The sequence below is a fragment of the Ottowia thiooxydans genome (genome assembly GCF_040548795.1).
In the GTDB taxonomy this organism is placed as follows: Bacteria; Pseudomonadota; Gammaproteobacteria; order Burkholderiales; family Burkholderiaceae_C; genus Ottowia; species Ottowia thiooxydans_A.
In genome coordinates, this window is sequence record NZ_JBEPSH010000002.1 from 171320 (window position 1) to 228537 (window position 57218).

Genomic DNA, 57218 nt, shown 5'->3' on the forward strand with positions numbered 1-57218 from the left:
AAAGGCCAGGCCCAGCTCCGCGTCGCTCCCCTGCAGCGCAGCGATCACATCACGCAGGTTGTCTGGCTTGCTGGGGTCTGGATGGTGGTTGGGGAAATTTCCATCCACTTCACAAAACAATTCTGTGACTTCACACCCAATGGCGCGCAGTATGGCGGGCGCTGTGGCACCCGCCACTCCATTACCGGCATCCACAATGATCTTCATGGGTCGCGCCAGACGAATGTCCTGGACGATACGCGCCTGGTAGTCGGGCAAGACATCCTGCAGCCTGACGCTGCCGCCTTCCCGCAGTTGCCAACTCTCCTCTTCGATCATCTTGCGCAGTGCCTGGATGTCATCTCCATAGATCGCGCGGCCTGCCAATACCATCTTGAAGCCGTTGTCGTCACGCGGATTATGGCTACCCGTGACCTGAATGCCGCTGCGGCATACCGTGCTGGCCGCAAAATAAAGCATGGGCGTAGTGGCCATGCCTATATCGATGACCTCCACGCCAGCGGATATCAATCCCCGAACCAGCCCGGCAGACAGGGCCGGGCCTGACAGGCGCCCGTCACGCCCTACAGCTACTGTTCGCTCACCCAACGCCATCGCCTGCGTGCCGAACGCGCGGCCAAGCGCTTCAGCCACGGGCTCGTTCAATGTCGTCGGCGTCGTGCCTCGAATATCGTAGGCTTTGAAAATTGAGGAATGCAAGAGCATGAAGTGAGGCCGCGCACAACGGTCCGGGTAAGCAAGATGGGGGGATTGTAGGCAGGCGCCGGCCCGTTCTGGAAACGCTCGCACAACCTGGGCTGACTCTCACCATCTCGTGCAGATGGCGATTAATGGGCGTTATGCATGAAATGGGCTGATATTGAGCATCAATAAGAGGCCATCCCCGTCATACGCTGGCGCATACTCAGCTTCGCCATGAGAACTGCGCCCTCCAATCCCAGCCTGACGCCGTTTACGCCCGGTATCGTCATGGAGTTCTTGCTTCTGGCAGCGATATGGGGAGCATCTTTCATGTTCATGCGCCAGGCTGCGTTGGAATTCGGGCCACTCCCGACCGCCGCCGTGCGCGTCACAGTGGCCGCACTGTGCCTGCTGCCCCTGATGATGGCGCGCGGGCAGTGGCCGGCGCTCAAGCAACACTGGCGTCCGGTATTTGTATGCGGATTGCTTAACTCCGCATTGCCATTTGCCTGTTTCAGTTTTGCCTTGCTGCACATCAGCACAGGGCTTTCTGCCATCCTGAATGCCACAGTGCCCTTGTTTGGAGCCCTGGTAGCCTGGGCATGGCTGAAAGAGCCGCCAGGCCGCTCTCGCATGATCGGCCTGATGATCGGCTTTGGTGGGGTAGCCATGTTGGCCTGGGACAAGGCAAGCTTTCAGCCTGTAGCCTCTGGCGTTGCCAGCGGTTGGGCGGTTTTGGCCTGTCTGCTAGCCACCTTCAGTTATGCGGTAGCCGCCAGCTACACCCGCAAATTTCTTACAGGCGTTCCTGCACTGACCTCAGCCACGGGCAGCCAGATTGGCGCTGCCCTGGGATTGGCATTGCCAGCGCTTTGGTACAGCCCGGCCGTCATGCCCAGCGCCAAGGCCTGGGGTGCCATGCTTGCCCTGGGCGCACTGTGCACGGGCGTCGCCTACGTACTGTACTTTCGCCTGATCGAGCATCTTGGCCCGGCGCGCGCCCTGACAGTCACTTTCACCATCCCGGTGTTCGCGCTGCTCTATGGCGCCACACTGCTTGGCGAAGCGGTCACACCATGGATGCTGCTTTGCGGCGGAATCGTCATCTGTGGCACCACATTGGCCACAGGCTTGGTCAAACTGCGGGTTTGAAGCCTACCCGCGCACCAGATTCCAGAGAAAGCATTCTTTCAACGTAGCGGGCAATCGTGTCGATCTCCAGATTGACGTGATCACCCTTCGCCAACGCGTGCAATGCCGTGTTCTGCACCGTGTGAGGAATCAGGTTGATATGGATAGCGCACCCCTCCTCCAGATCCTCGACCTGATTGACCGTCAAACTGACGCCGTTGACCGTGATGGAGCCCTTGTACACCAGGTACTTGGCCAGCTCCTGTGGCGCCACAATGCGCAGCAACCAGCTCTCACCCACGGGTTCGAACTGAGAAACCGTTCCGATGCCATCGACGTGACCCGACACAATGTGCCCGCCAAGCCTGTCATGGGCACGCAGGGCTTTTTCAAGGTTCACCGGTCCGGGTTGGGCCAAGCCACTGGTGCGCGCCAGTGACTCAGCAGAAATATCAATGGCAAAACTGCCGGCAGACGCATCAATACCTGTTGCCGTCATGCAAGCGCCATTGATGGCGATGCTATCGCCAAGCGCCACGTCATCCAGATAGCCCGCAGGAGTCGTGATCAATAGCTGCTTTCCGTAGGCGCTGCTGCTCCCGAGATCTTTGACTTCGGCGATGCGGCCCACCGCAGTGATGATGCCTGTGAACATAGAACTTTCTCCAGAAGAAAAGCCTCGCAATCTCCTGAGTTGCAAGGCTTGGAAATATCGGCATTCCGACGATGCCGAATGATGTCCATCATTCTATAGACAGGCCCTGGCCGTCTGCTGGCGTGGGACTTTCTTGCAGTCCAAGGTGACTGCCTCCTACATACTAAAGTGGTCGAAGCCACGAGGATTGGAGATCGCTCCCCCTCAACCGAAATTCAAGGAAACAGCAATGGCAGACATGGACAACCAACCCCAACAGGATCTCTCCGGGCTGGAAGCGGGCAAGAAAATTCGCGAAATCGCCAAAGATACAGGCACGTGTATGTTCCAGACCGGTTTTGATGCCTTTCCCGGCGACACAAGGCCCATGGCGATCCAGGAAGTTGATGAGAGCGGGACCTTCTGGTTCTTAAGCTCTACAGAAAGTGAAAAAAACCGGGACATTGCTCATGATCCTCGTGTGGTGTTGACCTGCCAGAACGAAGGCAAAAAGGAGTATCTGGCAGTCACTGGCCACGCAACTATCCACACAGATCGCGCGAGCATAGACAAATATTGGACCTCATTTGCCAACGCCTGGTTTGAAGGCAAAGATGATCCCCGCGTCAGTGTGATCAAGGTTGTCCCGAGTGACGGGCACTACTGGGAAACGAAAAACGGCAAGATCATCGCCTTCGCCAAAATGAGTTTTGCCGCTCTTACGGGATCAAAAATGGACGATGGCGGTGTGAGTGGCGATCTGAAGCCCGTCTAACCAGCTAGAATGCCCCCCTTGGCCGGGGCGTTAGCTCAGTTGGTTAGAGCAGAGGACTCATAATCCTTTGGTCGTAGGTTCAAGTCCTACACGCCCTACCACGCCATTTCTAGAGACCGCGCTATCCAAAAGATAGCGCGGTTTTCTTTTTGGGTCGACTCAAGGGTATTTGTAAGTCAATTTGCCTTTTGCGGCCATACTTTCGCCACCATAGGCGGAAGGTCAGTCTCCACTTGTTCGCACCCATTGCTGGGCAGCGGTCGCGACAAGGCCCGGCCCAACGGCTGGGCCTATCGCGGGAGCGCATGGCTTTTCCAAAAGAAGCGCACCTAAATCCCGCTCATACGCGACAACTGCACTCGAGCGATTTCCTTCGGGCCGTGAACGGGCCGATGTTGGTGCCTTGGAACACTTCGTGGGTCACTGTTCCCTTACGGTTTGGCCAATCCCAAGGCTCGATGAGGTACGGGTGTCGAGTCTTGATGACAGGCTGGTAACCGCTCGGCTTGAACGCCCGCCTATGTGCGTAGTTATAGACTCAAATCGACCCACCCTTGCCGGCAGGCTAACTATCACAATTTAACACTCGTATCATCTTGTATATTGCAATAATCTTTGGTTTTTTAAAATTATTTAAAATAAAACCATTGCAGACAATTGATAACCATAGGAAATCACGCTTCCCAAAAATAAAAAACCACAGTAATAATTGAGCTGCACCAGGGTGACTTCAAATAGAAAACTCAATTGAGGAGAGGCAGTTCTATGAAAAAATTTAAATCATATTTTTGTATATTGCGACTACGCATTCTTCTGGGTATGTTTTTGGCTCTTGGGGGAGTGACACACGCGCAGGCACAGGATTTAATTCCAGTGGTGTGCCCCACTGGTACGATCTTCATGACTACAACAAACGCATGCCAGTTTGTGTCTGACAAGTCATATCTGAGCACCACTCCAGACGCAGCGAGTGCGCCGTCAGGCGTACCCTCGACCTTGATCGCCAACGTGCTAGCCAATGACACCGTGTTTTGGAGCATTGACGACACGTCTGAGCCGGATAGAGTCGAAGCAGCAAACATCAACTATTTTCAGCTAGCGGTAGTAACCCCGGCCTCCAATGCGGGAGTTAAGCTGAAACCTTCAACGGGCGCAGTGACAGCAACAGCTTCGGTGCCGCCAGGATCATATTCCATCGTATACAAGGCGTGCTTCCCTGGTGGATTTCTACTCGATCTCATTACATTCGAAATGACCCCGGATATGCTGTCTGAGAAATGCTCAGAGCCGACTACCGTGACGATAACGATCACGGATCAGGTCGCAGGCACCTGCGACATTTCGCTGAGCTATATGCCCGCAGCCTCCGTGCCAGGGGGGCCTACGACGGCGGTTCCGACCTTGGGAACTTTTGCAGTGGGCGCGTTGGCTGCGCTCATAGCGGTGCTCGCCTGGCGCAGTCGCCGTCACGGAGATAAGCACCGTATGATGGCCGTCGCAGCAATGGCTGCGGCTGTCAGCTTGTTTTCCATGGGGGGGGGATCGTGGATCGAATCGGTGCGCGCAGCAGGACCCTATGAATTTGTTAATCCTGCGGGTGGAATGCTTGCAGATGGTGGAGTGGCCTATTCCGATCCTGCACCGCTGTTGACAGTCACCAATACCAGTGGCAAACGCATGCGCATTACCGCCAACGGAAATCCAGCAGAGACGGGAACTTGCATTGTTAATCAAGAACTGGCATCGGGAGCCAGTTGCACAACGCAAGCCTATTCATGCACGCCGCCCGTCCAGCCTGTGGCAATCAGCAACACCAGCGCACCTGCTATCGGCTGCACAGCCGACCCCGTGCTGGCAACCTATACCAACCGTTTGAACACCCCGATTTATGGGGAGTTCTATGTATATGCACCGTTGCTAACCACAGAACCTGATTTTGACGAGCCCGGCGTCACAACCAGTATCAGCTATACCCGTAATGCGACCGTTGCAGCCTATGATGACAACGACTTCCTGACGAATGGTGAGGCGTTGAAGTCGGGCGTAGCTACCGTCACCTCCACCGCACCAGAGGGCTATGTCTTTGCACCAGGCAACACGAGCACCATGACCTGGACCTTCCCTTATAGCTGCTCGTCGTCTTCGGCAGGGTGACAGTTGCAAACCTTGTATGCTTGTTCAGCCGCAGCGCGCAGATGATCAAGCTGTAGCCATCTTGGGCGGTACGCCGCCCAAGATGGCCGGTGCGCTGGAGGCAGCGAGGTTATGACTTGGGCACGGGTCTGGGGAATACAGGCTTGGGCCTACTGCTGACTTCCAGCTACCAGCGCAACATCCAGTTGCCTGAGGGCACCACACCCGAAGACGCTCTGCGAATTGTCACCTCCATTGGCAAGATCATGGTGGCAGCACAGGCCTTGGAAAGCCCGGCTCATCAATCCCTCATTGCCGCAGGACGTCTTGCCTTCAGCACCTCACACATCATGGAGCTACTGGCTGCCACTGATCGGCGACTCACGCTGAAAAACTGGTATGGTCACTGCGCCCGTAGTTGCGAGGGAGCCGACACATGAGCCGATTCGAAATGCATCCATCTGCTGAAGAAGATATCAGCAGCCACTATGCCCTGTTCGTCACCAGCCTGTCTGCCCTGGACCTTGCAGCCACGCAACAGGGTCTGGCCGAGCTGGACTTTCATGCGCAACTGGCGTTCGATAGCTCCGCCAAACTTTTGTACGTGCGCTGGCAGCCTGACGCCGTGCTGCACCCTGAATACCCTGTTCAGCAGTCTCTGGGTCAACCGGCGGAGCAGCTCGTGACGTTCGCATTCGCCCGAGCGAAGGCGGAGCTGCAAGCGGAGATCATCGACGCGCTGACCGAAGAAGGCGAAGAAGTCCCAGCGCTTCTCCGGGCAGAAACCGAGGTAGCGCATGTCAAGGTTCGCACCGAACTGCACCCCACTTCGAAGGACGCATTTCTCTGGAGCTTGTTGGGTGAGCTGACTGCTACGGCGCCAGATCCATCGAAAGTCGTGCTCTATGACGAGGATTGGGTGCTCACCGTTCCGTCAGATGAGGCTCGCGACTACATGGAATGGCGAGACATGGTGGAAACCATCGAAGACGAGAACAAGTTGAACGAGCAGAATGCAGGTTCTGAGTCTCTTGAAGAGTCAGGAAGCGGCAGTCGAGGCGGAAAACCAGGAAACCCGGTTCAACCGCAAGCCCCGGCCAATCCAATTCACACATCCCGCGCGCCCGGCGAGCAGGCCTCTGGCCAAAGCGGGACGTTTCTCGTCGCAGTGTTGGCCGCATTGGCCGTCGGCGTGTGGTACTGGATGCGAGGCTGATAGACCACGCACACAATCACAGGATCTATCATGAAGCACGTCTTATCTTTGGCGCTGGTGCTGGGCACCGCCATCACGCCGGCATTGGCATCAGAACCCTCCCCCGCGTGTTTAGCCAAACGGGCGAGTATCGAATCTCAGTTGGAAGAAGCCAAATCGCGCAATCGCAAGCAGGAGATGATGGGCTTGCAAAAAGCCCTCAGGGCCAACAAGGCGCGATGCACCGATGAAATTCTTGCGAAAGAACGCGAAAAGGACATCAAGCAAGCACAACGAAAAGTAGCAGAACGAGAGCGAGACCTCGCTGAAGCCCAGAAAAAGGGCGACGCAAAAAAAATTATGACAAGGCAGCAAAAACTCGATGAGGCTCGTCGTACACTAGCGGCCTCAGAGAAACCCATCGGTTCCTGATTCACCGAATCGTCGCAGTCTTGCAGACCTTCCGGGGAAGCAAGACCGGGGCTACTCACTGACAGCAAAAAGTTTTTTCAAGCTTTCAAAGTCAAAAAATACCATGCTATACTGCATGGCTTCGGGCGGCTGTAGCTCAGTTGGATAGAGTACTTGGCTACGAACCAAGGGGTCGTGGGTTCGAATCCTGCCAGCCGCACCAGTATTTAAAGCCCTGCAAATCAATGATTTGCAGGGCTTTTGTACGTCTGGCTTCGGAGGCTGCCTTTTCACGGGTTGAATGGCGTCTGGGTGGATTGATCCGTCTTGCCTCGCATGCTGCACCCCGAAAGCCGATAGGCAGACTTCGATACTCGAAATGGGCTCTGACGCTATTTGCCTCAAGGCCCAAAGCCTGGGCCCTCTGCCCCTCCGTTACGGGAAAAGGCATCTTCCCGATATCTAAATTTCTCGTAGCCTTCCCTCGGCATAGACCAGGGTTGATTTCTCAATCCAATGAACTGGAGACATGAGGCTTCCATTCGGGGTAACTGGATAGCCACAGCCCTGCATAGGCTACGCTCAAAGATTCCCTGAATCTTGACTTGAGGCAGGCACCCATGAACCATCAGGATTCACCCCATACTACAAAAATTGCAGAGGGGCTATGCTGAACTCTTCTGAATTGATGGGTCGCGCCAGGCTGGCTTCGCACGCTGCTCGGCGCCCTATAGGGAAATACCAATGCATCGAAGAAAAGCCCTTTACTCCCTTGGCTCATTGACGCTTCCAGGGTTATTCACCGCGTGTGGAGGTGGGGGCGAAGAATCACCACCACCACTCCCCCCTCCACCGCCGCCGCCGTCTCCCCCACCGCCTCCTCCTCCGCCCCCAGCGCCACCACCATCGCCTGACCCCGAGCCAGAACCTGTCGATCTGGCGGCCGGCTGGACCACCGGGCGCGTACTGGCCGATGCCGAGGGTCCTGTCACTGATTCTGGGCCCAGTTCCTTTTCCGATTGGAGCTTGCAATCCAATGGCACAGGCCGAATGCTGGCAGTGCTTCCATCGTGGAGAGCCTTCAACATTGATGTTACGAGCGGTTCGCCGACCGCGTTGGCACGCCCGGCATTCAACGTTGTGAGCGCGATCCCTAATAGACGTGGAGGCACTTTGTGGCTGGGATTCTCGTCTCCCCCAAATCGAATTTTATGGAATGAGACCGATGCATCCACAAGTCTGCTTGGACCCATCAATGAGGTACCTTTCTACTCAAGGACTGCGCCACGAGTGGTGGTGCTAGCTCAAGATGCTAGTGGCAAGTCCTTGTTGGGATGGAATCCTGGGCTTCGGCAAGCCAATGAGACACCCGTCAAAGACAGTCTTGTAATGATCTCGGCCACTGCGCCAGATTGGAAGACACATATTGACCCACCCGATCCAACGCAGAGCGCCGACCTGCTTGAAGGATCCAAAGCCGTTTTCGATCAAGCAGGAAGAGTTTGGATGGTGCAAGCGTCACCGGGAGCTACCCCGGATGCATGGAATCTGATGCTGTACACCCTGGCTCCCAACGCCACTAATTGGTCAGCTCCTATCCCAATTCCCGCCGAATCAGCCCGCGCCGAAGCGTTTAATTTGGGCATGGACGCTCGTGGTCGCGTCGTTGTGACACACATTCGCGCTTCCAGTGACCAATACACATCAAGGCCATTATCGGTATCCCGCTTTGACCCGGCCACATCTACTTGGACAAATCTTTCTCCGCCGAATTTCAGTGTCGTTGCGAGCCAGCTGCATGTGGATGCACCTGGCAACATCTGGGTCTTTCAACAAGACCGCTATGGACGCTATGACGACAAGACGGGCATCTGGACGGAGTCTGCGGAGCTTGACTACGTACCGGTCGACGCAGCCTGGGCCTCCAGCCACCGCGGCGCACAATCTCTGCCCATTGCAACCGATAGTCAAGGCAACGCATGGACCATTGGAGCACGCCGTAAGTCACTCAATGAGCAAGATTTGCCCATACTCTGGATCAACCGCTTTGATGCCAGTACCGGTCTATGGGGTGAGCCTGCTTCGCTGAACGTGACGGAGGGGGAAGACCGTCGTTTCCTGGCTTACGAAGGCGATCGCTCCAGGTACTTCGTTTCCATGGCGATGGATGCAGAGGGACGACCAGTGGCGCTGGTCACTGAAGCAGTTGAGACCGGATTTATTGGGTTGTGGTTGCGCTCCTGGATAACGCGTGGCCCTGCATCCGATCCGCTCAACGTACCCTGAATCTCAAATCGAGGCGAGCAACTATGAATACCCGGAAGTCACCCGCCATTACAAAAATTGCAGAAACGGCATGCTGAGCACTTCTGAACTTATCGGTCGCGCAAGGTCGAGTTCGCACGCACTCAGCACTCAACACTCGACAAGGAGACTCCAATGAAGCGAAGAAAAGCCCTTTACTCCCTTGGCTCATTGACGCTTCCAGGGTTATTCACCGCGTGTGGAGGTGGGGGCGAAGAACCACCACCACCACTCCCCCCTCCTCCTTCACCACCACCACCACCACCCCCTCCTCCTCCACCGCCAGCTCCACCCCCTGGCCCTGAGCCAGAACCGGTAGATCTTGCGGCGGGCTGGAGCACTGGGCGGGTGCTAGCTGATGCCGGGGGTCATGTCTTTGAACCTAGCCCTAGCTCCCTCTCCAGTGGGGGTTTGGTAGCGAACGGTGAAGGCCAAATGCTGGCGGTCCCTCAATCTTGGCGAGCCTTTAATATTGATGTTGCGAGCGGATCGCCGACCGCGTTGCCACGCCCGGAATTCAGCGTGGTGAGCGCAATTCCTAATAGGCGTGGAGGTATTTTGTGGCTGGGATTTTCGTCTCCCCCAAATCGAATTCTATGGAGTGAGGCCGACGCATCCACAAGTCTGCCTGGCCCCATCAATGAGGTACCTTTCTACTCAAGGACTGCGCCACGAGTGGTGGTGCTAGCTCAAGATGCTAGTGGCAAGTCTTTGTTAGGATGGAATCCTGGGCTTCGGCAAGCCAATGAGACACCCGTCAAAGACAGTCTTGTAATGATCTCGGCCACTGCGCCAGATTGGAAGACACATATTGCCCCACCCGACCCAACGCAGAGCGCCGACCTGCTTGAAGGATCCAAAGCCGTTTTCGATCAAGCAGGAAGAGTTTGGATGGTGCAAGCGTCACCAACACCTGTCCCGGATTCTTGGGATCTGAAGCTGTACAGCCTGGCCCCGAACGCCACCAGTTGGTCAGCTCCCATCTCGATTCCCGCCGAATCGTCCCGCGCCAAAGAGTTCACTCTGGCCATAGATGCTCGCGGTCGCATCGTGGTGGGACACATTCGCGCTTCCAGTGATCAATTTATCACAAGGGCTTTATCGGTATCCCGCTTCGACCCCGCCAGTTCCAATTGGACAGACCTGTCTCCGCCCAACGTTACCGTCGTTTGGCACCAGCTGCATGTGGATGCGCCAGGCAACATTTGGGTTTTTCGACAAGACTGGTACACCCGGTATGACAACAAGACTGGCATCTGGACGGATTTCAAAAAGCTTGACTACCCACCGGCCGACGCGGCCCAGTTAATCAACTACGGTGGGCCAAATTCGCTGCCCATTGCGACTGATCACCAGGGCAACGCGTGGGCAATAGGAGCACGCCGCAAGTCAACCAGCAATCAAGACCTGCCCACGCTCTGGATCAATCGCTTTGACGCCAGCACTGGAGTCTGGGGTGTGCCTGCCACACTGAATGTGACCGGTGGTGAAGATCCGCGCTTCGCGGATTCTTTGGGCTCCCAGGGGGAAACCAGCTTCTCGGTTTCTGTGGCGATGAATTCGGAGGAGCGTGCGGTTGCGTTAGTGAGTGAATCAGTAAGTACCGGTTTCATTGGGTCGTGGTCGCGCCACTGGATAACACGCGGGCCTGTATCCGCTCCGCTCAACGTACCCTGAATCTGAAATCGAAGCGAACACCATGAACACCCGGAAATCACCCGCCATTACAAGAATTGCAGAAACGGCATACTGAGCACTTCTGAACTTATCGGTCGCGCCAGATCGAGTTCGCACGCACTCAGCACCAACAAGGAGACTCCAATGCAGCGAAGAAAAGTCCTTTACTCTCTTGGTTCATTGACAGTTCCCGGCTTACTCACTGCATGTGGAGGTGGCGGTGATGAATCATCGCCGCCCGCTCCACCGCCCCCCCCACCACCGCCCCCTCCACCACCGCCCCCTCCACCACCGCCGCCCCCAGCACCACCTCCAGCGCCAATAGATCTCGCCGCGGGATGGACGACGGGCCGAGTGTTGGCTGGTGGCCAAGGTCACATCTTCAATTCTTATGGGTCCAACTTGCAGCCCAATGGTGCAGGCAAGATGCTGGTGGTCAACGACCTCTACTCCGGTTGGCGAGCCTTCAGCATTGACGTTACGAGCGGATCAGCCAGCGCATTTCCTGTTCCGGATTTCAAAGTTCCAGGCTCAGTTGACAGCCAGGTTGTCAACGCGATACCCAATGCGCGCGGTGGAGTTTTGTGGCTAGGGTCGGCGTCGATCCCCTACAAGGTCCGATTTCTATGGACCCAGTCCGATGCGTCTACCGGGCTGCCTGGCCCTCTACAGGAGGCACCCTGGAACTCTAGCCACACCCCGCAAGTGACCTTGCTGGGCCAAAATGCAGCAGGGCAATCTTTGCTGCGATGGAATCCATTGCCCCAAAAATTCGGTCTTTTGATGATTTCCGCGGCTGCGCCTGAATGGACGAAAGACATTGCCCTGCCTGAACCCACGCAAAGTCCTGACCCGTTCGACACCGCTCGCGTAGCCTTCGATCAGTCAGGCAGGGTTTGGATGGTGCTGGCATCACCTGGCGCGGGCCGAAATGAATGGGAACTCAAGCTCTATAGCCTGGCTCCTGAAGCCACCACATGGTCAGCCCCCGTTTTGATTCCGGCCGAGACGCCCCGTTTCAAAGATTGTGCAATGGGTATCGATGCGCGCGGGCGCATCATAGTGGGCCACCGCCCCGTTTCGAGCAATACGTTTGATCCAATCGATCCGATGCCCTTTTCGGTATCCCGCTTTGACCCTGTCGACGCCTCTTGGACAAACTTGGCTCTTCCGACCCTCAACACCCGCTGGATCAGTCTGCACGTAGATGCGCCAGGCAACATCTGGGTGTATGAGGTAGACCGTTACGCCAGGTACGACGATGGCACGGGCACGTGGATGGGCCCGCAGAATGTGGACTACGCCCCTGCAGACGCGAGCCGAACGATGAGCTACCCTACACCGCCCATTGCGACTGATCGACATGGCAACGCTTGGGCCATTGGCGCACGCCGCAAATCTTCCAGCGACCAAGATCTGCCCGTGCTTTGGATTAATCGCTTTGACGCTACCACCCTGCAATGGGGTGAGCCTGCGGTTCTGAGCGTGGCGGGCGGGGAAAGCTCTCTTTTTATGGCTTCGTCATACCCAGAGCATTGGGAGGGCTCTAGCTTCTCAGCTTCATTGGCCATGGATCCAGGTGGGCGCCCTGTTGCAGTAGTGACGGAATCCGTCGCTACTGGCTGGATTGGGGTTTGGTCGCGCTCCTGGGTGACACGAGGCCCCGCCAACAGCTAGCGTCGAAGGCGGCTAACGCTTAGTCCGCTTGCGCTGTCTTCAAGGTCCTGCAATTCGTTTGCAGGACCTTTTTCATTGGCTTGAGCATGGCGATACGAGTCCCGAAGACGCGCTGGCTGCGCGTGAAGATGCGGCACCCGGCAACTCCCTTCAGTACATGCATTGTCTCCATTCAGTAGAGTGTCCTCCCCCTTTTTTTGCACTTTTGTAGCCCGAGTGGGCTACATACAAATCCCTGGTTACACGATCTAATTCAACAGAAGCACGAAAGATGGCTTGTTAACGCTCCACTGTGTATGTCTTTCACTTGAATGACTTCGCTGCAGCGGGTGACACGCACAAGCCATGTGTAGTTCAGGCTTCCATGACTCTGCTTGCAAAAACGATAAATTTCCGGGAGTCAGATCATGTCTTTGATCAGTCCAATTCAGACCGCCAGGATAAGTCAGAGCGCGGCATTCATGCGCATGCAGACTTGTTTTTGGTGGATGGCCACATGGCTGATCGGCCTGTTCATGCAGAGCGCTGCGTTGGCGCAAACGCCGCCGGGTGTTGCGCTACCGGCAAGTTTGCTGGGGGAAGGAGTTCAACAGGTCGTGTCAGGAACCGGTCATACATGCGCCCTAACTACGGCCGGGGCGGTGAAATGCTGGGGCTGGAACGTCAGTGGCCAACTGGGCAACAACAGCACCACCAATAGCCCCGTGCCTGTGGATGTGTCTGGCCTGAGCAGCGGCGTATTTTCTGTCGCCACGGGAGACAGCCACACGTGCGCTGTGACGACGGGAGGGGCGGCAAAATGCTGGGGCTGGAACGCGCTCGGCCAACTGGGTAACAACACCACTATCACCAGCCTTACACCGGTAGATGTCAGTGGCCTGGTCGGCGTGTCTGCGTTAGGTGCCCGTGCATCTCACAATTGCGCATTGACCATGACCGGAGCTGTCAAATGCTGGGGCAGCAACGCGGAGGGCGAGCTGGGAGATAACACCTCAACATCCAGGCACACGCCTGTAGATGTCATTGGCCTGACGAGTGGCGTGACTTCGCTGGCAGTGGGCAGCTTTCACAATTGCGCAGTGACTTCAGGCGGTGCGGTCAAATGCTGGGGTCTCAACAATTTCGGTCAGATGGGCAACGACAGCACCGCCCATAGCCTTACGCCAGGCGATGTACATGGACTGGGTAGCGGTGCAGCGGTGGTGGCGGCGGGCAACATGCACACATGCGCGTTGACCACGGCTGGAGGGCTCAAATGCTGGGGCAGTAACGAATTCGGAAAACTGGGCAACGTCAACAACACTCAGTTCTACATTCCCGTATCGGTCTTCGTAGGTCAGCAATTGAGCTTTGCCCCGGGCTACTCAGGCACACCACTGAATACCTGGCCCGTTTCGAGTTCCATGCCTCTGTCAGCCATCAGCAGTTCCCCAGGCTACGCCCCTATTTATTTTGGTGTGTGGACACCAGACACCTGCTCCGTGGTGTCCAACACACTGGTGCCCAACCCGACGGCACCTGCAGGAAGCCTGTGCGGCGTGCGGGCGTGGCGGGTCGGACACGATGACGGAGCCAATGGCACCACCGCAGCTGCGCCCGCTCAATCGCGTCTGTTGCTACTGACGGGACCAGCCTCGCCCACTCTGGGAACGCTGACCCCTGGTGATGAGCAAATTACCGTGAACTGGAGCCCTTCACCGCATGCAGGGGTAGTGATCACTGGTTACACCGCCACGGCCTACACCACCGGGAGCCCGCCTCAAGCGGCTGGCACATGCACCACCTCAGCCACGCCGCCTGATCTGCCTGCCACCAGCTGCGTCATCACGGGCCTCACCAATGGCACGCTCTACAACATCACCGTTGAAACCAACACCGCTATTGGCGTGGCCGGCAGCGTATCGGGCAGCACCCCCATCGCACCTATTTTGAGTGTCTCACTCAGCTCCAACTTGCCGGGTGGGCAGGTAGGCCAAAGCTACGACGCCAGCGTGGCGCCTATTGGAGGAACAGCGCCCTACCACTTCAGCATCACATCCGGCAGTTTGCCCACAGGGCTGAGTGCTGCCATGGCAAGCGATGGCAACAGCATTTTGATCACCGGCACGCCCAGCCAGGCGCAGACCGCTACCTTTACCTTGAGTGTCTCTGACAGCACCGTGCCGGAGCCAGGTCTGATGAGCAAAGCTGGCCCCACCGTGACTACAGTGGAGCAGCAGTACACCATCACGATTGCCGCTGCGCCCCCTCCTGCACTCGTCGGCATCACTCCAGTGCCGACTATGGGTCAGTGGGGTTTACTGCTGATGTCGGTATTACTCGCGGCAATAACAACGTTGGGCAGGCGATACCGCAAGTTATGAAGGCAACTCCTGCCAAATGCGCGAGAGAAGATAAACCTATGGGAACAGCTGTGCATGCCTTTGATCGGTCCAATTCATTTCACCCAGCATGCAGGTCGCGGTTCATGAGTCACCCTTCAAAAGGGCACGTCCGCCTGCGTGCGCTACGCGCCGGCCTCATCGGCTTATTCAGCGTGCTGCTGGGCCTCATTGCCCCATCGGTCTCGGCGCAGAACATGCTGCAGAACTTCGACGCCATCCCTTGCCAGTTCGACGCTGGGGTTACTGGCACGACGACCGTTCCCGCAGGGACGAGTGGGCTCGCCTGGACCGGATTCTTCTGCATGAATGGGGCCAATAATCCGACGCCTGGGCAGAGCTATGCTGTGGGCGCCACGTCTGCACCTCACGTTGGCTGGGCCTTCGGGTCAGGAACCTTGATGCGCAATGGCGGCGGTGTGTTCAGCTTGACCAGCGCTCAGATGACGGCAGCGTGGCAGGATATTACTGCCACGGCGACCGGATATCTGGGTGCGACACCGGTGGCGACGCAGACGATCCCCCTCAGCAGGACCGCGCCGACACTGGTGACTTTCTCGGGCATGGTGAACGTTGACCGGGTGGTGTTCAGTGGTTCCGCAGTGTCACAGATGGTTTTCGATGACGTGCGCTATTTTTTGCCAAGTCCGCATGCCATTACGTCCGTTGCGGTGCCGTCTGCGGGGGGTACCGTCAACTGCACACCTAACCCCGTGCAGGCCGGTGCCAACGCCAGTTGCACTGCCACCGCCAATCCAGGTTACACGCTGAACGGCTTCACAGGCTGCACTTCGGTCAGTGGCAATACTTGCTCTCTGAACGCTGTAATGGCGCCGCTTACAGTGACGGCCAACTTTTCCCCCATTCAGTATCCAGTCACATCCACCGCAGCACCCCTTGCGGGCGGCAGTGTGGTCTGTACGCCCAACCCTGTGAATCATGGGGGCAACGCCAGTTGCACGGCCATGGTCAGTGCGGGCTATACGCTGAGCGGTTTTACAGGCTGCTCCTCAGTGAGCGGCAACATCTGCACGTTGAACAACGTCCAGGCGCCCATCTCGGTGACGGCCAATTTCTCCCAAATCACCTATGCCATCACCGCCACACCAAGCCCTGTAGCTGGTGGTAGCTTGGCGTGCACGCCCAACCCTGTGCTCCATGGTGGGAACGCCACTTGCACGGCCACGGTCAACGCAGGCTACACGCTAAGCGGTTTTACAGGCTGCTCCTCAGTCAGCGGCAACCTGTGCACGCTAAACAACGTGCAGGCGCCCACCTCGGTGACGGCCAACTTCGCTCAGATCACGCACGCCGTCACGGCCACGCCCAACCCTGTAGCTGGTGGCAACGTGGCGTGCACGCCCAATCCGGTGGCTCAGGGAAGTGATGCCACTTGCACGGCGACGGCCAACGCAGGCTACACGCTGAGTGGGTTCACAGGCTGTTCGTCGGTCAGCGGCAACCTCTGCACGTTGAGCAACGTCCAAGCGCCCGCTGACGTGATGGTTAATTTCTCGCAGATCATGCACGCCATTACGGCCACATCAAGCCCTGCAGCTGGTGGCAGCATCGCCTGCACACTCAACTCGGTGGCCCAAGGGAGTGATGCCGCTTGCACTGCCACGGCCAACGCAGATTACACGCTGAGCGGATTCACGGGCTGCTCCTCTGTGAATGGCAACGTGTGCACATTGAGCAGCGTGCAAGCCCCCATTGACGTGACAGCCAATTTCACCCAGATCATGCACACCATTACGGCCACGCCGAGCCCTCTAGCAGGTGGCACCGTGGAGTGCACGCCGAACCCGGTAGCTCAGGGTAGTGATGCCACTTGCACAGCCACCGTCAACGCGGGTTACACACTCAGTGGTTTTACAGGCTGTACCTCGGTCAGTGGCAATCTGTGTACATTGACCGATGTGCAAGAAGATGCGCCAACGGTAACAGCCAGATTTGCTGTGGCAGGCGCTATAGCTGTGCCCAGCCTGAGCGAGGGCATGTTAGCCCTGCTGTGCATGCTTGCCGGCGCATTCGGGGTCTCGCGGTTGCGCCGTGCCCGCAGTGCGATGTGAAGAACTTGCTGGCAGCAAAGCACGCTTGAATTTCTGGAAGGCATTCCGCTCTCCCTACGTGAAAACACTAGTGACGCAAAGCAGCGTCATGCGCACTTGGCGACTCGGATTGCTTCATACTCTTGCGACATTGCCAGGCAGTAGTCCGCATCTCGAGAAGCCCACCATGAATCGTTCAAGCCTCAGCCTCAGTCACGACATCGGCAGCACCGACACCCCGCTTATCGAAATCCCCATCGGCCAGCACTTTGAATTGATGGCAGCACGTTTTCCTGAACGCGAAGCCTTGGTGTCGCGCCATCAAGGGATGCGCTTGACCTATGCCGAACTTGATCGCGAGGCGAACCGTCTGGCCAGTGCGCTGATTCGTGCAGATCTGCGCAAGGGTGACCGGGTAGGCATCTGGGCGCACAACAGCAGCGAATGGCTGCTCATGCAGATAGCCACCGCGAAAGCCGGCATTGTCCTGGTGAACATCAATCCAGCCTACCGTGTCACCGAACTCGAATACGCGCTGAACAAGGTTGGCTGCAAGATGCTTGTCACCATGACGGCCTACAAGACCAGTGACTATCTGGCCATAGTGAACGAGCTCGCTCCCGAACTCGCGAGCGCCCTGCCCGGCCAATTATCTGCAGCCAAGGCGCCAGACCTCAAGACGGTGGTGCAGCTCGGCCAGACGCCGGTGCCCGGCATGCTGAGCTTTGCTGATCTGCTTTCAACCGGTGACCCTGGCGATCCAGAGATTGCCAAAGTGAGCGCCACGCTCGACGCCAACGATCCCATCAACATCCAGTTCACCAGCGGCACCACCGGCTTTCCCAAAGGCGCAACGCTCACGCACCGCAACATTCTTAACAACGGCTTTTTCATCGGCGAATGCATGAAGCTCACCGAGCACGACAGGCTTTGCATTCCCGTGCCGCTCTACCATTGCTTCGGTATGGTGCTGGGCAATCTGGCCTGTCTCACGCATGGCGCCACCATCGTCTACCCGAACGATGGGTTTGACCCGCTCACCGTGCTTGAAACCGTGCAGGAAGAAAAATGTACCGGGCTGCACGGCGTTCCCACCATGTTCATTGCGGAGCTGTCGCACCCCAGATTCAAGGAGTTCGACCTCTCAAGTCTGCGTACCGGAATCATGGCGGGCTCGCCGTGCCCGATTGAAGTCATGAAGCAAGTGGTCGAACTCATGCATATGCGTGAAGTCACCATTGCCTACGGTATGACGGAAACCAGTCCCGTCAGCTGCCAGAGCACCACCGAGACACCGCTTGATAGACGCGTCTCCACAGTGGGCCTGGTACAACCGCACCTGGAGATCAAGGTGATCGACGCTGTCACGGGCGATGTGGTGCCGGTGGGAAGCACTGGCGAGCTTTGCACCAAGGGCTATTCGGTCATGCAGGGCTACTGGGGCGACGCGGAAAAAACGAGAGAAGCCATAGACGCTGCGGGCTGGATGCACACGGGCGATCTGGCCACCATGGATGCAGATGGCTATGTCAATATCGTCGGGCGCATCAAGGACATGGTCATTCGAGGCGGGGAGAACATCTATCCGCGAGAGATTGAAGAATTCTTATACAAACACCCCGCGGTTTCAGACGTGCAGGTGATCGGCGTGCCAGATGCCAAGTATGGCGAAGAGCTATGTGCCTGGATCATCCTTAAGAACGGAGAACAAGCCACCGCAGATGAGATTCGAGCATTCTGCCAGGGCAAGATCGCCCACTACAAGGTGCCGCGCTATGTCCGGTTTGTGGAATCGTTTCCGATGACCATCACCGGCAAGATTCAAAAGTTCGTGATGCGCGATCTGACCAAGCAGGAGCTCAAGCTGCAGGAAAACAAGACGGCTTGAGCGCCTGGCTGGGGTAGGACGCGGCTACCTTCCGCTCTGGCTGAGCGCGTTGCTCACCAGGCGCGAGGTGATGTCCACGATCTGGATCATCTTGTCGTAGGGCATTCTGGTGGGACCAATGACACCCAAGGTACCAACGATCTGCCCGTCGACTTCATAGGTAGCGCTGACCACAGATAAATCTTCGACCGGCACCGTCTGGCTTTCGCCACCAATGAAGATGCGCACGCCTTCGGCCTGGCTGGAGACATCGAGCAAACGCATGAGCTGTGTCTTCTGCTCAAACAGATCGAATGCACGGCGAAGCTGGTTCATGTCGCTGGAGAAATCGCTCACAGCCAGCAAATTGCGCTCGCCAGAGATGATCACCTCACCCTGGGCCTGCGTCATGGCTTCGGAGCCAGCCTGCACCGCCGCCTGCATCAGTCCGGAAATTTCCCCACGAAGCTTGTCAACGTCCTGACGCAGTCGAGAGCGAACCTGCTCAATGGCCATGCCGGAAAAATTGGCGTTGAGATAGTTGGACGCCTCAACCAGCTCAGAAGGCGTGAAGTCGGACTCGGTAAAAAGGACGCGGTTTTGAACGTCACCATCTGGCGCCACAATGATCAGCAAGAGCCGCCGCTCGGAAAGGCGCAGGAATTCAATATGCTTGAAAACGGAGCTGCGGCGTGGCGCCATCACCACACCGACAAACTGCGACAAGTTGGAAAGCAGGTGCGCCGCGCTGGCAATGACTTTTTGCGGTTGGTCCGCCGGCAGCAAAGGCGCTGCCAACTCCTCACGTTGCGCAGTCAACATGGTGTCTACAAACAGCCTGTATCCGCGCGCCGTGGGCACGCGCCCTGCCGATGTATGGGGGCTCGTGATAAGGCCAAGCTCCTCCAGGTCCGCCATGACGTTGCGGATAGTGGCAGGAGACAAATCAAGCCCTGGTGCCCTGGAAAGGGTGCGCGAGCCGATAGGCTGCCCATCGGCGATGTAACGCTCGATCAGCATCTTCAGCAGCAGGCGCGAACGATCATCCAGCATTAGATCTAAGACTTATTGAACCAAACCGTGCGAGCACGAAACAATTATTCAAGCAGAGGCTGCAGACAAAGCAGACGAAAGAAGCCTCTGAAACAAAAGAGAAATTCTGAACGCAGGGTTGATGCCGCTTCCAGGTTCAAATCATTATGATGTAATTTGCCGATGCACCCCACTTTTCAGCGCGTCGCCCTTGTAGGCAAATACCACGAGTCGGGCTCCAGCGCCATTGTTGAATCGACACGCGCCGTTATTTCCGACCTCGCCAATTTCCTGAGCGGCATGAGCTGCGAGATTGTCCTGGACAAAAGTACGGCCGAAAGCACCGGACTTGAGGAATTTCGCACGCTTGAGGTGCCTGAAATCGGAGAGCAGTGCGATCTTTGTGTGGTAGTGGGGGGCGACGGCACCATGTTGGGCGTTGGCCGGCAACTGGCCACGTATGGGACACCCTTGATAGGCATCAACCAGGGGCGTCTGGGGTTCATCACGGATATTTCCCTGGAACACTACCGGGAAGTCCTGCCGCTCATGCTTGCCGGCGAGTTCGAAGAAGATCACCGAAGCCTCATGTTGGGCAAGGTCATGCGTGAAGGCGTATGTGTGTTCGAAGCCCACGCCATGAACGACGTGGTGGTCAATCGCGGAGCGGCCTCCGGCATGGTGGAGTTGAGGGTGGAAGTCGACGGCCACTTCGTGGCCAATCATCGGGCAGATGGGATCATCGTCGCCACACCCACAGGCTCAACTGCTTATTCACTGTCTGCAGGTGGCCCCCTTCTACACCCGCTGGTTCCGGCATGGGCCCTGGTGCCCATTGCCCCCCATTCCCTGTCCAACCGTCCCATCGTCCTTGCAGATCCGGTAGAGATCGCCATCGAAATCGTTGCCGGCCGCGATGCCAGCGCCACATTCGACATGCAGTCCATGACCTCGCTGCACCACGGTGATCGTATTGTCGTGCGCCGCTCTGAATTCCGGGCACGATTTTTGCACCCTAAGGGCTGGAGCTATTTCGACACCTTGCGTCGCAAGCTCCACTGGAACACGGGAGGCTCGTGAGCGCCGTATCGCCCATGCAGTCAAACCCGAAAACTTATGGCGCGCAAGGCCGCGCAGAGATTTTTTCAATATGGCGTTAAGAAACCTCAGCCTGCGCGACTTCGTCATCGTGCCCAAGTTGGAACTGGAGTTGGAATCCGGATTCACGGGACTCACCGGTGAGACCGGCGCTGGCAAATCCATCCTGATAGACGCGCTCCAGCTGGTGTTGGGTGCACGGGCAGACGTGCTTTGGATCCGTGAAGGCCAACCACGCTGTGAAATAGGCGCGGAATTCGATTGCCCTGCCGAGGCCAATGCCTGGCTTGAAGAGCGAGGCTTCGACCACGACAGCGGCGCGGTGTTAGTGCGGCGAGTCATCGACACCAGCGGAAAAAGCCGTGCCTGGGTCAATGGTTCTCCAGCCACTGCGACGCAGCTGCGAGAGCTTGGCGAACAACTGGTTGACATCCACGGCCAGCACGCCTGGCAAAGTTTGACCCGCCCCGCTTCCGTACGCGCCCTGCTGGATGCTTATGCCAGCGTTGACACCACGGCGCTCACGGCGGCCTGGCAGGCATGGCGCAGCGCAGAGAGCACGCTGGTCGAGGCCCGGGCCGCTCAACAGACGCTCGCTCAGGAGCGTGAGCGCCTGATGTGGCAACTGGGGGAGCTGGACAAACTTGGCCCCGGCGCGCAGGAATGGGATGAGCTCAATTTGCAGCACAGCCGCCTCTCGCACGCGCAAGCGCTCATCGACGCCGCCCAGGTCGCCAGCGACGCGCTGGAATCCGATGAGGGTGGTGGCTTGCAGCGGCTTGAAGAGGCTCAGCACGCGCTGGACAGCCTGCGCAACATAGAACCCGAATTCAACGCCGTCACCGAAGTGCTGGACGCCTGCCTGGCGCAAGCGCGGGACGCAGTGCACAGCCTGCATGCCTACTTGCGCCGCGCCGAACCCGACCCCACTCAGCTGGCCGCACTTGACGAGCGAATGGGCCAATGGCTTTCACTGGCACGCCGGTACAGGCATCCGCCAGATGAACTGCCTCAACTTCACGCCAGCTGGCGCGCCGATCTTCAGCGTCTTGATGCCGCGGCCGATCTGGGAGCACTTGAAGCCGCTTCCCAGCAAGCGCGCGCAAGCTATCTTGCACGCGCGGGCGAGATTTCGGCGCTTCGGCGCAAAGCCGGGCAGCGGCTGGGCAAGGAAGTCAGCGCTGCCATGCAGGAACTGGGTATGCAAGGTGGGCGGTTCGAAGTCGCACTTGAACCACTTGCCGAACCTGCCTCGCACGGCATGGAAAGCATCGTATTTCTGGTGGCCGGGCACGCTGGAGGAACGGCCCGCCCCGTAGACCGTGTCGCCTCCGGCGGCGAGTTGTCGCGCCTGGCTCTCGCCATAGCAGTCACCACCAGCCAGTTGGGAAGCGCTCCCACCCTGGTGTTTGATGAGGTCGATAGCGGTGTCGGCGGCGCGGTGGCTGCCACGGTGGGGCGTTTGCTGCGTCGTCTCGGACAAGATCGCCAGGTGCTTTGCGTCACCCACCTGCCCCAGGTCGCCGCCTGCGCCGATCACCACCTCCTGGTAAGCAAGCAGGGCGACAAGAACGGCATAACCAGCACCGTGGGGCCCGTGCTTGGAGACGCTCGTGTTGACGAAATTGCGCGCATGTTGGGCGGTGAGCGCATTTCCGAAACCACCCGTGCGCACGCCCGAGAAATGCTTGCAGTGCCCGACTCTCCGGCTCAGCCCGTGCCGGCCTCTGCACCTTCACCCCGTGCGCGAAAGTTGCGGGCATGAAAACGGAACTGGTGGTCATTACCGGCATGTCAGGCTCGGGCAAGTCGATTGCCCTGCATGCGCTCGAGGATGCCGGCTATTACTGTGTGGACAACCTGCCCCCAGAGCTGCTGGAGCCTTTCATAGCCCTGGAGGACGAGCGCCGTGCGCGCAAGATTGCCATTGCGATGGACGTGCGCAGTGGCCGCTCTCTGCCTCAGTTGCCGCTTTTGCTGCACAGCCTGCGCGACCGGGGCGTTCAATTGCGCCAGATCTTTCTGGACTCCAATGATCAGACGCTGATCAGGCGCTTCTCCGAGACGCGCAGACGGCACCCTTTGTCACAGCCCGGTGAAGCGGATGCCCAGCAGGCTTTAATGCAGGCGGTTGCGCGAGAGCGTGAATTGCTGGCCGATTTGCGTGAGCGGTCTCATCTGGTGGACACCAGCTTTCTTCGTCCGGCGCAGTTGCTGGCTTTTATCAAGGAACTGATCTCCGCCCCGGCTTCCCATTTGACGCTGGTGTTCGAATCTTTTGCCTTCAAACGCGGGATCACGCTGGACGCTGACTACGTCTTTGACGTACGCATGTTGCCCAACCCTCACTACGAACCGGAACTGCGCGCCCTCACAGGACGCGATCAACCTGTCATAGACTTTCTCGGCAGGCAATCCGAGGTTGCGCTGATGCAGGAACAGATAGCAGCCTTCATGCGGACCTGGCTGCCTGTTTTGGCGAGGGACCATCGCAGCTACGTCACAGTGGCCATTGGTTGCACTGGTGGGCAGCACCGCTCGGTTTATCTGGTCGAACAACTGGCAGCCCAATTCAGCACCGAATGGCTGACGCTCAGGCGGCACAGGGAACTGGCTGTAGTTTGAGTGGTAAGTCCCGGTATTTCCTGGGACCGCCGAGCTCCTGCTCGGCATCTGTGTTTCTTTTATCGCCGCAATGCCGAGCAAGAGCTCGGCGGTCCCAGGTCAAAAGCCCGCTCGCAAACGATAGCGCCTTAGCCCGAACGGTGTTTACCGCCCGAGTCCAGGGATGCGGCGCGCATCAGAACCTGTTCAGCATTGCCCTAAAGCCCTTCAACCAGCGGCCGTTCAAGAAAGCGCCGCACGGGTGCGGGCAATCCTTTGGCTTGCCATTGCCGTTCATCGAACCACTCGATCAAATCGACCGAGAGCGCGTCAACTGCTGCTGCGTCAAGATGCGTGGTTACCACATACAGATGCAAGTCTCTATGCGTCAGCACATGCACAAACGGTGCGTGCTCGATAACCTCATCCCACAGCTCCTCAGGAATGCATTTCATCAGCTCTTGCAACGAGCCATAAGCCGGCAAGCAATGCAGCCCAGCCCAAATGCCGGGCGCAGGCCGCTGAACCAGGCCCACACGCCCTTGACCATCGACGGCATGTAACAGCCATAGATCGGCGCGTGAGCGCTTGACGCGTCTGGTCTTGACCGGATAGCGCTCAGGCTCGCCCTCATGCGTGGCCACGCAATCTGCAGACAAAGGACACAACAGGCAAACCGGCCTTCGCAAGGTGCAGACCGTAGCGCCCAGGTCCATCAGGCCTTGCGTGTAAATGGGCATGCTCTGCTGAAGATGTTCCGTGGGCAACAGCGCTTGCGCTTTACCCCACAGAGCACGTTCATTCGCAGCGACGGACAGGTCATCAGCCATGCCCAGGTGACGGGCCAGAACGCGTTTGACATTGCCATCCAGAATGGCAGCGCGCTCCCCAAAGCAGAACGCTGCGATGGCCGCTGCCGTCGAGCGCCCTATGCCTGGCAGAGTTTGAAGAAGTTCTGCACTGCTCGGGAATTGGCCGCCGAAACGCGACACCACTTCCTGAGCACATCGATGCAGGTTTCGAGCACGAGAGTAATAGCCCAGGCCACTCCACAAAGCCATCACTTCATTTTCAGCCGCTGCTGCGAGTGCAGCCACATCTGGAAAATGCGCCAAAAACCTGGGATAGTAGTCCAGCACCGTAGAGACCTGCGTCTGCTGCAACATGATTTCCGACAGCCAGACGCGGTAGGGATCACGGGTGGCTTGCCATGGCAGGCCGTGCCGCCCGTGGCTGCCTTGCCAGACGATGATGCGGTCAGAAAATGATGGCCCGGCGCCCCTCACGCCGGCACGGCCTCGGACGCCGAATTGGACAGTGGCACATGCCGAGCTTGGCGCAATTCCCGTGTGAGCATCGCCAGGCGACCATCCAGCACGTTCAGCGCGACCTCTTGCTCCTCAATTTCGCCAAGGCGTTGATCGAGACCACCCGCAGCCTCCTGAATCCGCTCAATGGCCTCAATGCGGCGCGCGAAACCTTGTTGGCGCTCTCGCAATTGAACATCAAGCTGGGAAGATGCGGCCTTGTTCCAGAGCTCAATCTCTCCCAAAGCCGCATCGAAAGTTGAGCGCACGCGCGCAAACAAGGCACGCGCCAATCTCTCGGCGAATTCCGGGCGCGAAAGCTGAATCATGTTGCCAAAGCCCAGGTACTGCAGATGGCTGCGCTCCACTACCTTCAGATCATTCTCAAAGCGTTCAAGCTCCGGCACCGTCTGAAGCTGCAACGCGAATCCATAATCAGCGTTAAGCTGGCGAAACGCTACCGCCAGCATCGACTCGATTTCAGCTTCCAGAGAGCGCGCCTGCCTGATCACGCCATGCAGATTGGCGAACGCCTCGGCATAAGCTTTCTTCACACCCAGTTTCATGCCTGGCTCGCGGAGCACTGCCGTCAAAGGCGCCAGTTGCCCTTTGGTAGATGTGCTGCCAAGAAGCTTGAACACATCACGAAGCAGCTTGGTGTGTACGGAGCGCACCGCCATGACGTTGGCCGCGCCGCGGTCGAACTCTGATTTTTCCTGCTCCACTCGCAAGCGCATCTGACGGATCACGGTTCGGTTTTTACCGCGCAGGCCTCTTAGTTCCTGCATCTGTTCAAACAGTTCACGCCGACGGACTCCAAGCGTGCGCTGCGCTTGCGCCTGCAACTCGTTAACGCCTTGCAAGATAGCGGCTTCCAGCAAGCGCTGACGGGAGCCCAGCATGTCACGCCCAAGCACCTGCTCAAAGTCCGGCAGACGGCTTTGCTGCAGCAGCGCTGCATCGCCTCTGACCTTGGCCAACAAGCCCTTCTGCGCTGACAAGGCCTGTACAGCCGAAGGCTCCAGCCCAAGAATCTGAGCGGCCTGCTGACGCTGCTGTTCAATCTGCGCTTCGACGTCGCGCGGAGAACTGAGCCCATCCCACAGGGTGTCAATCTTGTTCAACAAGGCAAAGCGCATCCCGGGTCCGTCGTCAGCGGGGGCCAGATGCTCACGCCATATGGTGAGGTCGGATTTGGTCACGCCCGCATCTGCAGCGAGGATGAAGACCACCGCTTGAGCTTGCGGAATCAGATTGACGGTCAGCTCGGGTTCTGCACCAATCGCGTTGAGGCCAGGGGTATCCAGTACGACCAGACCCTGCTTGAGCAGCGGATGCACCATATTCACCAGCGCATGGCGCCAGCGTGGAATGCTCACCCGTCCGTCAGCATCGACAGGAGGATTGTCCTGCGGCCTTTCCTGATGCCAAAAACCAAGCGCGCTCGCCATTTCCTTGCTGACCGGAATAGTTTCTGAGACTTTCTCCATCGCAGCCGCCAGTTGCTCCGGATCACTCATATTCAGGTCAATATGGCTCCACTGTTCTGGCAGCATGCGCCATTCGCGCAGCGACTGCGGCTGCAAGCGCGTTTGAATGGGAAGCAAACGAAGGTAAGGAGACAAATGGGCGTCATATCCCAGCTCTGTCGGGCACATGGTCGTGCGGCCTGCCCTGGCAGGCATGATGCGGCGACCATAGGCCGGGAAAAACACCGCATTGATCAGCTCGGACTTGCCACGAGAGAATTCAGCCACAAAGGCCACCATGACCTTGTCCGATCGGAGTTGCTCGGAAAGTCCTTGCACACGCTCCCGGGAACTGGAATCCAGAAGCTCCGCCTCTTCCAGCCATTCAGTTAAATTCTTCAGGCGCAGGGCTGCCTCCTTGCGCCAGGCACCGTACCGATCAAACTGTTCGTTAAAGCCAGTCACCGCGACCCCTCTTTTTGCGGTTCATATTACACCTTGAAGTTATCTGTACTACTTCATGCGCGAGCTCTTGCGATGTCAAATGTGAACAATTAGGACTTATTGAGGAGAAGACGCTACAAGCACAGGCGAAAGGGTGCACTTCAGGCTTGGCAAACCGGGCAAAAAAACGTGGAACGCTGCCCTTGGCGAATCATCCGTATGGGCGATGCGCATACATGGCAGGGCTGCGCCGCCCGTCCGTAGACCGCCGCTTCGAGCTGGAAATGGCCTGTATCTCCCGTTGCGCTGGAAAAATCGCGCAAAGTGCTGCCTCCGCGCTCCACGGCTCGCGCCAGCACCTGGCGAATGGCTGCATGGAGGCGATCAGATCGAATGCGGGATAAGCGACTCGCTCGTACCGTGGGACGAATGCCCGCCAGAAACAGCGCCTCTGAGGCGTAAATATTGCCCACGCCGACCACGACATCTCCTGCCAGCAACACCTGTTTGATGGGCGCTCGCCGCGTCTTGAGCCCGGCGTGGAAGCGCGCCGGGTCGAACTCCTCACTCAAAGGCTCCATTCCCAAGCCCGACAGCAGCTTGCGCGCAGGATCGACCTGCTGACTCTCAGCCCACACCACGGCGCCAAACCGGCGGGGATCATGCAGGCGCAGCGTGCCAGCGGTTGTGACCAGATCGAAATGGTCATGGGTTCCTGGCGCCCCTGGATAAGGAGAGAACGCCAGGCTACCGGACATTCCCAAATGCACCAGCAAAACGCCTTGATCCAGTTCGAGAAGCAGGTATTTTCCCCTGCGACCGACCTCGTGCACCGTAAGACCGGCAAGCTCCTGGGGATCCAGGCCGAGCGGCCATCGCAGGGGTTTGCCCATTGTGGCTGACAGTATTCGTGCTCCGCGGATTCGTTCTGCGAAGCTACGGCGGGTTACTTCGACCTCAGGTAGCTCAGGCATGGGAAAACATCTATTTCAGGCATGGCTTATTATGATTGCATGCAGCATTTTTTCCGTGTTCTCCCGCTGATCTCGCTGATCCCTGGAATGGCGATTGCCCAGGCAACAGCGCCCTCCGAGCCCGCGTCGGCGCCAGCCAACCCCGCGTCTGTCGCCGCGCCAGCCGAGACACCCCGCCCATCCGCATTGACCGCGCGGCTCTTGTATGAGTTGCTGATCGGTGAAATGAGCTTCCAGGAAGGTGCAGCGCCTCAGGGCGTGGAAGTCATGCTCGACGCCGCCAGGCGAACTGCAGACCCTGCGCTTTACAAACGAGCTGTCGAGATGGCGATCCAGTCACGCTCAGGCCCCATGGCACTTGAAGCCGTGCGCGCATGGCGCCAGGCGGAGCCCAAATCGGTCGATTCCAACCGGATGGAGTTGCAACTGTTGGTGGCCCTGGGCCGCGTCGGCGAATCAGATGTTCCCATGAGTGCCACCCTGGCCGCGCTACCAGCGGGCGAACAGGAAGCATTCATCACGGCACTTCCCGGGTTGTATGCGCGCGCGGCCAACAAACCTGAAGCACTCCGGGCGGTCGAACGAGGCTTGGCCTCCGCCCTGAAAACCAATACGCTGGCGCCCGCCGCCTGGACCACGATTGGACGCATGCGGCTGGCCGTCGGCGACAACGCGGGGGCCGTGGCCGCGGCGACCTTGGCACAATCGGCCAACGCCAGTTCCGAATGGCCGGCCTTGCTGGCGCTCCAGCTCATGGGAGAGGCCGGGGAATCCAGAGCTGAAGCCCTGGTAGTCAGGTATTTGCGTGAGCCTTCCCCCAAACCCGAAGTGCAAATTGGCTATGCACGCGCCCTGCTCGATACGGGGCGTGGTCAGCAAGCACGCGAACAACTGGCAGACCTGACTCGTCGCCAACCCAACTATCCAGAAGGCTGGCTGGCGCAGGGCCTGCTGCTGGCCGAGGGGCGCCACGATGCTCAAGCAGAGGCATCTCTCACCCAATACCTGAAACTGGCCCAGGAAATGCCTGCCGACGAACGCGTAGACAGAGCCAACGGCCTGAATCAGGCACGCATGACTCTGGCGCAAATTGCGGAACGCAGCGGCAACTATGCGGCAGCAGAAAGCCTGCTCTCAGGTGTCAGCGGCACGGAACAAGCGATGGACGTGCAATTGCGGCGGGCATCCATCATGGCGCGGCAAGGGCGCCTGGATGAGGCCAGGCAACTGGTGCGCGACATTCCTGCCACTCGGCCTGAGGACACACGCATGAAGCTTGCAGCAGAAGCGCAGCTTCTGCGCGACAACAAGCAACCACAGCAGGCTTATGAGCTGCTCAAGGCAGAGTTGCAGAAAAATCCAACCGACGAAGATCTGCTGTACGACACAGCCATGGCCGCGGAAAAGTTGGGCTTTGTGGACGAGATGGAGCGCCTGCTGCGCCAGGTCATAGAGCGCAAACCTGACTCCCAGAGTGCTTACAACGCCCTGGGCTACACGCTGGCTGAACGCAATATCCGGCTTCCAGAAGCCAAGAAGCTGATTGAAACCGCCGTCAAGCTGGCCCCTGACGACCAATACATCCAGGATAGTCTGGGATGGGTTGAATTCCGTCTGGGTAATCACGCAGAAGCGCTGCGCATACTGCAAGCGGCTTTCGCCAAACGGCCTGACGCCGAAATTGCAGCTCACCTGGGTGAAGTGCTCTGGACCATGGGCCGCCAGGACGAGGCCAAAGCGGTCTGGAAAGAGGGCCTGCGCTTGGCTGCGGACAACGAAACCTTGCAGGAAGCACTCAAGCGACTGCAAGTCCCGCTGTGAAATCCGCTGTGAAGGCAGCAGCCGGCCCTGCTCTTTCCATGGTCAACGCACGCCGCCAAACCCTCCAGGCGCTGACACTGGGATCAGTCGTTCTGCTGTCGGGCTGCGCCACCGCACGGAAAGAACCCGCCGCCGTCGACAAGGAAAGATCGTCCTGGACGGGTCGGCTCGGATTGACCATTGCTTCTGATCCTCCGCAATCGTTTTCTGCTGGCTTTTCACTGAGTGGCAACGCCGAGACTGGCCAACTTTCCCTGAGTTCGCCCCTCGGGAGCACTCTGGCTGCTATGCATTGGCAACCTGGCTCAGCCGTACTGAACCAGGGCGGCAAGGAACAGCGCTTCAATTCGCTGGACGAGCTTGTCACGCAAACCAGCGGCACGCCCATCCCCATACGCGCCTTGTTCGCCTGGCTGCGTGGCGAGCCCGAAACCGTAGAAGGTTGGCAAGCAGACCTCAGCTCCCTGCCCGATGGCCGTCTGCATGCCCAGCGCCTGCAGCCACTGCCTACCGCAGAATTGCGCCTGGTATTTGACTGACTAGAACGCGTCCTGACGCTTTTTCATGCGCGCCCTTTTCGACGTGCCGGCACCGGCCAAGCTCAATCTATTTCTCCACATCAATGGGCGCCGCCCGGATGGCTACCACTTGTTGCAGTCAGTTTTCATGCTGATCGACTGGTGCGACACACTTCATTTTGAACGCCGATCGGACGGCGAGATCTCGCGGGAAGACTTGAACGGCCAAGCCCTGCCCGCTGATGATCTTTGCACCCGCGCAGCAAGGGCACTGCAAGCGGCCACGGGTTGCCGGGATGGCGTGCACATCGGGCTGCACAAGCAGCTTCCGGCCCAGGCAGGCATGGGTGGCGGGTCTTCGGACGCGGCCACAACATTGCTGGCGCTCAACCGGCTTTGGGGTCTTGGCCTCAAACGCGGGCAACTTGAATCCATAGGCCTCACGCTGGGTGCCGATGTGCCTTTTTTCCTGCGCGGACAAAATGCGTGGGTTGAGGGCGTTGGCGAGCAAATCTCTCCTATAGAATTGCCAGCCGCTTCGTTTGTTGTGGCCAAGCCGCCAGCCGGCCTCGAAACTAAAGTAATTTTTTCTGACGAGAATCTAAAGAGAGACACAAAACTTGCTATACTCGCAGGCTTCGCTGCAATCCCCTGGGGCTTTGGCCACAACGATCTGCAGCCAGTAGCAGAGCGGCTTTGTCCGCTCATTGCAGAAGGTCTTGATGCTTTTAAAGCGCACGGCCTTCAAGGCAGAATGACTGGCTCAGGCAGCGCTATATTTGCCCGTTCAAGTAACGGTGTCCCAACTGAGTTGGTACATTCACTAGAATCGGCAAATTGGCAAATCAGGGGCTGTAGCAATATGGCAAGTCATCCGCTAGTCGGTTGGGTTGCCAGCGACGATTGAAGGCAGTCACCTCCTACTTCGGAGGTGGTGGCCAGTGTAGGGGAGTCGCCAAGTTGGTCAAGGCACCGGATTTTGATTCCGGCATGCGAGGGTTCGAGTCCTTCCTCCCCTGCCAAACCATTATCGTTATAGAAGACACCGGGCGCGCGCCGAAAGGCGCCACCCGGTTCATAGTTCGATAAAAAGAAGTCTGCCGCCCCGCCCGCGCAACCACCGGAAAGCTCATGCAGCCGTCAACCTCCTCCGACTTTCTGGTGTTCACTGGCAACGCCAATCCCGCTATGGCCGCTGAGATTGCAAGCAATCTCGGTCTTACGCTGGGCGCCGCCGACGTCGGCCGCTTCTCTGACGGAGAAGTCACGGTAGAGATCAAGCAGAACGTTCGTGCGCGCGATGTGTTCGTGGTGCAGTCCACTTGTCAGCCCACCAACGAAAACCTGATGGAATTGCTCATCATGGTCGACGCGCTCAAGCGCGCGTCGGCTGAGCGCATCAGTGCAGTCATTCCCTATTTTGGCTATGCGCGCCAGGATCGTCGCCCTCGTTCCACGCGGGTGCCGATTTCTGCCAAGGTCGTGGCCAACATGCTGCAGGCGGTAGGCGTGAACGCGGTGCTGACCATGGATCTCCATGCGGACCAGATCCAGGGCTTTTTTGACATCCCGGTAGACAACATCTACGCCTCGCCCGTATTGCTGGGCGATCTGCGGCAGAAAAACTACGAAGACCTGTTGGTCGTCAGTCCAGACGTCGGCGGTGTGGTGCGTGCCCGTGCGTTGGCCAAGCAGCTGGGCTGCGACCTGGCCATCATCGACAAACGTCGGCCAAAGGCCAACGTAAGCGAAGTGATGCACGTCATCGGCGACATCGAAGGCCGCAATTGCGTCATCATGGACGACATGATCGACACCGCTGGCACGCTGGTCAAAGCGGCAGAAGTGCTCAAGGAGCGCGGTGCCAAAAAAGTCTACGCGTATTGCACGCACCCTATTTTCTCTGGCCCCGCCATTGAACGCATTGCCCAGGGCAGCGCGCTTGATGAAGTCGTGGTGACCAACACCATTCCCCTGTCCGACAGCGCTTCGGCCTGCAGCAAGATCCGCCAGCTTTCAGTGGCGCCTCTGATTGCACAGACGATCCAGCGTATTGCACGCGGTGAATCGGTGATGAGTTTGTTCTCCGAACAGGACAACCTGTTCTAAGAACACATACGGCCAGTGCCCCTGCCTTTGCTGGTTAGTGGGACCTGGCTTTTTTAAACCGAAGCTGCACTGGTCGCGGTCGGCTTCATCCAAGGAGTTAGTTATGAAATTTGTCGCTTTTGAGCGCGCCAAGCAGGGTACGGGTGCGAGCCGCCGTCTGCGTAATGCCGGCAAAGTGCCCGGTATTGTTTACGGGGGCGAAGGCGAGCCTCAGCTGATCGAGCTCGACCACAATGCTCTGTGGCAAGCCATCAAGAAAGAAGCTTTCCACTCTTCCGTTCTGGAGATGGACCTGGGCGGCAAAGCCAGCCAGGTGCTGCTGCGCGATCTGCAGATCCACCCCTACAAACAGCAAGTGCTGCACATCGATTTCCAGCGCGTCTCGGCCAAGACCAAGATTCACATGAAAGTGCCACTGCACTACTCCGGTGAAGAAGAGTCCACTGCTGTCAAAATTGACAAGTGCCTGGTCAACCACGTGCTGACCGAATTGGAAGTGTCCTGCCTGCCAGCCGACCTGCCAGAGTCCATCAACATTGACCTGTCCAAACTGGAAAAAGGCGCTACGCTGACATTGAACGATGTCGCACTGCCTAAAGGTGTCCAAGCTGTCCTGCACGGCAAAGACAACCCAGTGCTGGTTTCCGTGGTGAATCCTGCTGCTGAAGAAGCTGAGCCAGAGCCAGCAGCCGCTCCTGCAGCCGCTCCTGCTCCTGAGAAGAAGTAATTCTCGGCTTACGCCGATACGTTTCGCAGGCTAAGTGATTAGTCAGCGACCGACGAGGAAAATGCCCCGCTCATGCGGGGCATTTTTTTTGGGAACGGTAAGTTTATCAATAGCCAGTCTGGGCTCTACCAACGCGTTCTTCAGATGAGTACGGCGACGCTTTGCCACCATGCGCGCTGTTGACTTGTGAGGCGCGAGGGCCGCTCCCAGGAGGACTCACCGTGTGGCCAATCCGAGTTTGCTGTAAGGTTGAGGCATGAACTCAGCGGCCATCGCGTCCATTCTCGTCGTCAAAGATTTAAGCTTCGCGTACGCAAATAGGCCTGCGCTTTTGTCAGCTTGGAGCGTTCGCATCGGTGCCGGGCTGACCCAGCTCTATGGTGGCGACGGGAGCGGAAAGTCGACGCTCCTCCGGTTATTTGCAGGCAAGCTTCTCGGCGAAGGCCAACTGAGCGTCGCCGGCGCGCGTCTACACGTAGAACCCGAAACCTATCGACAGAACGTGTTCTTTATTGAGCCAGGGACCGATGCATTTAATGAGGTCTCGGCAACTGAGTGCACCTTGTCGTTGAGTGCGGGGGATTCGCGTTTCGACGCGCAGAAATGGCGCGCACTTGCAGAGGGTTTCTCTCTAACGCCGCATCTTGACAAGCCAATGTACATGCTCTCGACAGGGTCGAAGCGAAAAGTCTGGTTGGCGGCTGCGCTCGCCTCAGGACGCGCGCTCACATTGCTCGACGAACCGACCTCAGCGCTCGATGCCAACTCGATTCGTTTCTTGTGGCGAGTCCTCTCCGATAGCGCTGGTCAACCCGGCCGCGCAATCGTGATTGCAAGCGCCGAGCGAATCGATTCTGTACCGCTTTCAAGTTTGATTGAGCTACCGTCATCATGAGGTAGCCTTTGGTGGGGCCGGGAAGGCTGACCGCTACAGATGTACATGACGTCCCGCGTTCAAGTGCGGGTTTGACAGATTTCACGGCAATCGCGAAAACACCAGCAACCGGTTGCCATTCCCCTCTCGCATCAGCCGGGCAGAAACGTCTGCCCGTTCGCCCTTGAATCCGGCTGCCTCAAGACGACGCGCCACAAGCTCTACTTACGCGGTTCTCCGGAGCGCCGATCTGCAAGTACCTCTTAACGCGGTGCGCTAAGGAGCGCAGAGCCATGCTACGGATCCCGTAGAGGGTTCTTAATGCGCACAATCCCTCGTTGCTTGCTTGAGAACGGCGCCATGTAGACGTAACCGTCAGGCCCCGGCAAGGCTGAGGCGTTGTGCACGAGCTTGGCGCCGGTGTACCAAGCGCTATACAGCGGTTCGGCGGCGTCGGGGCTCAGCACCAGCACGCCGGTGGTCTTGGGCTGTGGCATCAAGTTGAGGGGCAGACGTAACAGCACCTCCTTGGCCCAAGGCTTGCCATGCAACCAGGTCATGAGGGGCGAGCGCTGAGCATACATAGCGCACCAGATGCGGCCCGCGGCGTCACGATCCATGCCGTCACACATTCCCGCGAGGCCGTTTTGCACAAGCTCGATGCGCCCTGCTTTCGGTCCACTCACGTGGACACGTGCGATCTGAAAGCCGGTCGTCAGGCTCGTGAGGATAGCCTGCTCCTGGTCTTGACTGGGATGGAGGTCCACCAGCAGTCCGTCTGGGAAATGCATGCCCTGCGCAACCAAGCGCGTTTGCCCCGTGACGACCTCGTGCATCCAGATCCGGCCGTTGCCGCGAAAGGCCACCGCCTCAGGCACGGCCCCTCCGCCCATGGAAGCGCCTGCGTACGCGAAAGGCTCCGAGAAGTAAATGCGCTTGCCGTCGGCCGACACCTCCAGATCGTTGCAGAAGGCGAGCGGGCGTTGCTTGCCACTTGCAACACCACGTACGGACTGCGGCGCGCCGGCATCGGCAAGACCCCAGGCTCTCTGGCCGTCGATGACCGTGTCTGGCACATCCAGCACCAGCGGCTCGATCTTCCTTGTCGACACCGAGAGGCGATACAGGCCGACGCGCTCGCCTTCTGGATAGGTTCTCCCCCACAGCCGCGAAGCGCAGAAGTACACCGTGTCGTGTTCTGTGGGCGACTCATGCAGGCCGGCGGCCATCAGGGGCGGGTCGACAAACGGCTCTGCCTTGCGGGCCACCGGGTCGTATGACCAGATGCGCCCGTCCATCGCAGACAACAGCCAGCGTTGGCCTTGGTCGAGGAACACGACGTCGTCGTATCCCGGGACGGTGGCTTCCAGCACTTCCAGCCCCGAGTCGAAGTCGGCGGACCTGTCTACGGCGAGCGCTGCGCGCTCAGCCTCGCCGTCGATGGTCAGCGCCACCGTGGGCGAATGGTGCGGCGCCGGGGCGGCAGCCACCCACCAAGCGGCAATGGCTGTTATGGCGGCGATGGCGAAGATGCCTGCTTTCTTCATGGCGCGCCCCTCTTGCCATTTCGCACATGCGGTACGTCATCGTCAAGCCAGTAGCACCGCTTTTCCTCGACAACCAGGATCTCCTCGAACTTGCATCCCCCACCCGGCCAGCCAATGTGCGGCTCGATTGCCCACAACCCCAGCTTGCGTCCGATGTGTTCGGGCGAGAGCGCGGCCGACGGCCCAAGCCGTAGAAATGCGAGATTCGTGTCCAGCGAAAACCAGCCGAAGGCGCGAAAACCCACCCGGGCCGAGCTTCCCTTGCGCACCTTCATCCGGAAAACCCGGTGGCCCAGCACACAGTGCGGGTACTTGGCATGGACGGTGTCATAACCGGCACCGGTAATGCGCCTATTCACCGCGTGCCAGATCTCAGCCGGTGTCATCGCGCTGGCGAACATCGCAGGAATCTCGCTACGCAAGACCAACATGAATTCACGCGCCTTCTCCAGCTCGGAATTCGGCCCAACAGACACCGCATAGCCCACATCCCCGATGTAACCGTCGAGGATGGGTGATACATCCAGGATGGCTGCTGCACCCTGCTCCAGCGGCCTGTCACTGGGGTGGTAGTCGCCATAGCCCGAATACCCGTCGAACCGCGAATGATCGCCAAACCACGCAAATGGGCGGTGCAGGAAGCGTTCGGTGCCGCGCTCTCGCAGGTAATCGGCAAGCAGGCTGGCCGCCTCGCGCTCGGTCATCCCCGGCAACAGTTGGGCCGCCACATGCTCAACAGCGTCATAGGCCAGTCGCTGCGCGCGGCGGAAGCCCTGCAATGCCTCGGCCGTAGCCTGGCGGTCGGCCCCACCAGCCATCCGGTGCGAGGCATAACGTGAGATGCTGCGGTAGAGCCGGTCGAGAGGTCCCGTAGGTTCGGGCGTATAGCCAAGTGGCATGCATGTCTCCTCATATCCTTGTGGCCCTAATCTAGGTGGAAGCGAGCGGGGCGTATTGACCAATCTGCGGGAAAATTGACTGAACTTCCCATGGACAACCTCGCAAACCACTCCCCACCGCACCAACCGGCACCACCCGGTGAGGGGTTTTCTGTGGCGGTGCACTTCTTTCAACTGCTGGCTGACTACACCGAGCGCAAAGGTTTGGCCATGCCTGTGCTCCTGGCGCGAGCAGGCCTGCCGACTTCCGCCGCGCGAGGCGATGCCAACGGCCGCGTACCTTTTGACGTGTTTCGCGCGCTGTGCGATGCGGCGGCAGAGCTGCTTTGCGACCCCTCGCTAGGCCTGCACCTGGGTGCCTCAATCCGGCCCGGCCATCTCGGCTCGCACGGCTATGCGCTCATGAATTGCACCGACGCACTGGATCTGGCGCGGCAGTCGGCGCGCTACTCGGCTCTCAGCATAGATGCCTGCCGCAACGTCATCGAGCAACGCGGTGACGAATTCGTGCGAACCATCCACAGCAACCTGCCCGGCAATGCGCCACTAGGGCGCATCTGCGAAGACCTACAGCACGCGATTGCCGTCACCTTTGGCCGCTGGATCACAAACCGGGAGGACGCCACCCCCCTCTGGGCGTCGTTTCGCTATCCGCAACCGGATGATCTCGCGGAATATGAAGCCCTGTTTCGTTGCCCGCTGCGCTTTGGCGAGGACACACAGGCCATCGCCTTTGATGCCCGCATCGCCAGCCTGCCGCTGCCACACGCCGATCCGCAGGTGCGGCGGATGATGGAAGACCTGTGTGCCAAGCTGATGCGACAACTCGCCAGCGCATTCGAGCCAGCTTGGCTGGAGCTCGCCCGCCGCGCCACTCTGGATGCGTTCCGGAGTGGAGGCCCCGAACCAAACAGGATCGCCGCCGCCATAGGCGTCACGCCCGACCACTTCAAAGCACTGCTCGCACAACACGATCTGAGCTTTCGCTCCTTTGTCGATGACTTGCGCCAGGCAATGGCGCTCAGCTATATACGCGACACGCGGCTTTCCCTGGTAGATATCGCATTTCTTCTCGGCTTCTCGGAACAGAGCGCTTTCCAGCGCGCCTTCAAGCGCTGGACGGGCGAGACACCTGGGCAGTGGCGCAGAGGCGCAGCCTTGCCGAACCACTCCATGGAGGGTGCGTAGCCACCGGGGCTCGCTGGGCAGTCCGCTCACGCAGGTATCGCATTGCAATAGTGCCACCCAACGGCCACGGCTCATTCCTCGCCCGATAATCACCACATGATCAAGCTGTTCGTAGGCCTCGGCAATCCGGGCCCTGAGTATGAAGATACCCGGCATAACGCCGGGTTTTGGTGGATTGACGCCGTAGCACGCGCACTAGGCGTCAACCTGGTGATGGAGCGTGGCTACCACGGAAAAATGGCACGTGTGAACGTACAAGGGCGCACCATTTGGCTGCTGGAACCCCAGACTTTCATGAATTTGTCTGGCAAATCGGTGGCAGCACTGGCGCGTTTCTACAAAATCGCACCAGAAGAGATTCTGGTCGTTCATGACGAACTGGACCTGCCGCCAGGACAAGCCAAGCTGAAAAAAGGCGGAGGGCATGCTGGCCATAACGGGCTGCGCGATATCCATGCCCAATTGGGTTCCTCGGACTACTGGCGGCTTCGCCTGGGCGTGGGCCATCCCGGAGACAAGTCTCAGGTTGTGGGATGGGTGCTTAAAAAACCGCCTTCAGAAGAGCTTGCGGCGATTGAAGAAGCGGTCGCTCGGTCTGCCATAGCTTTGCCTATGATGGCCACAGGCGATATGGAACGGGCTACAGTGCAAATTCACACCTCAAAGCCGCCCCGTGAGAAACCTCCGCGAAAGGAAAATCCTGGTGCTGGGAGCGACGGGGCCAAGCAGGCGTGAAAACCGGGGCTTTCAGCTCGCTTTCTCAGCGGCCTGCAAGCGCCTATATTTCTCCCACAAGGTCTCTTTATCTTCAGACCATTCGGGATTCAAGGGAATGCATTCGACCGGGCAAACCTGTACGCATTGCGGTTCATCAAAGTGACCCACGCATTCCGTGCACTTGGAGGGCTCTATAACGTAGAACTCCTGCCCCATGGAAATCGCATCATTCGGGCACTCTGGCTCGCAGACGTCGCAGTTGATGCATTCGTCAGTGATCATCAGTGCCATAAAGCGACTCCGGCGGACCTTTCGGGTTTCATGTGTGAATTATCCGCCTCGCGCGGCCTTTGCGCTCATAAGTCTCCGCAAAGCCGCTACCTTTTGTGTTGATAATGCCGCGCAACGATGAGTTACTTTCTCTTCAAACGCGTCCTGACCCTGATCGCCACCCTGGCGGCCACCTCGGTCATCGTGTTCTCCGTACTTGAAATTCTGCCCGGAAATGCCGCTCAGGTGCTCATGGGCCCGGACGCCGACCCCTCCGCGGTACACGCCAAGGCACTGGAGCTGGGCCTTGACCAACCTGCAATGCAGCGCTATTTCCAATGGCTGGGTGGATTGGTTCGCGGCGACATGGGCCAGTCCTATGTCTACGGATCACCAGTTTCCGAATTGATTGCAGAGCGGCTTGCGCTGACGGTGCCTTTGGCGCTGATGGCCATGTTGCTGACCACCGTGCTCGCTCTGGTGGTAGGCATTTATGCGGCTGCCAACCATAACCGGGCGGGGGATGTCGGGCTCATGACGGTGGCGCAGATCGGCATAGCTATTCCCAATTTCTGGTTCGCCATTCTGCTGATCCTGCTTTTTTCGGTGAAGTTGCAGTGGTTTTCGGCCGGCGGCTTCGATGGCTGGTATTTTGAAGACGGCTTTTGGCCCGGTCTGTGGGAAGGCCTGAAGGCACTGATTCTTCCGGCCATCGCTCTGGCAGTGGTGCAAGCGGCCATACTGGCCCGCTTTTGCCGCTCTGCAGTGCTGGAAGTCTTGCGCGAAGATTTTGTTCGTACCGCCCGTGCCAAGGGGCTGTCTCACCGGGCCACACTCTGGGGCCATGTGCTGCGCAATGCCCTGATCCCGGTGATCACGGTCATGGGCATGCAGTTTTCGGAGTTGCTTGCGGGCACCATCGTGGTCGAGAGCGTGTTCTACCTGCCGGGCCTTGGCCGCCTTATTTTTCAAAGCATCGCCAACCGTGACCTGATTGTGGTGCGCAACTGCGTCATGCTGCTGGCGGCCATGGTGGTGGTGGTGAATTTCTTTGTCGATCTGCTCTATGCCCGGATCGATCCGCGCGTCAGGGGCCAGGAAATATGAGCGCCATGAACCCCCCGTTTGCTAGCGCCGTACCTGGTTTCTGGCTGCGGGCCCGCAGTCACCCTGGATTCGTCATTGGCGGCGTATTGGCTCTTTGCCTGTTGTTGGCGGCCCTGGTTTCCTATTTCTGGACGCCCTATTCCGTCTTTGAAGTGAACATGGACGCCAAACTCCTTGCGCCAAGCGGCCAACATTGGCTGGGCACCGATGCATTCGGGCGCGACGTCAGTTCGCTGTTGCTGGTAGGCGCCCGCGCTTCAATACTGGTGGGCGTGATCGCCGTGGGCATAGGCCTGGTGGTGGGCACCGCTCTTGGCTTGCTGGCATCGGCGCGGCGTGGCTGGATGGAAGAGCTGATCATGCGCGTTTCCGACTTCGGCATGGCATTTCCCGCCATCCTCACCGCCATCATGCTGACGGCGGTGTATGGCCCAGGGATTGTCAACGCCATCATCGCCATAGGCATCTACAACATTCCAACTTTTGCGCGCATCACTCGCGCTTCCGCCAACTCCATCTGGAGCCGGGACTATGTGCTGGCCGCACGCGCCTGCGGCAAGGGCAGCTGGTCCATCACCTGGCAGCACGTGCTGCCCAATATCCTGCCCGTGCTGATCGTGCAGGTGACGATACGCTTTGCTATTGCCATCCTCGCCGAGGCAGCCCTGTCCTATCTGGGCTTGGGCACCCAGCCGCCGCAGCCCAGCTGGGGCCGGATGCTGGCTGAGGCACAGACTTTGATGTTCCAGGCTCCGATGCTGGCTGTGTGGCCTGGGCTGGCGATTGCCCTTGCGGTATTGGGACTCAACTTGATGGGCGATGGTTTGCGCGACCTGCTCGATCGTCGGCTCACATAGCGTGTCATAAGTTCACCTGGTGGCCACTGAAAAACGCCTCACAACGCAATAATAAACACGTCCTCCGATCACGCCCAACGCGACCAAGCGCACCCTAAGAAAATACCTGATGCCCTTACTCGAAGCCCATCGCCTTCGTGTCGACCTGAGCACCCACCGAGGCAGCGTGACGGCGGTGCGCGACATGAGCTTTACGCTCGATCGCGGCGAAACGCTGGGGTTGGTGGGCGAATCAGGTTGCGGGAAATCCATGACTGCCCTGGCCTTGATGGGCCTGCTCCCCGGCAACGGTACGGCCACCGGCAGCATTCGGCTGCACGGCCAAGAACTGCTGGGATTGCGTGATCGTTCGTGGCGCGAAGTGCGTGGTCGACGCATGGCCATGATCTTCCAGGAACCAATGACGGCGCTCAACCCAGTTCACCGCATTGGTCAGCAGATTGCCGAGCCCATGCGCCTGCACCTGGACATGAGCGCAGAGGCCGCTCAGCGCAAGACCATCGAGCTGCTGGAACGCGTGGGCATTGCTGACCCCGCCAGGCGCGTGGACAGTTTCCCGCACCAGTTCTCTGGCGGTCAGCGTCAGCGCATCATGATCGCCATGGCTTTGGCAGCAGACCCTGAAGTGCTGATTGCCGACGAGCCCACCACGGCATTGGACGTGACCGTGCAAAAGCAGGTCCTGCAATTGATTGCAGACCTGGTCACTGAGCGAGGGATGTCGCTCATCCTGATCTCCCATGATCTGGGAGTCATTGCACAGAACGTCCAGCGAGTGCTGGTGATGTATGGGGGCCATGTGGTCGAGAACGGCTCGACATCAGACATCTTTGCCCGCCCCGCTCACCCTTACACGCGTGGATTGCTGGCCTCTCGTCCCAGCCTTGCCCACCGGCTGATCGCTCACCGCAGTGATCGCCTGCCTACGATACCGGGCTCCGTACCCGACCTCTTGCACATGCCAGCAGGTTGCCCTTTCTCTACTCGATGCGCGTTCGCACAATCTGCCTGCCATGTAGCCATTCCTCCCGAGATCACGCTGGCAAGCAGTCATCACGTGCGCTGTGGCGTTCCTGAAGCGATCGCCCCGAACTCTTTCACGGGAAACCATTTTGATGGCGGACATGGACAACTCCCCCAGTCTGCTTGAACTCACCGACCTCACTCGCAGTTATGTACTGCCGAGGGAGTCGCTGTTCAGGCCGGCACGTTCCGTGCACGCACTGCGAGGTGTCACGCTGAGCATACGGGCCGGCCGCAGCATGGGTATCGTAGGAGAGTCAGGCTCTGGCAAAAGCACACTGGCCCGCCTGGCGATGGCACTTGAGCGGCCTACAAGCGGATCAGTACGCTTTGAAGGACGAGATCTGAATGCCCTGTCTGCGGCCGATCTGCGCCTTGCCCGGCGCGACTTCCAGATGATCTTCCAGGACCCTTACGGGTCTCTGGACCCTCGTGTACCGGTGTGGAAGACCGTCATGGAGCCCATGTTCGCCACAGAGCGGCTGTCTCATGCGGAGCAACGCAAACAAGCTGCGGTTGTGCTCGAATCTGTCGGACTGCGCGCAGATATGCTTGACCACTATCCGCATCAGTTTTCTGGCGGCCAGCGACAGCGCATTGCCATTGCCCGCGCGATTGTGACGCGGCCCAAACTGATCATTGCCGACGAAGCCGTGAGCGCGCTGGACGTCTCCGTGCAAGCGCAGGTGCTCAACCTGATGGCCGACCTGCGAGACAAGCAAGGCATGACTTTTCTCTTCATCAGCCATGATTTGGCGGTGGTAAGCCACCTATGCGCCGACGTGGCCGTGATGAAGGACGGGCTGATCGTCGAGCAGGGGCCAGTACGGCAGGTGTTAACGCAACCAAGTCACGCCTACACGCGCACCTTGCTGGAGTCTGTACCCCGTCTGGCAGCAGCCCAGTGGCCTACAAACCCCAGAGAGTCTGAAAGCCTCTGAGACCGGCAAGCACGGAAATTGGCCCCGCTGATCCTCCTGAGCTACGATGCGCCCTCAAGCTCACGACCTGGAGACTCTAGAAAATGAAACGCCGCGCATTTGCCTTGTCCATTCCCGCCGCTGCTGCGCTTGTGGGGCAACCGGCCCTCGCACAAGAACGCAAGAATGCCGTGGTGATGGGCATCACGCTTGAGCCGCCAGGGCTGGACCCCACTGCAGGTGCAGCTTCGGCCATTGCGGAGATCGTGCAATACAACATTCTGGAAACGCTCACCAAGATCAACGCCAATGGCAGCGTCACGCCCCTGCTGGCCGAACGGTGGGAAGTGTCCCCCGATCTGCGCACCTACACATTCTTCCTGCGCAAAGGAGTGAAGTTCAGCAATGGCGAGCCCTTCAACGCCTCTGCAGTGAAATTCAGCTTTGAACGAGCAGGCGCTGAAAAGAGTACGAACAAGGACAAACGCACTTTCGCTTCCATGGAAAGTGTCCGCGTCGTGGATGAACACACTTTGGTCATCATCAACAAGGAGCCCGACCCGGACTTCCTGTTCTACATGGGCCAGGCCACATCGGTCATCGTCGAGCCCAAGAGCGCCAACACCAATAACGCCACCCCTGTGGGCACGGGCCCCTACGCACTGGAGCGTTGGAGCAAGGGGTCTTCAATCATCCTGCGCGCATCCTCTACGTACCGAGCGCCCGGTGCTGTGCGGATCAAGCGCGCCACGTTCCGCTTTATCAGCGACCCTGCGGCTCAAGTGGCTTCTGTGCTTTCAGGCGACGTGGACGCATTTGTGCGCGTGACTCCTCGCGGCGCGTCTCAGTTCAAGGCCAATTCTCGCCTGCAAACCATCGTCAGCGGCTCGCGAGCCAAGACCGTGCTGGCCATCAACAACGCAAAAAAGCCCCTGAACGACGTCCGTGTTCGGCGCGCCATTGCGGCAGCCATCGACCGCAAGGCAGTCATTTCCGGCGCCGGTGACGGTCTTGGGATAGCCATAGGAAGCCACTACGTGCCCGGCGCCGCCGGCTATGTCGACACCACGCAAGTCAACGCCTACGATCCCGACAAAGCCCGCGCCTTGCTGAAAGAAGCAGGCATCACCACGCCGCTGGAACTGAGCCTGGTCTTGCCCCCTCCGCCCTATGCACGTCAGGGTGGCGAAGTGATCGTGGCTCAGTTGGCTAAAGTCGGCATCATTGCCAAGGTACAGAACGTGGAATGGGCCCAGTGGCTCTCCAATACCTATGGCGGGGCACACAATTACGACATGACCATCATCAGCCACGTGGAACCGTTCGATCTGGTCAACTTCACCAAGCCGGACTACTACTGGGGCTACAACAATCCAAAGTTCAACGCGCTGTTCGACAAGATCAAGACCACTCCCAATGTGGCCGAGCGCAACAAGCTGTTGGGCGAAGCCCAGAAGATGCTGGCCGACGACGCCGCCCTGGCCTGGCTCTACCAGCCTCAATGGCTGACGGTGGCGAACCGCCGCCTGACAGGCCTATGGACAGACATGCCCGTGTTCGTCAACGATTTGGCAGCGCTTGGCTGGACTTGAAAGATCAGGAGCTTGTCAGCCATGGCTTTGCATGAACTTTCTGCGCACGAACTGATTGCAGGCTACAAGGCCGGCGAATTTTCCCCGGTGGAAGTGACGCAGTCCGTGCTCGGGCAAATCGAACGCTGGGAACCGCATCTTGCGGCCACTTATCTTCTGCGGCCTGAGGCTGCCTTGGCGCAGGCTCGAGCTGCGGAGGCGCGATGGCTCAAGGGAGAGCCTTGTGGCGCCTTGGATGGGGTGCCAATCACCATCAAGGACAACATTGCAACCCAGGGCGACCCCACGCCGCTGGGCACCAAGGCGGTAACCCTTTTGCCCGCGCCCGCTGACGCGCCGCCCGCGGCCAGGGTGCGCGAAGCTGGTGCGGTCATCGTCTGCAAGACCACCATGCCTGACTACGGCATGCTGTCTTCAGGACTCTCCACCTACCACGCCATTGCACGCAACCCCTGGGACACCACTCGCACACCTGGCGGTTCCAGCGCGGGCGCAGCTACGGCAGCCGCGGCCGATTACGGCCCCCTGCACCTGGGAACCGATATAGGTGGCTCGATCAGACTGCCCGCAGGCTGGTGCGGCCTCGTCGGTCTGAAGCCCAGCCTGGGCCGCGTGCCGATCGACCCGCCCTACATGGGACGTGCCGCCGGCCCCTTGACGCGAACCGTCGACGACGCTGCTTTGCTGATGCAAGTGCTCAGCCGCCCGGACTCAAGGGACTGCATGGCACTGCCCCCGCAAGCCATTGATTGGTCACTGGCCTGGAGGCAAGACAAATCCCTGGCTGGCGTACGCATAGGCTTGTGGCTGGAAGCTGGCTGCGGTCTTCCTGTCGAGCCTGCCATCCGCGCGGCCGTTGAACATGCGGCACATCTGTTTGAGGAGCACGGCGCCATCGTGACGCTGTTGAAACCCATCATGACACCAGAGCTGCTGTCAGGGCTGGATCATTTCTGGCGCATGCGCTCCATGCTGGACATTGATGCGCTCAGCTCTGAAGCCCGTGCCACTGTGTTGCCTGTGATCCGTGACTGGGCCGAGAGTGCGCGAACCATGAGCGGGCCGGATGTCTTTCGCGCCTTCAATGCCACGCACGCCACGCGCGTGGCCACCCAGGCGGCCCTACAGGATTTTGATTACGTCCTGTCTCCTACAGCCCCCGTTGGGCCCGCGCCATTTGATTGGGCATCTCCCACCAATGACCCGCTTCGCGGCCTGGAGCACATAGGTTTTACCGTGCCGTTCAATATGGGCGAGCAACCTGCCATCTCCGTCAACTGCGGATACGCCGACTCCGCTTCGGGCGACGGCAAACTGTGGCCGATAGGCTTGCAGATCGCGGGCCAGCGCTTCGATGATCTGGGCGTACTGCAAATGGCAAAAGCCTTCGAGCAACTGCGCGGTCCGCAGAAAGACTGGCCTTTGCGGGGCCTGTGAAAACAGGTCTGCCGCCTCGTTGTAGGCAGTCTGGGTTCATGAATTCCCACAGACCCATAAAATGGGGCTGTGAATGCACCAATCAACGCCGATCTCCATTGCCACTCCACCGTCTCTGACGGCACGCTTGAACCTGAAGTTCTGGCCGCTCGGGCCAAAGCCAACGGCGTAGAACTATGGGCGCTGACCGACCACGACGAACTAGGTGGTCAGCAACGAGCCCTCGAAGCCGCGCAGGCGCAGGGAATGAAATACCTCACCGGGGTGGAAATTTCCGTCACGTTTGCAGATGTCACTGTGCATGTGGTCGGACTTGGGTTCGATCACACAGACCCGCAAATGGTGGAAGGCTTGGCAGATACGCGCGATGGCAGGGGCCCGCGTGCACTGGAAATGAGCAACCAACTTGCCAAAGTTGGTATTCACGGCGCCTACGAAGGCGCTCTCAAATATGCGGGAAACCCCAAACTGGTTTCACGCACGCATTTCGCCAGGTTTCTGGTGGAATCTGGCGTATGCCGCGACACGTCCGAGGTGTTTCGCAAGTATCTTACGGAAGGAAAGCCTGGATACGTGGAACATCGCTGGGCAAAACTGGGCGACGCCGTCCGCTGGATCACACAAGGCGGCGGAATTGCAGTCATTGCCCATCCCGCGCGCTACAACCTCTCGCCTACCCTCGAATATGCGCTGTTTACCGAATTCAAACAGCACGGCGGGCAAGGCGTGGAAGTGGTCACGGGGAGCCACTCCTCGGCCGAGGCGATTCGCTACGGCGAGTTGGCGCGTGAACTGGATCTACTCGCTTCGCGTGGCAGTGATTTTCACAGCCCCACGGAAAGCCATGTCGATCTTGGCAAACTCCCTCCCCTACCCGCGGGCCTTACACCCGTATGGTCGCAGCTTCGCGATCGCATTCATTGATTGACTCTTCACAGTGGCACAGTATTTCAGCGTTCATCCTGCCAACCCTCAGCCGCGACTGCTCAAACAGGCTGCAGAGTTGCTCCGCCAAGGCGGCATCCTGGCCATTCCCACAGACTCCAGCTATGCCTTGGTCTGCCAGCTCGACGACAAGAGTGCAGCCGAATCGCTCAGGCGCATCCGGGCGTTGGACGACAAACAGCCGCTTTCGCTGATTTGCAGGGACCTTAGCGAACTGGCCAACTACGCCCGCGTAGACAACACACAGTTTCGCCTGCTGAAGCTGGGAACACCGGGACCATTCACTTTCGTTCTCGAAGCCAGCAAGGAAGTACCGCGCCGGCTCAGTCACCCCCAACGCAAGACGATCGGGCTGCGAGTGCCAGAGCACCGGGTCGTGCTCGATCTCATTGAACAGCACGGCGGACCGCTACTGGCCACCACATTGATCCTGCCGGGCGAAACGGATCCTTTGAACGATCCGGAGTCCATTCGAGATCGTCTGGAGAAGCAAATTGCAGGTGTGATTGACTCTGGCGGCTGCCCCTCGGAGCCGACCACAGTGATTGATCTGACCGAAAGTCCCCCTGAGGTTCTCCGCCAAGGGCGCGGAGATCTCGCGCAACTGGGTCTTTAACGCTCGCCACACCCCCATTTTTTTAAGCCAGAGCACCCCTGATTGAACCTGAGTGCCACTGGGGGGTGAAATTTTCACGCCGCAACTCAGCCGGTTCTCCTGCTTCCTTCTGAATACGTCGCCTTCAACGCCTCTCTGAGACAATCCGACTGTGGACATCGCCAACATCATCCAAACCATCGCCATCTACGCCATTCCGGTGCTTTTTGCCATTACTGTGCATGAAGCCGCCCATGGCTATGTAGCGCGCTATTTCGGCGACAACACGGCCGCCATGTTGGGCAGGGTCACGCTGAACCCGCTCAAACACATCGACCCCATCGGCACCATCGCCATGCCGCTGTTTCTCTACATAGCCACCGGCGGTGCCTTCCTGTTCGGTTATGCCAAGCCGGTACCCGTGCATTTCGGCCGGTTGAGAAACCCGCGTTGGGATTCCGTCTGGGTTGCTCTGGCCGGTCCTGGCGTCAACCTGATTCAGGCCATTGTGTGGGGCATCGCCCTCTACCTGCTACGTGGTGCCGACGTGCAAGAGCGCTTTTTCCTGGAGATGTGCCGCGCAGGCGTGCTGGTCAACGTGGTTATGTTCGTCTTCAACCTCTTCCCACTGCCGCCACTCGACGGTGGTCGCGTCATGACCAGCCTGCTGCCCACCAGACTGGCCATTCCGTTCAGCCGGATAGAGCCCTGGGGCTTCTTCATCGTCATGGCACTGGTCGTGGCTGGGGTCATCAGCAATTTGTGGATGCGCCCATTGATGTCCCTGACCTTCGGTTTTCTTGATCTGGTGCTCTCGCCCTTGGCTGCTCTGCTCCGCTAGTTCTCTCTGCGTTTTTCATGACTGCTCAAAAACTCGTACGCTCGCTCACCGGCATCACCACGACCGGTACCCCCCACCTGGGTAACTATGTGGGAGCCATACGCCCTGCGGTACGCGCAAGCCGCCAGCCGGAGACAGAAAACTTCTATTTCCTGGCGGATTTCCATGCACTTATCAAGTGCGATGAGCCCGCCCGCATACAGCGCTCAACGCTCGAGATTGCAGCCAGTTGGTTGGCAGCAGGCCTGGACCCTGACAGAGTCACCTTCTATCGCCAGAGCGACATCCCGGAGATTCCGGAGCTCACGTGGCTGCTCACCTGTGTCACCGGCAAGGGAATCCTGAACCGTGCGCACGCCTACAAAGCTGCACTGGACAAGAACGAGGCCGCTGGCCAGGATGCGGATTTCGATGTCACTGCTGGCCTGTTCATGTACCCGGTGCTCATGGCGGCCGACATCCTGATGTTCAAGGCTCATCGCGTACCAGTTGGCCGGGATCAGGTTCAGCACATCGAAATGGCGCGTGACATCGCGCAGCGCTTCAACCATTTGTATGGCGAGCATCTGGTGTTACCCGAAGCAGCCATAGACGATAACGTTGCCTTGCTGCCCGGTCTGGATGGCCGCAAGATGAGCAAAAGCTACGACAACACCATTCCCTTGTTCGGCCCACGCGAGCAAATGCGCAAGCAAATCATGGGCATCGTGACGGATTCAAGGGCTCCGGGCGAGCCCAAGGACATCGAAGGTTCGGCGCTTTTTTCAATTTACCGCGCTTTCGCCAGTGAGAAAGAAACCCAATCGTTTGCAGAGGCCTTTGCGGACGGCATTGGCTGGGCAGACGCGAAGCAGCAGTTGTTTGAGCGCATTGACCTCGAGATCGCGCCCATGCGTGAGCGCTACCAACATCTTATTGAACACCCTGCTGAAGTTCAGGCGATCTTGATCGCTGGCGCTGAAAAGGCTCGCACCACTGCCGCACCTTTTCTGCGGGATCTTCGCTCCGCAGTAGGCCTGCGTCCGCTTGGTAGTAATAAATCGCACACTGAACACAAAAGTCAGCAAAAAGAGGCGTTGCCGCAGTTCAAGCAATATCGCGAAAAAGACGGCCGGTTTTACTTTAAGTTTGCACAAGCCAACGGCCAAGTCTTGCTGCAAAGCATCGGTTTTGAATCCCCCCGCGAAGCCGGACAGGCTGTCAAACGCTTGCAAACCGAGGGCTCCGCTGCTTTGAAGGAACTTGAAGCGGTGTTGGAACCCTTGAGCCAAGTGACCACTCCAATGATCACTGATGCATTAAAACGTCTGCTTGATGAAACAAACCCGTGAAATACGACCTAATTGTGAGGTTTTGATAGTGTTTGAACTGAGCGATTTGACAATTTCAGCATTCGGATAGTCCAAAATGACTCACCAAATAGAACAAAGCTTGTTCGGGAGTACATTGTGGCTATCTATGTAATCGACGACCATCCGCTCATGCGCGATGCCATCGTGATGCTGTTGCGTCGGGTGAAACCCGGCTCTGAAGTAGTGGAGTTGTCGCAACTTTCCGACCTGGAACAAACCGTCGCAGTGCGCGGTGCACCAGAGATCTTCTGTCTTGATTTGAAATTACCCGACACCGTGGGGATTTCAGGCGTCAAGGTATTGAAGGCCAACTATCCAGACGTTCCCTTGGCCGTCATCTCCGCGACTCCTGCTTCGGACGTTGAGGAATGGTGCCGCGAGGCCGGCGCGGATGTGTACATCGAGAAATCCAGCGGAGCCAGTGAAATCGCTGCCACTCTGCGGGTCATGATGCAGCCCGAAGGGCAAGACGGCGAATCAGAGGACGGCGAGGCTGGGCACCCCACCAAGCTGACCAAACGGCAGCGCCAACTCATTCTCATGCTGGATGAGGGGCTCTCCAACCGTGACATCGCCGAACGCCTGGGTATCAGCGAGCATACGGTCAAGGTGCACCTGTGGCGCCTGTTCCGGCGCCTGGGAGTCAAGAGCCGCACGCAGACCCTGCACTACGCGCGCCTGAACGGCATGCTCGGTTTCTAGCGAGCCACGGGAGTGGGCGGCCTATCCGATGTGCCGCTCTCTCCAAGGGGGATTTGCACGGTAAAAACCGACCCCCGGTGTTGTCTTGAGCGAACACTGACGCCGTAGCCCAAGAGGCTGGTCAGGCGCTGAACAATGGCCAGGCCCAGTCCAAAGCCCTCTTCGGTGCCAGCGGACTCCACCTTGTAGAACTCGCCAAATATGCGCGACAGCTCTTCCGGCGGCATCCCGATACCCGTATCCCACACCTCGAACCGCACTGCCCGAGGTTCTCTGCGCACAGCCAGAAGGACACCACCCTGGCGGGTATAACGCAAGGCGTTGGTGAGCAGGTTTCCAAGAATACGCTGCAGTATGGCGGGATCGGTCCGTAGAGTTTGTACAGGCGACGGGCGTATGCGCAGACTCAGATTGCGCTCCGCAGCCAAAGGGTGAAACTGAGCTTCCAGGTCTGACAGCAGCCGCTGAACATCTACCTGCTGCAACTCAACCTTGACTTGGCCTGCATCGAGCTTGACGAAATCAAACATCGAGTCAAACAAGGCATTCACAGCCGTCGTTGCCCGGAGAATCTTGGGGCTGAGTTCGGGGCTCAGCTCGGGCTCTTTCATCAACCACTCAGCATAGATACCCAGCGCATTGACCGGTTGCTTCAAATCATGCGCTGCACTCGCCAGGAATCTGTCCTTGAACCTCATGGCCTCTTGCAAGGCGCTTGCCTGCTGGCGCAGCGAATAGATCAGACGCGCATTCTGATAACTCAGATCGACTCTGCTGGAAAACATTCTGTGCTGCTTGCTGGCCACGGGCAGCAGCATCAACAAGAAAATCAGCAGCAGGCCGGGAAACCAAAAACTGCCTTCGCTATGAACGGCGTGCCAATCAAACAGATGGTGCAAGACAATGCTCGCGGCAAGGCAGGTGATGGTGGAGAAAAGGAAGCTGCGTGCAGTCTTCAAATGCGCAGACATCCACAGAACTGCGGACCCGCACACCCCTGCGACCAGCATCCAGCACACGGCCTCCAGTCTTGGAGGCAAGCGTTCCAACAGCAGCAAGGCGCTGCTCACCCACGCTGCGCCGTACAACCACCAGACCCATGCGTAACGCCGTGCAAATTCCAACTGCGCGCGGACGGCCTGCGACTCCAACTCAGTGAACCGGCGGCCAAACTCATGACGCAATACCGAAGCGGTCAAGACGGCGGCGGCCCACAACGCAAGCTGCCACCCCGGCACATAACGGTACAGCAGCGCGCACATCAGCCCAATCACCACGAGTGCAGCCACCTGCGTAGTACGCGCGCCAGCGACGAGCATGCCGTACTCGGCGGCTTCCACCCATTGTCCTTCCGGGGGAAGGACCCCATCGTTATCGGGCTTCATTTGAACGATAGCCCCGTCAGATACTGCCCTACTCAAAGCCCGCAGGAACCGGTACATCACCGCATTGCGCACGATGACGCAGGGCGTGCTCCATCACAACCAAGGCCAACAAGGCCTGTGCAATGGGGGTGGCACGTATGCCGACGCAAGGGTCATGCCGTCCTTTGGTGATCACGTCGACGGGCTGACCGGAAGTGTTGAGTGACTCACGCGGCACCAGGATTGAACTGGTGGGCTTGATGGCAATGGCCACTTCCAAATTCTGGCCGGTACTGATGCCGCCCAGCACTCCACCGTCGTGGTTAGATGCAAAGCCACCACCGGCCGTCAATGAATCGCCGTGCATGCTGCCCTTGTGAGCAACACTTGCAAAGCCGTCTCCGATTTCGACACCTTTGACGGCATTCAGACCCATCATGGCCTTGCCAATGTCCGCATCCAGCCGGTCATAGAGGGGCTCTCCCAGGCCGACGGGGACTTTTTCAGCCATGACACGCAGCCGGGCGCCACAAGAGTCGCCGGATTTTCGAAGGACATTCATGTAGTCCTCAATAGCGGAAACATCGGCCAATGGAGCAAAAAATGGATTGCTCTCGACGTGCGCCCAGTCTTCGAAACCTATTGGCAACTCCCCCACCTGGGTCATGCAACCGCGAAAGATGGTTCCGTACTTCTCGTAAAGCCACTTTTTAGCTACAGCGCCGGCTGCTACCGTGGGCGCTGTCAGGCGAGCAGAAGAGCGCCCACCGCCCCTGGGGTCCCGAATGCCGTATTTGCGCCAGTAGGTGTAGTCCGCGTGGCCGGGGCGGAAAGTCTGGACGATGTCGCCGTAATCCTTGCTGCGCTGGTCGGTATTGCGAATCAGCAGGCAGATGGGCGTGCCCGTAGTTCGGCCTTCATAGACACCGGAGAGGATTTCCACCGTGTCGGCCTCATTGCGCTGGGTGACAAACTTCGAAGTGCCGGGCCGGCGTCGGTCGAGGTCAGGCTGGATATCGCTCTCCGCCAGCGCCATGCCGGGAGGACAACCATCTATGACGCACCCAATGGCAGGGCCATGGGATTCACCAAAATTTGTAACTGCGAAAAGGGAGCCGAAGGTATTGCCACTCATAGGTGGCGATTATCTCCCGTGTCGCGGCACCCCGGCCAGGCACAGGGCGCTTTCCGTGGAACCTCAGGGACGCGCTTCGTCCTCAGGCCAATCGCGGATGTAAGCCTTGAGCATCTGATTTTCGAAATTCTGGCTGTCCACCACGGCTTTGGCCACGTCATAGAAGCTGATGACGCCCATCAACATTTTCTTGTCCATTACAGGCATATAGCGTGCATGGCGGTCCAGCATCATGCGCCTGACCTCGTCCATGTCGGTCTCCAGCGTGCAAGTGAGCGGGTGGTCGTCCATGGTAGTGCGCACAGGCACATCGCCCAGTTGACCGTTGGTTCTAGCCAACGCCAGAATGATTTCACGAAACGTCAGCATGCCCACCAAGTCTCCGTGCTCCATGACCACCAGCGAGCCGATGTCTTTCTCAGACATCACACTGATTGCATTGGCCAGGGGTTCGTCGGGCGTGACCGTAAACAGGGCGTTGCCCTTGACGCGCAAGATATCGCTGACTCTCATGCTCTTTTCCTTCCAGCACCAATGATCGTGTCCAAACAAATATAGCCCACAATGGGGCACGGCCACCAGCGGCCGGTAACAATTTTCAGCAGGAGAGCTTTGCATGTCCGGCTACGCCGATCCCGGCTTCGATACTCTGGCCATCCACGCCGGTGCCGCACCCGATGCGGCTACCGGCGCGCGCGCCGTACCGATCCACCTCACCACTTCCTTCGTCTTCGAGTCCAGCGACCACGCTGCGGCTTTGTTCAACCTGGAGCGCTCGGGCCACGTTTACAGCCGCCTCAGCAACCCGACCAACGCCGTACTCGAGCAGCGCGTCGCGGCGCTAGAGGGCGGCATAGGGGCGATCACCACGTCCAGCGGCCAAGCTGCCCTGCATTTAACCATCGCCACCTTGATGGGCGCTGGTAGCCATATTGTGGCCAGCACGGCGCTGTATGGGGGCAGCCAGAACCTTCTGCACTACACGATGCGGCGTTTCGGCATAGAGACCACATTCGTCAAACCGGGCGATATTGACGGTTGGCGCGCCGCCATTCGGCCCAATACCAAGCTTTTCTTCGGTGAGACCGTGGGAAACCCTGGCCTCGACGTGCTGGATATCCCCACCGTTTCCGCCATAGCGCATGAAGCCGGTGTGCCACTTTTGGTGGATTCGACCTTCACCACACCCTACCTGCTCAAACCGCTGGACCATGGTGCCGACCTGGTCTACCACTCTGCCACCAAATTCCTGAGCGGCCATGGCACAGTAATTGGCGGCATCGTGGTGGACGGTGGCTCCTTCGACTGGGACGCCAGCGGAAAATTTGCAGAGCTGACAGCGCCCTATGACGGTTTTCATGACATGGTGTTCAGCGAGGAAAGCACTGTGGGCGCGTTTCTGCTGCGCGCCAGACGCGAAGGCCTGCGCGATTTCGGAGCCTGCCTGAGTCCGCATTCGGCCTGGTTGATTCTGCAAGGTATTGAAACACTTCCGCTACGGATGGAAAAACATCTGGCCAATACCGAGAAAATTGTTCAATTCCTCTCCGAGCACCCCTTCGTCTCAGGTGTGCGCCACCCCATGCTGGCCTCACACCCCAGCCATGCGTTGGCCGAACGGCTGCTCAAGCACGGAGCCAAAGGCGCGGGCAGTGTCTTCAGCTTCGACATCAAAGGCTCCCGGGACCAGGGCAAACGTTTCATAGAACAGCTGAAGATATTCAGCCATCTGGCCAATGTGGGCGACTGCCGAAGCCTGGTGATCCACCCTGCCAGTACCACCCATTTTCGAATGAGCGATGACGCACTGGCGGGCGCTGGCATTGGACCGGGCACCATCAGGTTGTCGATTGGCCTGGAAGATGCCGATGACCTCATCGATGATTTGAAGCGGGCGCTTAAGGCTGCTGCTGGTATATGAGCTCCCCCCTGAGTCGCTGTCGCGCCTTCCCCCCCGGGGGACGCCACTGGCGGCCGGGCCAAGCCCGCTCCGCGGTGGCCCCAGCATGGCCTGCTCCGCGGCCTTTTGATTGGAGTACTCCCCTGGAGCGCACTCGTGCCGTCTCCTTTCGCCGGGCCCCCCGAGGGGGACGCAGCCAGCGGCCTGCCGAAGCCGACTGCGCGGCTGCTTACGATTGGTCTGCCCGGCGAGCATTTGATTTTTGCTTCCTCGCTCACTCAAGGATGATGGAGCAAGAAATAACTACCTTTTGCGCAGCAACGGACTGCTACTCCCTCTCCCGCCTGCGGGAGAGGGTGGGGGGCCGGCCAACCGGTGAGGGCCGGCAGCGCATCCAAGGGCGCTCGGCGCCGGAGAAAATTGATATGTTTCTGACCGTCAACGAACAAAAAATCTACGCTTATACGGGTGGCAAGGCGTTCAATGCCGCACAGCCCACTGTTGTTTTCATCCATGGGGTGCTGAACGACCACAGCGTCTGGATACTGCAGAGCCGGTACATGGCCAATCATGGCTGGAACGTGCTGGCCATTGATCTGCCAGGGCAAGGCAAGAGCATGGGCGAGCCCCCTGCGACGGTAGAAGACGCCGCTGACATGATCATTGCCCTGATTGCTGCAGCAGGGCTTAGCCAGGCGGCCTTGGTGGGCCACAGCTTCGGCTCGCTGATTGCGCTGGAGACCGCTGCACGCGCGCCTGCGCTGGTCAGCCACCTGGTCCTGGCAGGTGCTGCATACCCCATGAAGGTGTCACCCGCTCTGCTGGAAAACTCCATCAAGGCACCCGAAAAAGCGATTGCCATGGTGAATCAATTTTCACACTCGATGCTGGCTCCGCCACCTTCAGCACTGGGCCCTGGCACATGGCTTTACGGCGGCTCGCGAGCCCTGATGCGGCGCATGCTGCTCAGCAACGCAAAGACCAATGTGTTCTATACCGGATTCAAGGCGTGCGACAGCTACGCAGGCGGCGAGCAGGCCATGGCGGCAGTTCACTGCCCTACGCTCTTTCTGATTGGGCGCAACGATCAGATGACACCGCCCAAGTCCGCCAAAGCGTTGGCAGCCCACGCGCGGCTGGCCAAGGTAAAGGAGGTCAATGCAGGGCATTCACTCATGACAGAAGCACCTGACGAGGTGTTGGCCGCGTTGCGGGAATTTCTGGCGGAGTGACTTCCAGCAAAAGCGTGGAGGCCGTGGTTGGCAGGAATTAGCGCCCCTGCCAGCCTGCCACCGCGTGATGGAAGCTTCAGAGCGGTTTTAGCAATCCGCAAGTCACAGATGCGTAGATATTGCCTTCTGTTGACTCCGCGGTGAGGCCTCCATATTCGCCAAGTAACCGGCTGCCTGAGGCCGCATCAGTTCAGCAAGAAGCCTGATCACGATCTGGTCTCCAGAGGTCCAGCGTTCGCGTGTTCCGAGAACATTGAAAGTCGCGAAGCAACTGCCATCCTGCCGCACCAAAGGCACATTCATGACGGCCCGCAGACCCATGGATGCAATCAATTGAACGTCATCGAAAACGTCTTCCAGCGCACCCAGGCCCTCGCCGATAAAAAGCTCGCCGCGCAGCAACAGTTGCCGAGTCCAGTTCGTCATGGACTTGAGCTTCGTTCCACCGACAGGATATGCGTGCGGCCTGGAAGACCAGATACGCTGCAAGAGCACATCTCGCTCCGAAGCCGCATGAACGCGATTGACTGTCATCAACCCGTCGCCCAACACCGTTTGACGAAAGTGCTCTGCAAGGTCCATGGCGTCGTCAAAACCTTCAGCTCTGGGCAAGCGCTCGCACAAGACAGAGAATGCGTCAGCAGGCAGACCAATGAGGACTTCACCTCGTTCAGAGTCACTCATTCTTGATCCCGAGCTCGCGAATAATCTTGCCGTAACGGTCGGCATCGCTACGCAAGGTGGCGGCAAACTCCGCAGCCGTCGCGTTAGTCACCTCCACACCCATGCTGTCCATCCGAGCTTTCACATTCGGATCTGCCATGGCCGCGTTTGCAGCGGCGTTGAGGCGATCGACCAGCTCTTTAGGCATGCGTGCCGGGCCGAAGAAGCCATACCAGACTCCGAGCTCATAGCCCGGTAATGTTTCAGCCACAGTGGGCACTTCCGGCAGCAGAACGGAACGCTTGGCCTCCGTCACAGCAAGCAGCTTGAGTTTGCCCGCCTTGACATGCGGAAGGGTTTGGGTGCCTGCAGAAAACAGCACTTGAGTCTGGTCAGCCACGGTATCCACTACAGCCGGAGCACCACCCTTATAAGGAATGTGAGTCATGCGCACGCCAGCAGCGCGCTCAAAAAACACGGCGCTGAGGTGATTCGTTGAGCCGGCACCTGCGCTGGCGTAATTGAGCTTTCCGGGGTTGGCCTTGGCGTAGGCGACGAGCTCGCGAACGTTCTTGGCCGGCACTGAGTTGCTCACGACGAGTGTGTTGACGACGTTGGCCAGTTGCGCAATCGGCGTGAAGTCCTCAACACCCTTGAAGGGCATGTTATCCATCAATGCCGGGTTCATCGCGTGCGTGCTCATTGACCCCACCAACAAGGTGTAGCCGTCAGGACGTGCCTTGGCCACCATGTTTGAGCCGATGTTGCCAGACGCACCGGCGCGGTTGTCGACAATCACAGATTGGCCAAGCGATTTGGTGAGCTGTTCGGCGAGTGCGCGCGCAAGAATGTCCGTGGATCCGCCCGGCGCCCACGGAACTATCAGAGTAATGGGCTTTTCAGGATACGCTGCGGTCGCGATGCCGGCAGCTCCGAGCAGAAAAGCACCAAGGAAGTGTCTCAGGCGGATGAAAGTCATGGCTTTACTCCAAGGGTTAAAAACGGTTCAACGCCCGACGGCATAGCCTTGCATGCCAC

The 57218-nt window shown here is 58.8% G+C and carries 51 protein-coding genes and 3 tRNA genes (2 of these 54 running past the window's edge); 39 read left to right on the plus strand and 15 right to left on the minus strand.

Features of this window, described 5'->3' with window-relative positions; genetic code table 11:
• On the minus strand, nt 1-705 hold the 5' portion of the coding sequence (locus ABIE13_RS04430) for a phosphomannomutase/phosphoglucomutase (protein ID WP_354441516.1). The gene continues 684 nt to the left of window position 1, outside the view; only the first 705 of its 1389 coding nucleotides appear in the window; the start codon lies at nt 703-705; its stop codon lies off the left edge, out of view.
• 210 nt (nt 706-915) lie between these two features.
• On the opposite strand from ABIE13_RS04430, the gene ABIE13_RS04435 reads away from it, so the two are divergent.
• Nucleotides 916-1833 (plus strand): DMT family transporter, encoded by a 918-nt coding sequence (locus ABIE13_RS04435; protein ID WP_354441518.1) that lies wholly within the window; start codon nt 916-918, stop codon nt 1831-1833.
• Here the strand turns inward: ABIE13_RS04435 and ABIE13_RS04440 are convergent.
• Nucleotides 1817-2467, minus strand: coding sequence for a riboflavin synthase (locus ABIE13_RS04440; protein ID WP_354441520.1), 651 nt, complete (start codon nt 2465-2467; stop codon nt 1817-1819). The genes ABIE13_RS04435 and ABIE13_RS04440 overlap by 17 nt on opposite strands.
• 229 nt (nt 2468-2696) lie before the next feature.
• On the opposite strand from ABIE13_RS04440, the gene ABIE13_RS04445 reads away from it, so the two are divergent.
• The 13 genes from ABIE13_RS04445 (at nt 2697) to ABIE13_RS04505 (ending at nt 18938) form a co-directional block, all read left to right on the plus strand.
• Complete coding sequence (locus ABIE13_RS04445; protein WP_354441522.1) at nt 2697-3221, plus strand: pyridoxamine 5'-phosphate oxidase family protein; 525 nt, start codon at nt 2697-2699, stop codon at nt 3219-3221.
• Between the two features lie 24 nt (nt 3222-3245).
• Nucleotides 3246-3322 (plus strand) — tRNA-Ile (locus ABIE13_RS04450).
• 664 nt (nt 3323-3986) lie between these two features.
• Nucleotides 3987-5375, plus strand: coding sequence for a midcut-by-XrtH protein (locus ABIE13_RS04455; RefSeq protein ID WP_354441524.1), 1389 nt, complete (start codon nt 3987-3989; stop codon nt 5373-5375).
• 143 nt (nt 5376-5518) lie between these two features.
• A complete protein-coding gene (locus tag ABIE13_RS04460; protein ID WP_354441526.1) occupies nt 5519-5794 on the plus strand; it encodes a hypothetical protein in 276 nt (91 codons plus the stop codon).
• Nucleotides 5791-6570, plus strand: a complete 780-nt coding sequence (locus ABIE13_RS04465) for a hypothetical protein (RefSeq protein ID WP_354441528.1) — start codon at nt 5791-5793, stop codon at nt 6568-6570. Before ABIE13_RS04460 ends, ABIE13_RS04465 begins: the two co-directional genes overlap by 4 nt.
• 30 nt (nt 6571-6600) lie before the next feature.
• Nucleotides 6601-6981 carry a DUF1090 domain-containing protein gene (locus ABIE13_RS04470; RefSeq protein ID WP_354441529.1) on the plus strand — a complete coding sequence of 127 codons (381 nt, stop codon included), beginning with the start codon at nt 6601-6603 and terminating at the stop codon, nt 6979-6981.
• A gap of 125 nt (nt 6982-7106) precedes the next feature.
• A tRNA-Arg gene (locus ABIE13_RS04475) sits at nt 7107-7183 on the plus strand.
• Between the two features lie 1166 nt (nt 7184-8349).
• Nucleotides 8350-9246: a hypothetical protein gene (locus ABIE13_RS04480; protein ID WP_354441530.1), complete on the plus strand. Its 897-nt coding sequence runs from the start codon at nt 8350-8352 to the stop codon at nt 9244-9246.
• A gap of 792 nt (nt 9247-10038) precedes the next feature.
• On the plus strand, nt 10039-10941 hold the full coding sequence (locus tag ABIE13_RS04485) for a hypothetical protein (protein WP_354441532.1): 903 nt from the start codon (nt 10039-10041) through the stop codon (nt 10939-10941).
• 144 nt (nt 10942-11085) lie between these two features.
• Nucleotides 11086-12618 (plus strand): hypothetical protein, encoded by a 1533-nt coding sequence (locus ABIE13_RS04490; RefSeq protein WP_354441534.1) that lies wholly within the window; start codon nt 11086-11088, stop codon nt 12616-12618.
• A gap of 407 nt (nt 12619-13025) precedes the next feature.
• Nucleotides 13026-14981: an IPTL-CTERM sorting domain-containing protein gene (locus tag ABIE13_RS04495; protein WP_354441536.1), complete on the plus strand. Its 1956-nt coding sequence runs from the start codon at nt 13026-13028 to the stop codon at nt 14979-14981.
• Between the two features lie 104 nt (nt 14982-15085).
• Nucleotides 15086-17071, plus strand: a complete 1986-nt coding sequence (locus ABIE13_RS04500) for an InlB B-repeat-containing protein (RefSeq protein ID WP_354441537.1) — start codon at nt 15086-15088, stop codon at nt 17069-17071.
• A gap of 166 nt (nt 17072-17237) precedes the next feature.
• On the plus strand, nt 17238-18938 hold the full coding sequence (locus ABIE13_RS04505) for an AMP-binding protein (protein ID WP_354441539.1): 1701 nt from the start codon (nt 17238-17240) through the stop codon (nt 18936-18938).
• 24 nt (nt 18939-18962) lie between these two features.
• Here the strand turns inward: ABIE13_RS04505 and hrcA are convergent, their stop codons facing one another.
• Nucleotides 18963-19970: a heat-inducible transcriptional repressor HrcA gene (gene hrcA / locus ABIE13_RS04510; RefSeq protein WP_354441541.1), complete on the minus strand. Its 1008-nt coding sequence runs from the start codon at nt 19968-19970 to the stop codon at nt 18963-18965.
• A gap of 162 nt (nt 19971-20132) precedes the next feature.
• On the opposite strand from hrcA, the gene ABIE13_RS04515 reads away from it, so the two are divergent.
• The 3 genes from ABIE13_RS04515 (at nt 20133) to rapZ (ending at nt 23672) form a co-directional block, all read left to right on the plus strand.
• A complete protein-coding gene (locus ABIE13_RS04515) occupies nt 20133-21029 on the plus strand; it encodes an NAD kinase (RefSeq protein WP_354441543.1) in 897 nt (298 codons plus the stop codon).
• A gap of 70 nt (nt 21030-21099) precedes the next feature.
• Nucleotides 21100-22812: a DNA repair protein RecN gene (gene recN / locus ABIE13_RS04520; protein ID WP_354441545.1), complete on the plus strand. Its 1713-nt coding sequence runs from the start codon at nt 21100-21102 to the stop codon at nt 22810-22812.
• On the plus strand, nt 22809-23672 hold the full coding sequence (gene rapZ / locus ABIE13_RS04525; protein ID WP_354441547.1) for an RNase adapter RapZ: 864 nt from the start codon (nt 22809-22811) through the stop codon (nt 23670-23672). The genes recN and rapZ overlap by 4 nt, the downstream gene beginning before the upstream one ends.
• A gap of 197 nt (nt 23673-23869) precedes the next feature.
• On the opposite strand, the gene mutY is transcribed toward rapZ, so the two are convergent.
• The 3 genes from mutY to mutM all read right to left on the minus strand — a co-directional run bounded on the left by mutY (nt 23870) and on the right by mutM (nt 27845).
• Nucleotides 23870-24937 (minus strand): A/G-specific adenine glycosylase, encoded by a 1068-nt coding sequence (mutY, locus tag ABIE13_RS04530; RefSeq protein ID WP_354441549.1) that lies wholly within the window; start codon nt 24935-24937, stop codon nt 23870-23872.
• A complete protein-coding gene (locus tag ABIE13_RS04535; RefSeq protein WP_354441551.1) occupies nt 24934-26892 on the minus strand; it encodes a dynamin family protein in 1959 nt (652 codons plus the stop codon). Before ABIE13_RS04535 ends, mutY begins: the two co-directional genes overlap by 4 nt.
• Before the next feature lie 140 nt (nt 26893-27032).
• Nucleotides 27033-27845: a bifunctional DNA-formamidopyrimidine glycosylase/DNA-(apurinic or apyrimidinic site) lyase gene (mutM, locus tag ABIE13_RS04540; RefSeq protein ID WP_354441553.1), complete on the minus strand. Its 813-nt coding sequence runs from the start codon at nt 27843-27845 to the stop codon at nt 27033-27035.
• A 39-nt stretch (nt 27846-27884) separates the two neighbouring features.
• On the opposite strand from mutM, the gene ABIE13_RS04545 reads away from it, so the two are divergent.
• From ABIE13_RS04545 to ABIE13_RS04575, 7 genes are all read left to right on the plus strand, one after another.
• The gene (locus ABIE13_RS04545) at nt 27885-29666 is read left to right on the plus strand and encodes a tetratricopeptide repeat protein (protein ID WP_354441555.1); all 1782 of its coding nucleotides are present in this window, start codon (nt 27885-27887) and stop codon (nt 29664-29666) included.
• Nucleotides 29663-30205: a lipoprotein insertase outer membrane protein LolB gene (locus ABIE13_RS04550; RefSeq protein WP_354441557.1), complete on the plus strand. Its 543-nt coding sequence runs from the start codon at nt 29663-29665 to the stop codon at nt 30203-30205. The genes ABIE13_RS04545 and ABIE13_RS04550 overlap by 4 nt, the downstream gene beginning before the upstream one ends.
• Nucleotides 30206-30230: 25 nt before the next feature.
• Entirely contained in the window at nt 30231-31091 is an 861-nt protein-coding gene (ispE, locus tag ABIE13_RS04555) for a 4-(cytidine 5'-diphospho)-2-C-methyl-D-erythritol kinase (RefSeq protein ID WP_354441559.1), read from the plus strand.
• Between the two features lie 38 nt (nt 31092-31129).
• A tRNA-Gln gene (locus ABIE13_RS04560) sits at nt 31130-31206 on the plus strand.
• 109 nt (nt 31207-31315) lie between these two features.
• The gene (locus tag ABIE13_RS04565; protein WP_354441561.1) at nt 31316-32293 is read left to right on the plus strand and encodes a ribose-phosphate pyrophosphokinase; all 978 of its coding nucleotides are present in this window, start codon (nt 31316-31318) and stop codon (nt 32291-32293) included.
• Nucleotides 32294-32396: 103 nt separating this feature from the next.
• Nucleotides 32397-33020 carry a 50S ribosomal protein L25/general stress protein Ctc gene (locus ABIE13_RS04570; RefSeq protein WP_354441563.1) on the plus strand — a complete coding sequence of 208 codons (624 nt, stop codon included), beginning with the start codon at nt 32397-32399 and terminating at the stop codon, nt 33018-33020.
• A 256-nt stretch (nt 33021-33276) separates the two neighbouring features.
• Nucleotides 33277-33915, plus strand: coding sequence for an ABC transporter ATP-binding protein (locus ABIE13_RS04575; RefSeq protein WP_354441565.1), 639 nt, complete (start codon nt 33277-33279; stop codon nt 33913-33915).
• A gap of 275 nt (nt 33916-34190) precedes the next feature.
• Here ABIE13_RS04575 and ABIE13_RS04580 read toward each other — a convergent pair whose 3' ends face one another.
• Together ABIE13_RS04580 and ABIE13_RS04585 are read right to left on the minus strand one after the other, a co-directional pair.
• Nucleotides 34191-35441 (minus strand): SMP-30/gluconolactonase/LRE family protein, encoded by a 1251-nt coding sequence (locus ABIE13_RS04580; RefSeq protein WP_354441567.1) that lies wholly within the window; start codon nt 35439-35441, stop codon nt 34191-34193.
• The gene (locus tag ABIE13_RS04585; protein ID WP_354441568.1) at nt 35438-36340 is read right to left on the minus strand and encodes a M24 family metallopeptidase; all 903 of its coding nucleotides are present in this window, start codon (nt 36338-36340) and stop codon (nt 35438-35440) included. Before ABIE13_RS04585 ends, ABIE13_RS04580 begins: the two co-directional genes overlap by 4 nt.
• A gap of 90 nt (nt 36341-36430) precedes the next feature.
• Here ABIE13_RS04585 and ABIE13_RS04590 point away from each other — a divergent pair, with 90 nt between their 5' ends.
• Together ABIE13_RS04590 and pth are read left to right on the plus strand one after the other, a co-directional pair.
• Nucleotides 36431-37528 carry an AraC family transcriptional regulator gene (locus ABIE13_RS04590; protein ID WP_354441570.1) on the plus strand — a complete coding sequence of 366 codons (1098 nt, stop codon included), beginning with the start codon at nt 36431-36433 and terminating at the stop codon, nt 37526-37528.
• 96 nt (nt 37529-37624) lie between these two features.
• The gene (gene pth, locus ABIE13_RS04595) at nt 37625-38263 is read left to right on the plus strand and encodes an aminoacyl-tRNA hydrolase (protein ID WP_354441572.1); all 639 of its coding nucleotides are present in this window, start codon (nt 37625-37627) and stop codon (nt 38261-38263) included.
• 12 nt (nt 38264-38275) lie between these two features.
• Here the strand turns inward: pth and ABIE13_RS04600 are convergent, their stop codons facing one another.
• Nucleotides 38276-38536 carry a YfhL family 4Fe-4S dicluster ferredoxin gene (locus tag ABIE13_RS04600; RefSeq protein WP_354441574.1) on the minus strand — a complete coding sequence of 87 codons (261 nt, stop codon included), beginning with the start codon at nt 38534-38536 and terminating at the stop codon, nt 38276-38278.
• Nucleotides 38537-38653: 117 nt separating this feature from the next.
• Here ABIE13_RS04600 and ABIE13_RS04605 point away from each other — a divergent pair, with 117 nt between their 5' ends.
• The 11 genes from ABIE13_RS04605 to ABIE13_RS04655 all read left to right on the plus strand — a co-directional run bounded on the left by ABIE13_RS04605 (nt 38654) and on the right by ABIE13_RS04655 (nt 49886).
• Nucleotides 38654-39622: an ABC transporter permease gene (locus tag ABIE13_RS04605; protein WP_354441576.1), complete on the plus strand. Its 969-nt coding sequence runs from the start codon at nt 38654-38656 to the stop codon at nt 39620-39622.
• The gene (locus ABIE13_RS04610) at nt 39619-40479 is read left to right on the plus strand and encodes an ABC transporter permease (protein ID WP_354441578.1); all 861 of its coding nucleotides are present in this window, start codon (nt 39619-39621) and stop codon (nt 40477-40479) included. Before ABIE13_RS04605 ends, ABIE13_RS04610 begins: the two co-directional genes overlap by 4 nt.
• Nucleotides 40480-40588: 109 nt before the next feature.
• Entirely contained in the window at nt 40589-41629 is a 1041-nt protein-coding gene (locus tag ABIE13_RS04615; RefSeq protein ID WP_354441580.1) for an ABC transporter ATP-binding protein, read from the plus strand.
• Nucleotides 41595-42443, plus strand: coding sequence for an ATP-binding cassette domain-containing protein (locus tag ABIE13_RS04620; RefSeq protein WP_354441582.1), 849 nt, complete (start codon nt 41595-41597; stop codon nt 42441-42443). Before ABIE13_RS04615 ends, ABIE13_RS04620 begins: the two co-directional genes overlap by 35 nt.
• Before the next feature lie 83 nt (nt 42444-42526).
• The gene (locus tag ABIE13_RS04625) at nt 42527-44014 is read left to right on the plus strand and encodes an ABC transporter substrate-binding protein (protein WP_354441584.1); all 1488 of its coding nucleotides are present in this window, start codon (nt 42527-42529) and stop codon (nt 44012-44014) included.
• A gap of 21 nt (nt 44015-44035) precedes the next feature.
• A complete protein-coding gene (locus tag ABIE13_RS04630; RefSeq protein ID WP_354441586.1) occupies nt 44036-45451 on the plus strand; it encodes an amidase in 1416 nt (471 codons plus the stop codon).
• A gap of 69 nt (nt 45452-45520) precedes the next feature.
• Nucleotides 45521-46375, plus strand: coding sequence for a 3',5'-nucleoside bisphosphate phosphatase (locus ABIE13_RS04635; RefSeq protein WP_354441588.1), 855 nt, complete (start codon nt 45521-45523; stop codon nt 46373-46375).
• 13 nt (nt 46376-46388) lie between these two features.
• A complete protein-coding gene (locus ABIE13_RS04640) occupies nt 46389-47012 on the plus strand; it encodes an L-threonylcarbamoyladenylate synthase (protein WP_354441590.1) in 624 nt (207 codons plus the stop codon).
• A gap of 151 nt (nt 47013-47163) precedes the next feature.
• Entirely contained in the window at nt 47164-47832 is a 669-nt protein-coding gene (locus ABIE13_RS04645; RefSeq protein WP_354441592.1) for a site-2 protease family protein, read from the plus strand.
• Between the two features lie 17 nt (nt 47833-47849).
• Entirely contained in the window at nt 47850-49163 is a 1314-nt protein-coding gene (locus ABIE13_RS04650) for a tryptophan--tRNA ligase (protein WP_354441594.1), read from the plus strand.
• A 117-nt stretch (nt 49164-49280) separates the two neighbouring features.
• Nucleotides 49281-49886 (plus strand): response regulator transcription factor, encoded by a 606-nt coding sequence (locus ABIE13_RS04655; protein WP_354441596.1) that lies wholly within the window; start codon nt 49281-49283, stop codon nt 49884-49886.
• Here the strand turns inward: ABIE13_RS04655 and ABIE13_RS04660 are convergent.
• From ABIE13_RS04660 to ABIE13_RS04670, 3 genes are all read right to left on the minus strand, one after another.
• Nucleotides 49883-51271 (minus strand): sensor histidine kinase, encoded by a 1389-nt coding sequence (locus ABIE13_RS04660; protein WP_354441598.1) that lies wholly within the window; start codon nt 51269-51271, stop codon nt 49883-49885. The two genes, ABIE13_RS04655 and ABIE13_RS04660, sit on opposite strands and share 4 nt — an antisense overlap.
• A gap of 28 nt (nt 51272-51299) precedes the next feature.
• Nucleotides 51300-52385, minus strand: coding sequence for a chorismate synthase (aroC, locus tag ABIE13_RS04665; protein WP_354441600.1), 1086 nt, complete (start codon nt 52383-52385; stop codon nt 51300-51302).
• Nucleotides 52386-52448: 63 nt separating this feature from the next.
• The gene (locus ABIE13_RS04670) at nt 52449-52898 is read right to left on the minus strand and encodes a CBS domain-containing protein (RefSeq protein WP_354441602.1); all 450 of its coding nucleotides are present in this window, start codon (nt 52896-52898) and stop codon (nt 52449-52451) included.
• 103 nt (nt 52899-53001) lie between these two features.
• Here ABIE13_RS04670 and ABIE13_RS04675 point away from each other — a divergent pair, with 103 nt between their 5' ends.
• Nucleotides 53002-54306, plus strand: coding sequence for an O-acetylhomoserine aminocarboxypropyltransferase (locus ABIE13_RS04675; RefSeq protein WP_354441604.1), 1305 nt, complete (start codon nt 53002-53004; stop codon nt 54304-54306).
• A 404-nt stretch (nt 54307-54710) separates the two neighbouring features.
• Nucleotides 54711-55517, plus strand: a complete 807-nt coding sequence (locus tag ABIE13_RS04680) for an alpha/beta fold hydrolase (RefSeq protein ID WP_354441606.1) — start codon at nt 54711-54713, stop codon at nt 55515-55517.
• A 102-nt stretch (nt 55518-55619) separates the two neighbouring features.
• On the opposite strand, the gene ABIE13_RS04685 is transcribed toward ABIE13_RS04680, so the two are convergent.
• The 3 genes in view from ABIE13_RS04685 to ABIE13_RS04695 are tightly spaced (at most 27 nt apart) and all read right to left on the minus strand, a layout consistent with a single transcriptional unit that may run on beyond the window.
• A complete protein-coding gene (locus ABIE13_RS04685; RefSeq protein ID WP_354441608.1) occupies nt 55620-56201 on the minus strand; it encodes a GAF domain-containing protein in 582 nt (193 codons plus the stop codon).
• Entirely contained in the window at nt 56194-57159 is a 966-nt protein-coding gene (locus ABIE13_RS04690; protein ID WP_354441610.1) for a Bug family tripartite tricarboxylate transporter substrate binding protein, read from the minus strand. The genes ABIE13_RS04685 and ABIE13_RS04690 overlap by 8 nt, the downstream gene beginning before the upstream one ends.
• 27 nt (nt 57160-57186) lie before the next feature.
• Nucleotides 57187-57218: the 3' portion of a gamma-glutamyltransferase family protein gene (locus tag ABIE13_RS04695; RefSeq protein ID WP_354441612.1), read on the minus strand. The gene runs 1807 nt beyond the window's last position; 32 of the gene's 1839 nt are visible here — the last part of the coding sequence; the start codon falls outside the window, past its right edge — the gene reads right to left on this strand; it ends in the stop codon at nt 57187-57189.

What these genes read in the sequence shown, in the direction of transcription:
- ABIE13_RS04585 (WP_354441568.1), bottom strand. Translation starts at nt 36,340, where the DNA reads ATGCCACTTGGCTATACGCCCGAACCTACGGGACCTCTCGACCGGCTC.
- ABIE13_RS04570 (WP_354441563.1), top strand. Translation starts at nt 32,397, where the DNA reads ATGAAATTTGTCGCTTTTGAGCGCGCCAAGCAGGGTACGGGTGCGAGC.
- recN (WP_354441545.1), top strand. Translation starts at nt 21,100, where the DNA reads ATGGCGTTAAGAAACCTCAGCCTGCGCGACTTCGTCATCGTGCCCAAG.
- ABIE13_RS04590 (WP_354441570.1), top strand. Translation starts at nt 36,431, where the DNA reads ATGGACAACCTCGCAAACCACTCCCCACCGCACCAACCGGCACCACCC.
- mutM (WP_354441553.1), bottom strand. Translation starts at nt 27,845, where the DNA reads ATGCCTGAGCTACCTGAGGTCGAAGTAACCCGCCGTAGCTTCGCAGAA.
- ABIE13_RS04470 (WP_354441529.1), top strand. Translation starts at nt 6,601, where the DNA reads ATGAAGCACGTCTTATCTTTGGCGCTGGTGCTGGGCACCGCCATCACG.
- ispE (WP_354441559.1), top strand. Translation starts at nt 30,231, where the DNA reads ATGCGCGCCCTTTTCGACGTGCCGGCACCGGCCAAGCTCAATCTATTT.
- hrcA (WP_354441541.1), bottom strand. Translation starts at nt 19,970, where the DNA reads ATGCTGGATGATCGTTCGCGCCTGCTGCTGAAGATGCTGATCGAGCGT.
- ABIE13_RS04600 (WP_354441574.1), bottom strand. Translation starts at nt 38,536, where the DNA reads ATGGCACTGATGATCACTGACGAATGCATCAACTGCGACGTCTGCGAG.
- pth (WP_354441572.1), top strand. Translation starts at nt 37,625, where the DNA reads ATGATCAAGCTGTTCGTAGGCCTCGGCAATCCGGGCCCTGAGTATGAA.
- ABIE13_RS04495 (WP_354441536.1), top strand. Translation starts at nt 13,026, where the DNA reads ATGTCTTTGATCAGTCCAATTCAGACCGCCAGGATAAGTCAGAGCGCG.
- ABIE13_RS04465 (WP_354441528.1), top strand. Translation starts at nt 5,791, where the DNA reads ATGAGCCGATTCGAAATGCATCCATCTGCTGAAGAAGATATCAGCAGC.
- ABIE13_RS04575 (WP_354441565.1), top strand. Translation starts at nt 33,277, where the DNA reads ATGAACTCAGCGGCCATCGCGTCCATTCTCGTCGTCAAAGATTTAAGC.
- ABIE13_RS04545 (WP_354441555.1), top strand. Translation starts at nt 27,885, where the DNA reads ATGCAGCATTTTTTCCGTGTTCTCCCGCTGATCTCGCTGATCCCTGGA.
- ABIE13_RS04440 (WP_354441520.1), bottom strand. Translation starts at nt 2,467, where the DNA reads ATGTTCACAGGCATCATCACTGCGGTGGGCCGCATCGCCGAAGTCAAA.
- ABIE13_RS04480 (WP_354441530.1), top strand. Translation starts at nt 8,350, where the DNA reads ATGATCTCGGCCACTGCGCCAGATTGGAAGACACATATTGACCCACCC.
- ABIE13_RS04500 (WP_354441537.1), top strand. Translation starts at nt 15,086, where the DNA reads ATGAGTCACCCTTCAAAAGGGCACGTCCGCCTGCGTGCGCTACGCGCC.
- ABIE13_RS04445 (WP_354441522.1), top strand. Translation starts at nt 2,697, where the DNA reads ATGGCAGACATGGACAACCAACCCCAACAGGATCTCTCCGGGCTGGAA.
- rapZ (WP_354441547.1), top strand. Translation starts at nt 22,809, where the DNA reads ATGAAAACGGAACTGGTGGTCATTACCGGCATGTCAGGCTCGGGCAAG.
- ABIE13_RS04650 (WP_354441594.1), top strand. Translation starts at nt 47,850, where the DNA reads ATGACTGCTCAAAAACTCGTACGCTCGCTCACCGGCATCACCACGACC.
- ABIE13_RS04490 (WP_354441534.1), top strand. Translation starts at nt 11,086, where the DNA reads ATGCAGCGAAGAAAAGTCCTTTACTCTCTTGGTTCATTGACAGTTCCC.
- ABIE13_RS04680 (WP_354441606.1), top strand. Translation starts at nt 54,711, where the DNA reads ATGTTTCTGACCGTCAACGAACAAAAAATCTACGCTTATACGGGTGGC.
- ABIE13_RS04615 (WP_354441580.1), top strand. Translation starts at nt 40,589, where the DNA reads ATGCCCTTACTCGAAGCCCATCGCCTTCGTGTCGACCTGAGCACCCAC.
- ABIE13_RS04660 (WP_354441598.1), bottom strand. Translation starts at nt 51,271, where the DNA reads ATGAAGCCCGATAACGATGGGGTCCTTCCCCCGGAAGGACAATGGGTG.
- ABIE13_RS04610 (WP_354441578.1), top strand. Translation starts at nt 39,619, where the DNA reads ATGAGCGCCATGAACCCCCCGTTTGCTAGCGCCGTACCTGGTTTCTGG.
- ABIE13_RS04485 (WP_354441532.1), top strand. Translation starts at nt 10,039, where the DNA reads ATGATCTCGGCCACTGCGCCAGATTGGAAGACACATATTGCCCCACCC.
- ABIE13_RS04435 (WP_354441518.1), top strand. Translation starts at nt 916, where the DNA reads ATGAGAACTGCGCCCTCCAATCCCAGCCTGACGCCGTTTACGCCCGGT.
- ABIE13_RS04505 (WP_354441539.1), top strand. Translation starts at nt 17,238, where the DNA reads ATGAATCGTTCAAGCCTCAGCCTCAGTCACGACATCGGCAGCACCGAC.
- ABIE13_RS04675 (WP_354441604.1), top strand. Translation starts at nt 53,002, where the DNA reads ATGTCCGGCTACGCCGATCCCGGCTTCGATACTCTGGCCATCCACGCC.
- aroC (WP_354441600.1), bottom strand. Translation starts at nt 52,385, where the DNA reads ATGAGTGGCAATACCTTCGGCTCCCTTTTCGCAGTTACAAATTTTGGT.
- ABIE13_RS04625 (WP_354441584.1), top strand. Translation starts at nt 42,527, where the DNA reads ATGAAACGCCGCGCATTTGCCTTGTCCATTCCCGCCGCTGCTGCGCTT.
- ABIE13_RS04515 (WP_354441543.1), top strand. Translation starts at nt 20,133, where the DNA reads ATGCACCCCACTTTTCAGCGCGTCGCCCTTGTAGGCAAATACCACGAG.
- ABIE13_RS04670 (WP_354441602.1), bottom strand. Translation starts at nt 52,898, where the DNA reads ATGAGAGTCAGCGATATCTTGCGCGTCAAGGGCAACGCCCTGTTTACG.
- ABIE13_RS04455 (WP_354441524.1), top strand. Translation starts at nt 3,987, where the DNA reads ATGAAAAAATTTAAATCATATTTTTGTATATTGCGACTACGCATTCTT.
- ABIE13_RS04690 (WP_354441610.1), bottom strand. Translation starts at nt 57,159, where the DNA reads ATGACTTTCATCCGCCTGAGACACTTCCTTGGTGCTTTTCTGCTCGGA.
- ABIE13_RS04685 (WP_354441608.1), bottom strand. Translation starts at nt 56,201, where the DNA reads ATGAGTGACTCTGAACGAGGTGAAGTCCTCATTGGTCTGCCTGCTGAC.
- ABIE13_RS04620 (WP_354441582.1), top strand. Translation starts at nt 41,595, where the DNA reads ATGGCGGACATGGACAACTCCCCCAGTCTGCTTGAACTCACCGACCTC.
- ABIE13_RS04605 (WP_354441576.1), top strand. Translation starts at nt 38,654, where the DNA reads ATGAGTTACTTTCTCTTCAAACGCGTCCTGACCCTGATCGCCACCCTG.
- ABIE13_RS04630 (WP_354441586.1), top strand. Translation starts at nt 44,036, where the DNA reads ATGGCTTTGCATGAACTTTCTGCGCACGAACTGATTGCAGGCTACAAG.
- ABIE13_RS04565 (WP_354441561.1), top strand. Translation starts at nt 31,316, where the DNA reads ATGCAGCCGTCAACCTCCTCCGACTTTCTGGTGTTCACTGGCAACGCC.
- ABIE13_RS04580 (WP_354441567.1), bottom strand. Translation starts at nt 35,441, where the DNA reads ATGAAGAAAGCAGGCATCTTCGCCATCGCCGCCATAACAGCCATTGCC.